The organism is Cupriavidus sp. AU9028 (genome assembly GCF_019795295.1).
GTDB lineage: Bacteria > Pseudomonadota > Gammaproteobacteria > Burkholderiales > Burkholderiaceae > Cupriavidus.
Genome location: NZ_JAIMCG010000022.1, coordinates 1 through 57,671, shown reverse-complemented (window position 1 = coordinate 57,671; position 57,671 = coordinate 1). Strand labels below are relative to the sequence as shown.

Here is a 57,671-nt window from a genome sequence, read left to right as displayed (position 1 = left end):
GGTGTCGCGGTCATTCGCTGCAACAGATGCAGCATCTGGCGCCGTCCCGAACGGGCAGGTACCACCGATGCGGTGATGCCGCTTGCGCCGTTGTAGAGCAGCGCGCCGACGCGGTTGCCGTAGCGCGTCAGCAGCAGCGCCAGCACCGTGGTGAAGTCGCCGAGCAAGTCGCGCTTGCGCACGTCCCCGGAGCCGAAGTCGATCGATCCGCTCAGATCCAGCACGAACCACACGCTGACCTCCCGGTCCTCCTGGAACTCGCGCACGTGCGGCGTCTGCAGCCGCGCGGTGACGTTCCAGTCGATGTGCCGCACGTCATCGCCCGGGTTGTACTCGCGCAGGTCCGCCAGATCGAGCCCGAAGCCGCGGAACAGCGTGCGGTAATCACCCTGCAGCAGGCCGTCGAGCCGCCGCACCACTGTCCATTCGAGGCGGCGCAGCAGCGCGTCAGTGCGGCCCGTGGCCCCGGCAGGGGCGAGCGATGCCGCGCCCCCGGCCGCTGGCGGGGGCGGTTCGGCGGTGCCGCCGCCGTCGCGGCGCCTAGCGCGCAGCCGGCCGAACATGGGATTCCAGCGGACGTTCGGGCACCGGCAGCGCCTGCAGGATGCGGGCGATCAGCTGGTCCGGGTTGACGCCTTCGGACAGCGCCTCGTACGACAGCGCCAGCCGGTGGCGCAGCACATCGGGCACCAGGTCCGTGACATCCTCCGGCACCGCGTAGTGGCGCCCGCGCAGGTAGGCCAGCGCACGCGCCCCTTCGATCAGGCCGATGGTCGCGCGCGGACTGGCCCCAAACGCGACGAAACGGTCCAGCTCCGCCAGGCCGTAGTTGCCTGGCTTGCGCGTAGCGGCGACCACGCGCACCGCGTACTGGATCAGGCCCGGGTCCACATAGACGGCGCGGCACTCCTCCTGGAGCCCGGTCAGCTGCACCGGCGTGGCGATCGGGCGCACGCTGATGCGCGGCCCCGTCACCCGGTTGACGATCACGACTTCCTCTTCCTCGCTGGGATAGCCGACCAGCACCTTCATCATGAAGCGATCCACCTGCGCCTCGGGCAGCGGGTAGGTGCCTTCGGTCTCGATCGGATTTTGCGTCGCCATCACCAGGAAGGGCGTCGGCACCCGGTGCGTTTCGCCGGCGATCGTGATCTGCTTTTCCTGCATCACTTCGAGCAGTGCACTTTGCACCTTGGCGGGGGCGCGGTTGATCTCGTCGGCCAGCAGCAGATTGGCGAACACCGGTCCGAGCACGGTGGAGAATTCGCCGGTGCCCTGGTGGTACATGCGGGTGCCGATCAGGTCGGCGGGCAGCAGGTCGGGGGTGAACTGGATGCGCTTGAACGAGCCGCTCATGGTGCGCGCCAGGGTGTTGACCGTCAGCGTCTTGGCCAGGCCGGGCACTCCTTCGACCAGCAGGTGGCCGCCGGCAAGGATCGCCACCAGCACCCGCTCCAGAAAGTGATCCTGGCCGACCACCACGCGCTTGACCTCGTACAGCAGACGCTCCATCAGGGTGGCGCTTTCCGCTGCGCCGAAGGTTTGCTCGTTCATGTGCCTGTCGCCTTCAGAAGGGTGAAAAACCAAGGGAGCCGCCCACGCTTTCGATGGTGGTGGCAAAGCCGATGCCGACGAAGGTGCCGCTTTGGCTCGGATTGAGAATGGCGGTGACGATGCCGACCACTTCGCCGTTCATGTTGATCAGCGGGCCGCCGGAGTTGCCGGGATTGACCGCTGCGTCGAACTGGATCAGGCGGTCCAGGCTCTCGCGCGTATCAGGTGACACGAACTGGCGGTCCAGCCCGGAGACCACGCCGGCCGACACCGACGGGCCGATGCCGAAGGGAAAGCCGACCGCGACCACGTCCGCGCCGGGCGCCAGGTCGCGGCTCGATCCCAGCGTGGCGGGCGGCAGGTCGTCGGGGATGGAAGCGGGCTGCAGGATGGCCAGGTCCCGTTCGGGAATGGCCTGGACCATGACGGCTTGCGCGGTGTGGCCGTCGTGAAATCGCACTTCCAGCCGATGGGCGCCGGCCACGACATGATGGCTGGTGATGACCATGCCGCTTTCGGTGACCACCACGCCGGAGCCGATATGGCGTGCTTCGGCCAGTTCCGCATTGGCTTGCGCATCCTTGGCCGGACCGGACTGACGGGAGTCGGGCGGCTTGGCGGGTGGATGGCGGTCGCGTCGCGCGGCGGGTGGGGCGGGTGGGGCGGGTGCGCCGTCGGCCGCCTTCTCGATCGCCTCCTGCACGGCGGAGAAGCTGCGCACTTCGACGACCGACTCGCGGATGACCTCCGCGGCGCGTGCGGTCTGCGACGGCAAGGTCTTCGTGTGCAGCGTGTGCAGCACGGCGGAGTCGATGTCCTTCTGCGTCAGCGGGCGAGGTGGCGGTTGCAACAGCAACGCCGACGCTACCCCCAACGCGAAGATCAGCGCGATCGCTGCCGAAAGCCATGCATAGAACGTCACGCGTTTCATCTCAGCCTCCGAGCTCGCGTCCCGCCGTGGAAAATACAGTACCATCCTCTTAACCATGGGCCAAGGAGCAGAGCATGCAGTTTCTCTGGCCGCAATTGCTCTGGCTGCTGCTCGCGCTCCCACTGCTGGCAGCTGCTTACCTTTATGTGATCTCGCGGCGCAAGAAAACCGCGCTGCTCTACGGCAGTCTTGCCCTGCCTCGTGCTGCCTTGGGTCCGCGCCAGCGCCTCCGGAGGCATATTCCTCCCTTGCTGTTGCTGCTCGCGCTGGGGACCGCGCTGCTCGCCTGTGCGCGTCCAAGCGCGACCGTCACGCTGCCCAGCGATACGCTGACGCTGGTGCTGGCGATGGACGTCTCGCGCAGCATGGAAGCCACCGATGTCGAGCCCGACCGTCTGACCGCCGCGCAACAGGCCGCGCGCGACCTGATCGTCGATCTTCCGGCCAGTGTGCGCCTTGGGATCGTCTCCTTCGCCGGCACCGCGGCGGTGGTGCTGCCGCCGACCAGCAACCGGCGCGACATGCTGGACGCGCTGGACCGCTTGCATCTGCAGCGCGGCACCGCGACGGGCAGCGGACTGTTCCAGGCGCTTGCGGTGCTGTTCCCCGACGACGGCATCGACCTCGAGGCGATTCTTTTTCAGGACGACGCGGCACGCACCGAACTGCAGGGCAGGCCGCTGGACGAATCGGCCGCGCTGAACGGCGGCCGCAAGCGGCCCCAGGAGCGCCCGGCGGTCGAGCCGGGTTCCTACCGGCACGGCGCGGTGATCCTGCTCAGCGATGGGCGTCGTACCTCCGGGCCCGATCCGCTGGATGCCGCGCGCATGGCTGCCAAACGGGGCGTGCGGGTCTACTCGGTGGGGTTCGGTTCGCCGCAGGGTACCTACGGCACTGGCTCGCTGCTGTCCTACTACATGCAGCTGGACGAGCCCTCGCTGCGAGCGGTGGCGACGATGACCGGCGGCGAATACTTCCAGGCGGGATCGGCCGCCGACCTGAGCCAGGTCTATCGAAAGCTCAGCTCGCGCTTCGCGCTGGAGCGCAAGGAAACCGAACTGAGCGGCCTGTTCGCTGCGGCGTCGGTGCTGTTGCTGGTGGCGGCGTGTGCACTGTCGATGCTCTGGTTCCGCCGGTAGCGAGCGCCCGGAGCAATCGGGCTGCGCTGGACACGCGGAAGCATCGCATCATGTCGGGCCAGCCGGGAGGCCGGAGCCGGTTGCCGACGGGTTCATTGCCGGTTCACGACCGGTGCAGTCACCGGCCTGTGCCACGCGCGAGACCAGTTCCGTGACGTGCGGCAGCAGCGCCTCCAGCGGCGCGCCGGCGCCGGGTTCGATCCGCTCCAGGATCAGTTCGTGGATCGCGCCAACCACTGCCAGCGCCAGCGGGTAGGGCAGCTCGGCACCCGCGCCACGTACGGCCTGCTGGATGAAGGCGGCAATCTCCCGGTTCACCTCGCGCCGCACGGACAGGCCGGCGTCGCCGAGCGTCCAGATCTCGATCAGCAGGGTGCGCAGCAGCGTTGGATTGCCGCCAAGGTGACCCAGATAGGCCCGCAGCCCGTTTTCTACCTGTTCCCGCCAGGGCCGGCCCGGGGCGATCGCCTCGCGCAGCGCCTGCAGCGCCTGTCGGCTCGCCGCGGCGTAGAGCGCCAGCAGGCAGTCGCTTCTACCTTCGAAGTGCTCGTAGAAGGTGCGGCGCGACACGCCCGCCTCGCGCACGATGTCCGTGATGGTGAGGTCGGCATACGGCTTCGCTGACAAGGCCTGCGCCAACCCCTTCACCAGGCGGCGGTAATGCTCGTGCTGCACATCCGACAGCAGCGTATCCAGGGCGAAGTTCAGGTTGCTTTCGGGCATGGCGGATGGAGAAGGGGTGTGCAGCGGGCAGCGGACGTTTGGTACTTGACAGTACCAATTATGCCTATCAAACTTGGCGGCATGCTGGTACGGGCGCGTACCAAGCGGTTTCAAGCCCGGTTCCACGAGGAGACGCCAATGTCCGAACTGATCGTCCGCCGCCTGCTGGTCGACATGGAAGCGCCGATTGCGCGCCACTGGTGCGACGGCGATCCGTTTCGCACTGCGTTCCTCAACGCGCTGTCGATGAGCTTTCCAGTGGGCGAGCAGTTCTTTATCGATGCCGTGCGCGGCGGCTTCAAGGCGCTGCCGGAACAGGCGCAGCAACGGTTCCAGGCGCAGGTGCAGGGCTTCGTCGGGCAGGAGGCGACCCACCGCCGTCTGCACGGGCTCTACAACGACCACCTCGCGCAGCTGGGCATGGTCAATGGTTGGGCGCCGCGTTCCCAGGCGCGCCTGAAACAGCTGGAGGGCGCGGACCCGCGCCATCCGCTGGCGATCACGGCGGCCTACGAGCACTTCACCGCGATCTTCGCCACCTGGCTGCTGGAACATCCCGGCGTGCTGGGCAAGCAGGACCCGCGTCTGGCGACGCTATGGCTGTGGCACAGCGCCGAGGAAGCCGAGCACCGCACGGTGGCCTTCGACCTGTATCAGGCGCTGGACGGCTCGCACGAATGGCGCATCCGCTGGTTCCGCCGGGTCAGCTACGGCTTCCTGCTCGATGCCTTGCGGCAGACCCTCGATAATCTGCGTCGCGACGGCACGCTGTGGCAATGGCGTACCTGGGCGGGGGCGGGGCGTTTCCTGTTTGGCCGGGACGGGCTGATCCGCAACACCTTCGGCGCCTGGCGGGATTACTTCCGGCGCGATTTCCACCCGGCGCAGCACGATGCCTCCGCGTCGGCGGCGTGGCTGGAAGCCAACGAACGGCAGTATGTGCCGGTCGGGCGCCAGGTACCTGGCCAGACCGGTCTTGCTGCACAGCAGCATCGCGGGTAGAATGCGCGGCGTTTCAAGCCGAAAGACCCTGATCGGAGTTCTACCCGTGTAAGCCTCCTCCTCGCCGCGAGCTCTCCTGTTGTTCCCCTCTTTCTCGCGCGAGGCTGCACGTCCGATTTGTCGCGTCCTGTGGTCCCGCATCGTCAGCATCGGGATCGTCCTTTCGTTCCCTACGTCCAGGGACGCATCCCGTTTGTTCGCCGCCTTCCTCCTGGCGGCCTCCATCTGAAGCACCCATGATCAAATCCCTTCGCCAGGATTGGCTTTCCAATGTCCGCAACGATCTGCTCGCGGGCCTCGTCGTCGCGCTCGCGCTGATTCCGGAGGCCATTGCGTTTTCCATCATTGCGGGCGTCGACCCCAAGATCGGGCTCTACGCTTCCTTCAGCATGGCCACCGTGATCGCCTTCGCCGGTGGGCGGCCGGGCATGATCTCCGCCGCTACTGGCGCCATGGCCCTGGTGATGGTGACGCTGGTCAAGGAGCACGGGCTGCAGTACCTGCTTGCCGCTACGGTGCTGACGGGTGTCCTGCAGGTGGTCGCCGGCTGGCTGCGCCTCGGGGTGTTGATGCGCTTCGTCTCGCGCTCGGTGATCACCGGCTTCGTCAACGCATTGGCCATCCTGATCTTCATGGCCCAGTTGCCGGAGCTGACCAACGTCAGCTGGCATGTCTATGCCATGACGGCCGCCGGGCTGGCCATCATCTATCTGTTCCCCTATGTGACCCGCGCCGTGCCCTCGCCATTGGTGGCCATTGTCGTGCTGACGATTGTTGCGATCACCCTGGGCCTGGACATCCGTACCGTTGGCGACATGGGGCAGCTGCCGGACAGCCTGCCGGTCTTTCTGCTGCCCGACGTGCCGCTGAACCTGGAAACGCTGGCGATCATCTTCCCGTACTCGGCGACGCTGGCGGTGGTCGGCCTGCTCGAATCGATGATGACCGCCTCCATCGTCGACGACATGACCGACACCTCCAGCGACAAGAACCGGGAATGCGTGGGGCAGGGCGTGGCCAACGTCGTCACCGGTTTTCTCGGCGGCATGGCGGGCTGCGCGATGATCGGACAATCGGTCATCAATACCAAGTCGGGCGGACGTGGGCGACTGTCGACACTTGCCGCTGGCGTGCTGCTGCTGGTGATGGTGGTCTTCGCCGGCGACTGGGTCGCGCGCATTCCGATGGCCGCGCTGGTGGCCGTAATGATCATGGTGTCGATCGGCACCTTCAGCTGGTCGTCGATCCGCGATCTGCGCCATCATCCGAAGAGCTCCAGCGCGGTGATGCTGACCACGGTGGTGGTGGTCGTCGCCACGCACGACCTGGCGCGCGGCGTGCTCGCCGGCGTGCTGCTGTCGGGCGTCTTCTTCGCCCACAAGGTGGGGCAGATCCTGCGCGTCAGTTCCAGCATCGACGACGAAGCGGGCGTGCGCGTCTACACCGTCGCCGGCCAGGTGTTCTTTGCTTCCGCCGCGCGCTTTGCCAACGCGTTCGACTACAGGGAGGCCATCGGCACGGTGCGCATCGACGTGAGCCGTGCCCACTTCTGGGATATCACCGCGATCGGCGCGCTGGACAAGGTGGTGACCAGGTTCCGCCGTGCCGGCGCCGAGGTGGAGGTGATCGGGCTGAACGAGGCCAGCGCCACGATGGTGGACAAGTTCGGGGTCCACGACAAGGACGGCGCGCCGGACCTGCTGACGGGGCACTGACGCGGGGAGACCGTCCCGACGGCGCTACATCGACAGCATCTTGCGCAGCAGGAAGAGAAGGGCGACTCGCTCCGCCTCGTTCAGGTCGCCGAATGTGGCCTCCGTCACCGCCTTGGCGAAGGGGATGGTCTTGTCCACCAGGGCGAGACCCTTGCTCGTCATCCTGACGATCAGCTTTCTTCGGTCGTTCGGGTCGGCGGCAACGGCGAGGAAGCCGCGCGCTTTCAGGCGCTCGATGACGCCGCGAATGGTCGCCTGATCGATGGCCGTCGCCTTGACGATGTCATTGAGCGAGCAGCCTTCCATCTCCTTGACGGCGCACAGGGTGACGAACTGGGCGGCCGTCAGGTCGGAGTCGGGGATGGACTCCTGGAAGATCGCGACATGCCGCTGGTAGGCGCGCCGCAACAGATGGCCGATCTGATCGTGGAAATCGTAGACGTCGCCGGAAGCGGACATATGCAGCTTGCTGTCGGGGAAATGGGACAGTTTACCGCCTGACCGCCCATCGTGGCCGGGTTGCGCATCCGGCGGCCGCTGTGCGGGAGACGGCAGGCTCTCGCCCCCGCACGCGGCGCTGGCTGGGCCACTCAATCCAGTGCCCGGTTGCGCGATTCGACGTTCACCGCGGCAATGGCCACGGCGCCTGCCACCAGCATGCTGGAGATCATCACGATGGCGGTGGTGAAATGGGTGCTCATCACCGGGGCGATGATGGCGGGTGCGAACAGTCCGCCAAAGCGCGCGATGGCGCCCGCCGTGCCCATGCCGGTCGCTCGCAGGTCGGTTGGATAGACCTCCGGCGTGAAAGCGTACAGCGCTCCCCAGGTACCGAGCAGGGCGAAGCTCATCAGCAAGGTGGAACCGACGACCAGGGCCGGCGCGGTGCCGAGGCTGTACAGCAGGCAGCCCACCGCGCTCAGCAACAGGAAGCCGATCAGCGTCGGCTTGCGCCCCCAGCGCTCCACGCCATAGGCGGACAACGCGAAGCCGGGAAGCTGTACCAGCGCGAGGATGACCAGGAACACCTGTCCGCGCATGAACGAGAACCCCTCGCTGCTCAGCCTGATCGGCAGATAGACGAAGACGCCGTAGTAGGCAATGGAGATCAGCGCCCAGGCGGCGAGCAATGCAATGCTGCGCCGGCGATAGTCGGCCGAGAAGATGGCGAAGACGGACTTGTGCTCGAAGCGTTCTGCCTTCAATGGCGGGATGCCGACGGTCTTGCCGTTGGCAGCGGCCACGCGCTCGAGGACTTCGCGGGCCTTCTCCGACTTTCCGCTTCGATTCAGGAACATCGGCGATTCGGGAATATAGAACCGCAGCACCACGCCGATCAGCGCCGGCACGCCGGTGACGAAGAAGATCACTCGCCAGGCGTCGTCGCCGTAGGACGCCGCGACGAGCGCCAGCAGCGCCAGGCAGATCGTGCCGACAGCCCAGAACGATTCGAGCAGCACCAGCCACCGTCCCCGCCGGTCGCTGGGCAGGAACTCGGCCATCATGGTGTAGTCGACGGGCAGCGTGCCGCCGACGCCGACGCCGGTGAGGAAGCGCAGCGCGAGCAGCCAGACCAGTTCGGGTGCGAAGGCAGATGCCACACCGCACACCGCGTCGATCACCACCGCCATCATCAGCACGGGTCGCCTGCCGATGCGGTCGGCCAACCTGCCGAACACGAAGGCGCCGATCAGCATGCCGACGAAGAAGAAGGTGCCGGTCTGCAACGCCTGTGGCACGGTTACGCCGAAGGTCTTGGCGATCGATGGCGCGCTGAAGCCGATCGAAAGCACCTGCATCGCGTCGGCCAGCCAGACCAGCCCAAAGATCACGAACAGCCGATACTGGAACTTGCCGACACCGGCCGCTTGAATCCCCTGCTCGAGGGAAATCGGCGTCGATGACGGGGCGCGCTGGATGGGGGGCGTGTCCAGCGATGGCAGGACTTGAGCGATCGGGGGCGTTGACATAACCGAACTCCGCTTGGCAGGTCTAGGACAATGAATCGTGGCGTGACAACGGGTCTTGCGCCTTGTCGAAATCAACGCGCAAGCACGGGTGGTGGTGAGGCTGCATGCGACCTTGTGTCAGGTTCTTGTTCGCAGGATCCGTGCCATTGCGAATCCTCGATATAGTGTGTTCGCTGCGTTCTGCGCGTTGCTGCGAGCACCAGATCCGTTCATGGAAGAAGGACTGATGCCCTTGTTTGAGGCATCGAAACCGCTTTATGCACGGTTTTCGCCGCGACATCGACGTGCTGCTCCACTTCCATCGCGGGCGCGTCCTGTCAATCGATATTACAGCGTCTACGCTACAAATAAACCGAGCGTTAACCCTTTCGCCCGGACGCTGCCCACCACTGCGGCGCTAATGCGAAGCGGACTTGCGTATGCGGGCTACGGCTGCGTCAACCCCTTCCCATGCCGGCTCATCGGGGGCGAAGCGTGCGCGCAGGTAGTGCACGAGCTGGGTTACCTGCGCATCGTCCAGACTGTCGGCGAACCCCGGCATGTAGCCGATGCCGGCATGCGGGGGTGCGCTGACGCCATGCAGCACCGCCTGGATGACGTTGTCCGGCCGGACGCTGTGCAAGTTGGTGTTGAGCGCAAGCGACGGCTTGACACCGAACTGCGGCACTCCGGCATCGGCCTGGTGGCAAACCGCGCAGGCGGCCTGGTACAGCCGGTCCGTGCTCCCGGACAATCGGAGTGCGGCCGCGGCGCTGCGGGCCTCGACCTCCTCGACGCGCCTTTCCGGCACATCAGGGGAAGGGGGCGGACTCAGGGAGGCGACATAGTGCGCGATTGCCCGTACATCGTCTTCCGGCAGTTCCCGCAGGCTCTCCACGACCGGCGCCATCGGGCCCGCGGCTGCACCGTGTCGGGCGGCGAACCCGGTGCGCAGATAGTCGAACAGATCCTGCTCGGTCCACGGTACCGGTGCCCTCGACAGGGCCGTGAGCGCCGGCGCCTCCCAGCCTTCCGCCATGCCGCCGGTCAGATACGACTTGCCGCCGCGTTCGGCGCCCAGCGCGTTGCGTGGCGAGTGGCAGGCGCTGCAATGGCCCAGTCCTTCGACAAGATACGCACCGCGGTTCCACTGCGGCGAGCGCTGCGGATCGGGCTCGAAGGGGGCATTACGGTGAAACAGTGCATTCCAGCCTGCCAGCAGCGGCCGGAGGTTGAACGGGAATGCCAGCGCGGTCTGGGGCGGCCGCGACATTACCGGCTCGGCCGCCATCAGGTAGGCATAGAGCGCCTGCATGTCGGCATCGCTGACCTTGGCGAAGGCGGTGAAGGGAAACGCCGGATAGAGCCGGCGCCCATCCCGATGGATGCCTTCGCGCATGGCCCGCTCGAATGCGGGGTACGACCAGTTCCCGATACCCGTGTCGGGGTCGGGCGTGATATTGGTGCTGTAGACCGTACCGAACGGCGTTTCCAGCGCAAGGCCGCCGGCATTGCGGGCGCCGCCCGGTGCGGTATGGCAGACGGCGCAGTCGCCGGCGGCCGCCACCAGACGGCCGCGTTCGATGGTGGCCGCCGAATAGAAACCGGGTTCCAGCGGTGCGACCGGCGCGATCGGTGCGCGCCACGGCATCAGGGTCGCGCAAAGCCCCGCCAGCGCGGTCAGCGGGGCGAGGGCTGCCACCCAGCGGCGCCGCCGGGGCTTGATAGTGGCGGGGTCCGCTTGGTCTGCCGCGCGTGCGGGCGCGGCACCCAGCGCTTCGCGTAGCCGTCCTGCGCTGAACGGCGGCTCGCGCAGGCGGATGCCGGTGGCATCGTAGATCGCATTGGCGACGGCCGCGGCAGCGGGTAGCGTGACAGCTGGCCCGCCGGCAAGCGCGCCGACGATGTCGACCTGCGACGGCGTGGCGAGCGCCCGCTGGGAGGACACCGGTTGTAGTGCATGGGTGTCCGGAGCCGGCCCGCCGTCGCCCCAGTCGTCGTAATGCCCGCCAGCGGCGGTCAGGCGCCGTGTCATCGCGACCACCTCGTCGGACAGGGGCGGCGCAGGGCGTACGGCTGCGCCCATGTCTTCCCGGTCATGACCGACCGTGACCCGGGTGATGCTGATGTCGCCGGTGCGGCTGTCCACCTCGACATCGGCGACCCAGGCGGACCAGGTGCGGGCAGGGCTGCCGTTCTCGATGTCCAGCACGCTGGCGTAGGCGAAGCCACGGCCGCGTCGAACACCTCGGCCGGGCTCTGCATGGCTCTTCAGCGGGCCTTCCCACGCCGCTTGCGCAGCGACGCGATCGATCAGCGCGGCGCCTTTCGCGTCGTCAAGCCAGCGCTTGCGCAGGGCGACCGGGTCCATGTCCGAGCGTGCCGCCAGTTCGTCCAGATGCGACTCGTGCGCGAAGACATGGCCGCGCGCCGCGATCTCGGGCGGGATCTGGTCTGGGCCGGATACCGCCACGTCGAGATGGTCGACGGCGTAAGGCGGTACCAGGGTTGCACCGATGTCGGGCACGTCTGCATACGGCGTGGCGGTACCGGTTTCGTCCAGCGCAAACGGCACGCGCGTTGCGGGGCTTGCCGCTGTCGCAATACGATAGACCGGCTCCGGTGCGATGGCGGCACTGACTTCCAGGGTCAGGCGCGGGCGGGGGTCGCCCAGGTCCGCGGCATCGACCGTCGTGCGGACGCACCGGCCCGTCGCCTGCGCGATCAGCGCGGCATCGGCGGCCGCCTGTCGAGCGCACAGCGCGTCATGCTCGCCGGGGGGCACGCTGTCGGCAACGATGACGATGGATTCCTGGCAGATCTTCAGCAGTGCGGCCAGCTCGAGCCGCAATGCGGCAGGCTGGTTACAGGCAACCCACAGGTGCAGCTCGCCATCGCGCCAGTCGGCGATCGCGCTGCCACAGGCGTTGGCGCGCAGGCTGGTCAACGGCCAGCGGTAGACCGTGTCCACCCGGTGGGGGTTGTCCTGCAGTGCTTCTGTCGCGTTGCCGTGCCCGGCGCGCGCAACAGGAGGCGCGGCGGGCGCCGGCGCCCGAGACCCACTCTCCCATTGCGGCCGCAGCGCGACCAGCGCTTGTGCCAGCTGCTGCGGCTGCGCTGCAACTACCGCAAGAAAATTGCCTCTGACGACGACGTCGACCACGCCCTCGCATGCACGGGCAGCCTCGGCATCGAAGCGAAGCAGCCGTGCCATGCCGGTGCCGGGTCGAACCGCCTTGCCGATCAGCGTGCTGGCCGGTACGCCAAACGGAGGCCGTTGCAGCGGGGCGTTCATGACGCGCTATCGAAGCGATCGGCACCATCGGCGCTGCCGGCCCCGACCGCTTCCCGTTGCAGCACCGCGGCGCGCTGCACGGCGCGCAGGATCTCGACATGGGTGCCGCAGCGACAGAGATTGAAACGCAGCGCCTCGCGGATCTGCGCTTCGGATGGGGCGGGATTTGCCGCTAGCAGGGCCTTGGTGCTGAGGATCATGCCGTTCAGGCAATAGCCGCATTGCGCCGCCTGTTCGTCGATGAAAGCCTGCTGCACGGGGTCCAGCGCCTCGCGGGTGCCCAGTCCTTCCAGGGTCGTCACCGCTCTGCCGACGGCGGCGGCCGTCGGCACGATGCACGAGCGTGCTGCCACGCCGTCGATCAGGACCGTGCAGGCGCCGCACTGGCCCAGCCCGCAGCCGTACTTCGGACCGTTGCAGGCCAGATCATTGCGCAGGATGTACAGCAACGGTGTTGCCGGGTCGACGCTGAGGACATGCGTCTGCCGGTTTACACGCAACACGAGGGAGCGGGGCGTGGCCATCCGGAGTCTTGGGGCGTTGGTGGCAGATCGAGGCGGGCGCCGCCTGTCCCTTGCGGGATCTGCGCGGCGCCGCGACGGTGCGGGCAGGTCAGGCCATGGTGGCGACCGGGCGCGCGACGGGGTCGCGCAGGGGCACCGAGAACGCATCATAGCCGAAGCACCAATCCGGATTCTCGTTGGTGCGCAGCCAGGTGTTGTCATGCGAGACCTTCTGCACCTTGCTCGCTCGCTCGGCCCGATTGGCCTCATACAGCGAGAAGGTATAGCCGTGGTCCTGCAGGCCGGCCTCGACAAAGCAGCGGGTCAGGATCGCCGCGTCCTCGATCGCCATGGCAGCGCCCTGGGCCATGTGTGGCTTCATTGGATGACAGGCGTCGCCCAGCAAGACCAGGCGGCCGCGGCTCCAGAGCGGCAACGGGTCCCGTTCCAGCAACGGCCACTTGGTCACCTCGACCGTGCCCTCGATCAGTGACTGCACGCCCTGGTGCCAGCCATCGAACGCCTCGCGCATCTCCTCGATGCTGCTGGGCACCCAGCTCTTGCTCATGTCCCAATCCGCCTCCGGCACGCCGGTGACGTAGTAGATTTCGTCGAGCTTGCTGGTATCGAAATAGACCATCATGTGGCGATCGTCGGACCACCACTTGGTGCAACGGTCATGGGTGTAGCCCTTGACCCGGGAAATCGGAAATACCGCACGGTGCGCCACGTAGCCAGTGTACTTGGGCGGCTCCGCCCCCAGCAGGTGTTCGCGGATGCGTGAGTTGACACCGTCCGCGCCGATGACGATATCGGCTTCCTCGACAGTGCCGTCGGCGAAGGACAGCTTCACTACATCGCCCAGGTCCTGCACGCTCTCCAGCTTCTTGTTGAAGACCAGTTTTGCGGGGTCGACCGCAGCGGTCATCAGCGCATGAAAGTCGCCGCGGTGGACGGTGAGGTAGCTAGCCCCATAGTGGGACAGCGCGTAGTCGCCCAACGGGATCTGCGCGACCACTTCCCCCGTCTTCCAGTCGCGGCTGTACCAGTAGTCGGGGTGGCAGCCCATGGCGTTCATCGCATCCTCGATACCGATGCGCCGCAGGATCTTCATCACATTGGGTCCGACATGGATGCCGGCGCCAAGCCGGGAGAAGCCCGGAGCCTGCTCATACAGCTTCACGTTGAATCCTGCGCGCTGGAGCAGGGCGGCTGCCGCCGTCCCGCCCAGACCCGCTCCGATCACTGCAATCCGGGTATTGCCTCGCACGAATATTCTCCTGGCTAAGGTCCACAAGGTTGAAACGAGTGTACACACCAGAAAAATACAGGTAAAGGCAAATTCGGGATGACTGCTGGAAAACCCCTAGTTCCGACCGCCATCGCCCACAAGGTGCCCCGCAAGAGCGCATAAGCGCACGGTTTTCGCCCATCCTTGCACTGCTTTCGGGCGCATTGGATGGGGTGAGATCGCGGTTGCCAATATGCAATGTGTACACTAGACTTTTCCGAAAGACGCGCAAGCCGCGCCTGACATGTCCCGCGCTCTGGCGGGGGGTAGACAACGAAACAGACCACGGAGTCATACGTGCAAAGAACCTTCCGGATTGGCCAGATCGTGCCGAGCTCCAACACCACGATGGAAACCGAGATCCCCGCCATGCTGACCGCACGCCAGCTGGTGCGCCCCGAGCGGTTCACCTTTCACTCCAGCCGCATGCGCATGAAGACCGTCAGGAAGGAAGAGCTGGCGGCGATGGACGGCGAGTCCGACCGTTGCGCGCTGGAGCTGAGCGACGCGCGTGTCGACGTGCTCGGCTACGCTTGCCTGGTGGCCATCATGTCGATGGGTCGCGGCTACCATCGGATGTCGGAGCAGCGGCTGAAGTCGCGCACCGAGGAGAACGGCGGCACTGCACCGGTGGTGACCAGCGCGGGCGCGCTGGTGGAAGCGTTGAAGGTAATCGGCGCCAGGCGCATTGCCTTGGTTGCGCCCTATATGAAGCCGCTGACGGAAACCGTGGTGGACTACATCCAGCATGAGGGCTTCGAGGTGGTGGAGTGGCGGGCGTTGGAGATTCCGGACAACCTGGAAGTGGGACGCCACGATCCGCAGCGACTGCCCGGCATCGTGGCGCAGATGAACACGAAGGACGTGGATGCCGTCGTGCTGTCGGCCTGTGTGCAGATGCCGTCGTTGCCCGTGGTGGCGAAGGTCGAGGCGATGACCGGCAAGCCGGTGATCACCGCGGCGATCGCCACCACCTACGCCTTGCTCAAGGCGCTGGACCTGGAAGCGGTGGTGCCGGGCGGCGGCACGCTGCTGTCCGGTGCCTATTGAGTGGAGCCGGCCATGTCTACGTTCATCCATGGGGGCAACGTTCACGCCAACGGGATCCGGCAACATTACCTGCGCTATGGCGGCGCCGGCGGCGGGCGTGACGCGCGCGATGCCGTGATCATCGTGCCGGGCATCACCAGTCCGGCCATTACCTGGGGTTTCGTCGGCGAGCAGTTCGGCAAGCAGTTCGATACCTGGGTCCTCGACGTGCGCGGCCGCGGCCTGTCATCGGCCGGCGAGGGGCTGGATTACGGCCTCGATGCGCAAGCCGCTGACGTGATTGCGTTTGCGCAGGCCGTGGGCCTCGCGCGCTACCAGATCGTCGGCCATTCGATGGGCGCCCGCATCGGCATCCGTGCCGCCCGCAGCCGTCCCCCCGGCCTCAGCCGGCTGGTCATGGTGGACCCGCCGGTGTCGGGGCCGGGGCGGCGTGCCTATCCGGCCCAGCTGCCCTGGTATGTCGATTCCATCCGGCTCGCCAGCCAGGGCACGGACGCCGAGGGAATGCGCCAGTACTGTCCGACTTGGACGGAGGCGCACCGGCAATTGCGCGCCGAGTGGCTGCATACCTGCGACGAGCGCGCGGTGCTCGCCAGCTTCGAGGGATTTCATACCGACGATATCCACGCCGACCTGCCGGCCATCGACGTGCCGACGCTGCTGATCACCGCCGCCCGGGGCGATGTGGTGCTGGCGGCCGATGTCGAGGAAATGCGCCGCTTGCGGCCGGGATTGCTGGAGGTGCGAGTGCCCGACGCCGGACACATGATCCCGTGGGACAACGAAGCCGGCTTCTATGCTGCTTTCGGCGACTTCCTCGGCGCGCCGCTTGCCAACTGATCACACTATCGAAGGAGCGGAGCATGGCTGTTAGCGATCACGACCTGACCTGCGCGTGGAAGCAGGTCCTCGCGCTGTCCAAACTGCAACCCGGCCAGACGGTGACGGTGCTGACGGGCGCGGACACGCATCCGCAGACGCTGCGCACAGCGCTGGTTGCCGCCGCATCGATGGGCGCCATCGTCAACCGGCTGGACCTGCCCCCGGTGAATGGCGAGAAGGCGCTGAGCCGCGATTCACTGGCCTATCTGGGCACCACGCCGCTGACCGGCAATCCGGCCGCGCTGGCTGCGCTCAAGGCCAGCGACCTGGTGCTGGACCTGATGACGCTGTTGTTCTCGCCCGAGCAGCACGAGATCCTGTCGACCGGAACGAAGATCCTGCTTGCTGTGGAGCCGCCCGAGGTCCTTGCGCGGCTGGTGCCGACGGAAGCGGACCGCACGCGGGTCAAGGCCGCCACTGCGCGCCTGTCGCGGGCGCGTTCGATGCATATCACCTCGGATGCGGGCACGGATCTGCATTGCGCGCTGGGCGAATTTCCCGCCATCAGCGAATACGGCTTTGTTGACGAGCCCGGCCGCTGGGACCACTGGCCCAGCGGCTTCGTGCTGACCTGGCCCAACGAGGGCGGAAGCAACGGCCATCTGGTGCTCGATCGCGGCGCGATTCTTCTGCCGATGAAGTCCTATGTCCGCGAGCCGATCCACGTCACCGTGAAGAACGGGTACGTCACCGCCATCGAGGGCGGGCTCGAGGCGGAATTGCTGGCCGATTACATGGCCTCGTTCAACGATCCCGAGTCGTATGCCATGTCGCATATCGGCTGGGGGCTGCAGCCGCGCGCGCGCTGGTCCACCCTCGCCATGTACGACCGCGAGGCCACCATCGGCATGGATGCCCGTGCGTACGAAGGCAACTTCCTGTGCTCGTTCGGTCCGAACAACGAAGCCGGCGGCAGCCGCACCACCGCCTGCCATATCGACATCCCGGTGCGCAACTGCACCGTGCGCCTGGACGGCGAAGTGGTGGTCGCGGCCGGGAAGGTGATGGACAACGCGGCGATCCACGAAGAGGAGGTAACCCATGTCTGAGCGCGCCCGCGACGAGGTGCAAACCTACCTGCGCCAGGGCTTTGGCACGGCGATGGAACTGAAAGCGCCCTATGGCCTGCTGATCATCGACTTCGTCAACGGTTTTGCCGACCCGGCCGTGTTCGGCGGCGGCAATATCTCCGAGGCAATCGCCAATACCGGGCCGCTGCTGGCGACCGCGCGCGCGTTGGGCTGGCCGGTGGCGCACAGCCGCATCGTCTTCGCCGACGATGACGGCGACCACAATATCTTCACGCTGAAGGTGCCGGGCATGCTGACGCTGAAGGAAGACGGCGCGGCCAGTCAAATCGTGCCGTCGCTGGCCCCGGTGCCCGGCGAACTGGTGGTACGCAAGACAGTGCCATCGGCGTTCTTTGGCACGTCGCTTGCGCCATGGCTCACGCAGCGCGGCGTTCAGACCTTGCTGGTGGCGGGCTGCGTTACCAGCGGCTGCGTGCGCGCCAGTGTGGTCGATGCCATGTCGTGGGGCTTTCGCCCGCTGGTGGTGTCCGACTGCGTAGGCGATCGCGCGATCGGGCCGCATGAGGCGAACCTGTTCGACATGCAGCAGAAGTATGCGATGGTGATGCCGCGCGATGCCGCGCTGGAGGCCATCGGAGCGGCGACCGTGGCGACCGCGTAGCCGCAAGGGGCGCCGACATTGCCGTCGCCCGGGATAATGGGGGGCGAGACGGATTTGCATGACGACAGGCTGGAAGGAGAACAGGCAATGAGGGACACGCCGCGCGCGCTGCGCGAAACGTTGCTGCGGGAGCAGGGCGTGCTGCTGGTGACGCGGCCCGCCGCGGCGGCGCCGCGCCCGTCTCCGGGCCAGCCGGGTGCCGCCTCCGACTTCGTCTCCGACCTGCCGGACATTTTCATCGCGGTGCGGGCGAACGGCGAAGTGTTCGCGTTCAACGGCCATGTCGACCTGGGCACGGGAATCCGTACCGCGCTCGCGCAGATCGTTGCGGAAGAGCTGGAAGTTGAGCCGGAGCGGGTCACGATGGTGCTCGGTCATACCGAGGCGACGCCGAACCAGGGGCCCACCATCGCCAGCGCATCGATACAGATTTCGGCCTTGCCACTGCGGCGCGCCGCGGCGCAGGCCGGTGCCTGGCTGCGGGCCAGGGCAGGGGAGGGCCGCACGCCGGACCTACTTGCATTGCTGGCCGGCCAGCATGTGGAATTGACGCTGGCCGATGAGGTTGTGACCAAGCCGGTGGATCAGTACCGCGTCGTCGGTCGCAGCATACCGCGTGTCGATATCCCGGCGAAGGCGACCGCCGAACTGACCTTTGTGCACGACGTGCGGGTGCCCGGCATGCTGCATGGACGGGTCGTCCGGCCACCGTACGCGGGGCGCGACAGCGGAGAATTCGTTGGCCACAGCCTGGTCTCGGTCGACGAAGCGTCGGTCGCCGGCGTGGCAGGACTGGTCCGTGTGGTGGTCGAGGGCGACTTCATCGGCGTGGTGGCGCAGCGGGAAGAGCAGGCCATCGAAGCGGCCCGGCGCCTGAAGGCGCAATGGAAACCGGTACCGCCGCTGCCGGACCTGAACGACCCCGAACCGGCGCTGCGCGCCGCTGCCGCGCAGCGTCGCGAATTGCTGCAGGTTGGCGACGTCGACGCCGCGATTGCCGAAGGCGCGCATCGCCTCTCGCGCAGCTATGTCTGGCCTTACCAGTTGCACGGTTCCATCGGCCCATCCTGCGCCGTCGCCGACTGGCGCGAGGATCGCCTGACCGTCTGGTCGGGCACGCAGAACCCGCATGTGCTGCGCATCGACCTCGCCCGTCTCACCGGCATGGACGAAGGCGAGATCGAGATCGTCCGGATGGAGGCCGCCGGCTGCTACGGCCGCAATTGCGCCGACGACGTGTGTGCGGATGCGGTGCTGTTGTCCCGCGCCGTGGGCCAGCCCGTGCGCGTGCAACTCACGCGCGAGCAGGAGCATATGTGGGAGCCGAAGGGTGCCGCACAGCTGATGGACGTGCGCGGTGGCGCCACCGCGGACGGCAGGCTCACCGGGTACGATTTCGTCAGCCGATACCCGTCCAACGACGCGCCCATGCTTGCGTTGCTGCTGACGGGCCGCGTATCGGCCGCGCCACGGATGCTGGAAATGGGCGACCGCACCGCCGTGCCCGCGTACGGTTATCCGGCCTTGCACATCGCCTGCGACGATACGCCCGCGATTGCACGGGCCTCCTGGCTGCGCGGGGTGTCGGCGTTGCCCAATACCTTCGCGCACGAATCCTTCATCGATGAACTGGCGCAGCTGTGTGACGCCGACCCGCTGGCGTTCCGCCTCCGGCACCTTGCCGACACCCGGGCCACCGAATTGCTGGTCGCGCTGGCCCAGGCGGCGCAGTGGCAAGAAGGGCAGAGGGGCTCGCGTGGGGTGCCGGATGGCGATGGACTCCTGCATGGGCGAGGCATTGCCTATGCGCGCTACATCCACAGCAAGTTCCCCGGCTTCGGCGCCGCATGGTCGGCGTGGATCGTCGATGTCCAAGTGGATGCGCACACGGGCGACGTGCGGGTGACGCGCCTGCATGTGGGCCAGGACACGGGGATGATGGTCAATCCCGACGGCGTCCGTCACCAGATCCACGGCAACGTCGTGCAGACGCTGAGCCGGGCACTGCGGGAACAGGTCCGCTTCGACGAGCGAGGTGTCGCGAGCCGGGAATGGGGCAGCTACCCGATCGCGACGTTCGTGAACGTGCCCCCCATCGAGGTGCTGCTGATGCCGAGGCAGACCGAGAGCCCGCTGGGTGCCGGCGAGTCGGCGTCGTTACCCGGTGCGCCGGCGATTGCCAATGCGCTGTTCGACGCGACGGGGGTGCGGTTCCGGCAGGCGCCGTTTACTCCCGAGGCGGTGCGGAAGGCGTTGGAGTCTTCGTTGGCTGGGAACGCCCCAACGTGCGGCCTCGGTCCAACGCGTGGTACGCACGACCGACGCGACGCCGTGCCGGTCGGATAGCGGATAGCGGCCACCGGCGACTGGCGACCTTCAAGGCAGCGATGCAGGCGAGGCACCTGGTGCGATCAGGAGAAAGCACTGCGGCGACGAGTTCCATGGTTCGCTAGTGGAAATTCCGGGTTCCGATCTGTTTGGGGCGATGTAAGGGACGCGCCTCACCAGGGGAGGCTGATCGCCATGGAGGCGCGTCATGGCAGTTGCCTGCATCAGGCATTTAACATAACAAACATTATCGGCAGCGAGGGTGTTGGCTTCGAATAGAAATGTCCGCTTCTGGATGATTAGACATGTCCGCTAGTTGCTAAATGACCGTCATCTCCAACTTCTCGCCCGGCTGTCCGGGAGACCGCTGTGGACGAGCCAGGATTCGTGACGATGAGCATGCGAGATCTCGATCGGCTGAAGGTCATCCAAGCGGTGACCGAAGGACGGCTGGCGCAGTGGCGAGCCGCGGAGCGGCTAGGCATCACGGTGCGCCAAGTGCGAAGGTTGGTCGTCCGACTACAGGAAGACGGCCCTAGCGGGCTGATGTCGCGCAAACGTGGGCGCCCGAGCAACCGACAATTGCCTGCGGGGCTGGAAGCGCGGATACGTGGCTTGATCCGGGACAGCTACGCGGACTTCGGCCCAACCCTGGCGTGGGAGAAGCTATGCGAGCGTCACGGGATCGACGTTTCCAAGGCCTGTATCCGCCGATTCATGATCGATGCCGGCTTCTGGGTCCCGAGGAAGCTGCGCCCGCCCAAGGTCCACCAGCCGAGGCATCGGCGCGCCTGCCTGGGCGAGTTGATCCAGATCGATGGCAGCGACCACCGCTGGTTCGAGGAGCGGGCGCCCGCTTGCACGCTGCTGGTCTACGTCGATGACGCCACCGGTCAGCTGATGCAGCTGCACTTCGTGCCGACCGAATCGACTTTCGCTTACTTCGAGGCGACCCGCAGCTACCTCGAGCGGCACGGCAAGCCGGTCCCGTTCTACAGCGACAAGGCGGGCATCTTCCGGGTCAATGCCAAGGATGGGCCTGATGGACGGGGTTATACGCAGTTTGGGCGGGCACTGTTCGAGCTGAACATCGACATCCTGTGCGCGAACTCGAGCCAGGCCAAGGGCCGCGTGGAGCGGATGAATGGCGTGTCAACCAAGGCGGCACCCCATACCAAGCGCAAGCGGCAGATCAATCGGCTAGATCTGGAACGGGCGATCCAAAGTGCGACCGCCCCGCCCTGTTGAGACGGCATCGAGCACCGGCCAGCTAGACTGCCCCACATCACAAAAAGCACGTTCGGACTGACATTTGGAAATAGCCAGCGCCGGGACATCAAAAGCCGCACCAAACAGAGGATGTTGGCCTTTTATTCCAATGTCGTACTAACCTAGCAAAGGCCCTCAAGGAGAGAAAGCTCATGGGAAGAACTGCTCTCGTCGTCGGTGCTACCGGCATCGGCGGAAGCTACGTTGCCCGTCAACTCGTTGCAAGTGGATGGAGGGTCTACGGGCTAGCACGCCGCCCGAGTGGTGAGCCGGGTAATGTGACACCAGTCGCTGCCGATCTGCTTGATATGGAAAGCCTGGAGGTCGCCCTTGGCGGTGTTGAGCCGACGCACGTGTTCATCACGACTTGGATGCGTCAGGCCACCGAGGCGGAGAACATCCGGGTCAATGCCGCTATGGTTCGCAATCTGCTTGCTGCGCTGGCATCAAAGAAGACGCTGCGTCATGTGGCTCTGGTCACGGGCTTGAAGCACTACCTCGGTCCGTTCGAAGCCTACGCGCAATCCGGTACTTTGCCCGACACACCGCTGCGTGAGACACAGCCGCGCCTGCCTGAAGAGAATTTCTACTACGCGCAGGAGGACGAGGTGTACGCTGCCGCCGAGCGCGACCGTTTCACCTGGACCATTCATCGTCCCCATACCATCATCGGCATGGCGGTGGGAAACGCAATGAATCTGGGTACGACGCTTGCCGTGTATGCGTCGATCTGCAAGGAGACTGGCCGCGTCTTCCAGTTTCCCGGATCCGAGGCCCAATGGAACGGGCTGTCGGATGTGACGGATGCACGGATGCTCGCTAGCCAACTCCTCTGGGCGGCTGATACTGACGCTGCTCGCAACGAGGCCTTCAATATAGTGAACGGCGATGTCTTTCGCTGGTCTTGGCTCTGGGCGAGGCTGGCGGAATGGTTCGGCGTGCAGGCGATGGGCTTTAGCGGCAGCATCCAGCCGTTGGAAACCGCGATGAAGAACGATCATGAGGTGTGGCGGGAAATCGCGCAGCGCCACGGGCTCGTCGAGGCAGATCTCGACCGCCTTGCGTCGCCCTGGCATACGGACCTCGATTTGGGTCGGCCACTCGAGGTGATGACCGATATGGCGAAGAGCCGCAAGCTTGGCTTCACGGCGTATCAGGCGACCGACGAATCGTTTTTCAATCTGTTTTCTCAACTGCGAGCGGCGCGGCTTATCCCCTGATTCCTGAAGGTCAAGAACTCTCAAGCCGCCATGATTGCCCAGGACCGCTCGCCCCCCAAGGCAACGCATCGATGAACCGCGCGCCTGAGCGACGGTGGCGCCGGGGCTCAGGACTGCAGGCGCCCCAGCCGTACCACCGTCACGCCCGGCCGCAGCTGGCGCAGCGACGGCATCACCAGCACGCAGTCCGGATACGGCGTAGTGACCGGCTCGCCGCCGTTCCAGCCGATGACCGTGCCGGCCTCGGCAAAGGTCTCGAGGCCCGTATAGTTCCCCGCGAAGCGGAAATCCATGCTGGTCGCCACCACCGGTTCGGTGACCCGCACTACCCGCTGCGGGGCCGCCGGCGGCATCGTCCACCCGGGCGGCACGTCGCGATCATCGATGACGCCGGCCTCGAGCAGGAAGCGCGCGGCGCTGTCGCGCGCGACCTCCACTGCAGCCGGCTCCCAGTGCTGGCCGCACTCGACAAGCAGCGCGTTCTTCGCGCTGGCCGGGTCGCCGAAGCCCCCGTAGTCGCGCATGCGGCGGCCCTCCGGATGGCCTTCGTCGACGATCACGTGCGCCGGCGCGCCGAGCTTGCGGGCGAGCGCGATGCCCTTGTCCAGCGGGCCGGACACGATCAGCGGCAGGCTCTTCTCGTGCATCGAGTGCAGGTCCAGCAGCAGGTCCACCGTATCGATCACTGGGCGCATCTGGCGCGCGCGGCGCAGCTCGGACGAGTCACGCGTCGTGTCGTCCAGCACTGCGGCGGTCCACACCCGGTTGAAGTCCTGGTCGACATAGCGGGATGCATCCGGGCGCGACGCATCGAAGCGGCCATAGGCCTCGACGTTGGCGAAGGCCAGCGTCAGCCGGCCCCGGCGCGGGCGCAGCGCGAGGTCCAGCAGGTCCTTGACCGCGATCGCGCCGCATACCTCGTTGCCGTGCGTCAGCGCGTTGATCATCACGTGCGGACCGGGCACGCCGCTGTCGAAGGTATGGACGTACGGGATGCCATCGGTACCGGCGGCATAAGGCCGGATGTCGGGAAACGCGACGTCGACGGGATAGTGTTCGATGGTCATCTGGGCGTGCTCGCTGTTATTGCTGGATGCCGGCAGTCTGCACGATGCCGCGGTACTTGGCCGTCTCGCGCTTGACGAAGGCGGCGAACTGGTCGGGATTGCCGGGCGTCACCTCCACGCCGGCTTCCGCCAGCTTGCGGCGCACCTCCGGCATGGCGAGCACCGCCTGCATCTCGGTATTGAGACGCTCGACCACCGCCTTGGGCGTGTTGGCCGGCGCCATCAGCCCAAACCAGACGCTCATGTCGACGCCCTTGAGCGCCGCGCTCTCGGCGAGCGCCGGCACGTTCGGGGCCACCGCCGCGCGGCGCGTCTCGGTAACGCCATAGGCCTTGACCTTGCCGGACTGGATGTGAGGCAGCGCCGACGACAGCACCATCACCGCCAGGTCGATCTGACCGCCCAGCAGATCGGTGGCCATCGCGGGCGCGCCCTTGTACGGCACATGGGTGATGCGGACCTTGCCCTGCTGCTTGATCAGCTCGCCGGCCAGGTTCAGGGGCGTACCCACGCCCGACGAGGCATAGGACAGCTTGTCCGGCTGGGCACGCGCCAGCGCGATCAGCTCGTCCGCATTGTTGGCCGCGAGCGCAGCCTTGCCGACCAGCACCATCGGCTGGGTGCCGACGAAGGTCACCGGCGCCAGATCCTTCTCGCCGTCGTAGCGCACCGCCGGGTTGGTCAGGCGCGCGATGGAGACTTCGCTGCCCGATCCCATCAGCAACGTGTAGCCGTCGGCCTCGGCCTTGACGACCTTCGCGGCGCCGATGGTGCCGCCCGCCCCGCCGAGGTTGTCAACCACCACGCTCTGACCAAGGCGCTTGCCGAGTTCCGGCGCGATCGTGCGGGCCACGAGGTCGACGCTGCCGCCGGCGGTGTAGCCCACCACCAGCGAGATTGGCTTGGCGGGCCAAGGATTGGCCTGGGCCTGGCCGGCCGCAAGGACGGACAGGCAGATGGAGGCGGCGGCAGCCGCGCGCAGCATGGCGTTCATGGCAGTGGTTTCCCCTTGGTGGTCGCGTGTCGTTGATGGTGACGCGGTTTGTTGTGACGCGATCTTAGGAAACACCGGCCCGGCGCTGCGTGCGGCTTTGGCAACGGGGATTGCCGTTTCGGCAATGGCTGGCCGGAAGCCGCGCGCCGACCGGTTTCAGGCGGAGGCGGCTTGCCAGAACGCCTCGGCCAGCGGCCGCAGCGGCGCGCGCGGGCGGTACAGCCGGATCTGCAAGGCCAGGTCGGTCTCGCCGGCATCGGCGCGCACCAGCCGGCCGGCGCGCAGGTCGTCTGCGATCAGGCGGGCCGGCAGCCAGGCCAGGCCCATGCGCTCGCGCACCATTTCGTGCACCGACTCGGCGAAGTCGCTGACGGCGATCACGTCCAGACGCGTAGCCAGCTTGCGGCGTGCGACCTCATGGTTGACCATGCGGCCCATCGTCAGCGTCTCCGCGTAGGCGATCATCGGCACCGGCGCCTTGGCGCGCGCGGAGAGCCTGTACAACGCGTCTCCGGCATCGTCGGCGGCGCTGGCGCAGACCAGTCGCTCGATGCCGACGGCGTGGAACTGGTATTGCGCGTCGTCCAGCGTCACGGGCGCGTCCGGCGGGCTGTAGCACAGCAGGAATTCGGCGTCGCCGGCGGTGAAGACGGCGAGCGCGTCGTGCATCGAATACGTCGACAGGCGGGTGCGGAAGTTCGCGGCGAGCGGATGGTCCCGCAGCGTCTCGCGCAGGTGGGCGAGCCAGGCAGGAACCATCGAGCGCGCCAGCGTCTTGCCGGTGGCGATGACGACCGTATGCGCATCGGCGCGGCGGCTCGCGCGCAGCGACACGCGTACCTCGTCCAGCGTCCCCAGCGCCGACTGTGCGGCTTCCAGGAACTGCCGGCCCTCGGCGGTAAGCCGCACCGGAAAGACGCCACGATCGATCAGCGGCGCGCCTGCCCAGACCTCCAGCGCCTGGATGCGCCGCCCGAACGCGGGAGGGGTCACGTTGCGCAGCTCCGCCGCGCGCGCGAAGCTGCCCGCCTGCGCGAGACAGACGAAGTCCTCAAGCCAACGGGTATGCATGTGGTCTCGTTCGCGTCGGGCCGCGCAGTGTGGGGAACGCCATTCTAGTGGAGGCGCGCAGGGGCCGCACGCATGCTGGCGGCTCTGCCCTGCCCTACAGGGTGCGCTATCGAAGGCGTACCATCCGGCCAGGCCACACACAGACGAATCAGTGCAGGGGAAGTCAAGCGGCTGGGACGCTCTTGCCGTCTGCCCTGCTGTGAGCCCTCAGGCCCGGGACGCCACCAGTGCCCCAGCGCCGATCAACGTCAGGCCCCCCACGCGCTCTACATTGGCCTGCGCGCGGGCGCTGGTCAGCCGGGTAGCCAAAGATCGGGCCAACATGGCATAGATTGCGGCGTTGGCTCCCGCCATGACCACGAAGGTCGGAATAAGGATGCTCGCCTGAGGCAGGAATGAACGACTGGCATCAATGAACTGCGGGACGAAGGCGACGAAAAACACAATGCTCTTCGGGTTCAGTGCCGTTACCAGCCAAGCCTTGCCGAAGCGCTGCAACGGACGGCCTTCACTTACTGGTACCTGGCTTGCGCCGCTCCGCGCTGCTCTCCGGAGGGCTTGGACACCAAGATAGATGAGATACGCTGCCCCAGCCCACTTCAAGGATGTGAAGAGTGAGGCGGAAGTCGCCAGGACCGCGCCCAGCCCGGCCATGGACAAGGTGAAGGCCGTCAGATCTCCAGCGGCAACGCCGGCCACCGTAGCAAAGGCCGACTTCCCGCGATGAGCCAAGGCATCGCCGATCACGAGAAGTATCGTCGGTCCCGGAATCGCCAGGATCAAGACACTGGTCAGCAAAAAAGCAATCCAATGGTCAAACGACATCCGAGTCCCCGGTAGTTGGAGAATGGAAGACGATGCAGCATCACCCTGTTGAGGGCAGGTGCGCGCTCGAGCGTTCAGTTCATGCTTGCAGGGTGTTCATGTTGGTCATTATCTGCATAACGCGCGTCCGGCTTGCAGCCTTGGCGAAAACGGACGAACGATACCTGCATCCGCGAGACTACAGCCCGTGACTGCCATACCGGGGCTGAACATGATGATAGCAACACGATTGAAGCACAGGAACACCCCCGGAAGGTCAACTGCGAGCACGGCGACGGGCTTCAATGTGGACTTCAGGGAACATTCCCGTGCCCGCCTTGCCCAACCGCGGTTGGGCCGTCCGGCCCTCCCCGGTTGTGAGCATGGACGATGAAAGGGAACGTGTTGGGTGGCGCAAGGATCGATCTGCCGGCCACGGCCACACCTGGCCGGCCGGCGCATGCGGAACTGATGCTGGCATTGGGGGTGGCCGTCGCGGTCCAGCTGGGCTGCGCGCATGTCTTCACCGACTTTCTGTTCGAGCTGGGCGGCTCCATACGCTGGACCTCCATCCTGGCTTCGGTGCTGCCGGTTCTGGTTGCCGTCCTCGCGCTGTCCTTCCTGATGCGCGCTGCGTTGGCCGGGGCGCTGGTGTGCGCGCTGACCATCGTGCTGACGATGGCCAATCGATGGAAACTGGCGCTGACCGATGAGCCGCTGAACTGGAACGACCTGACCGCCGTCGAGAACCTGTCGGTGGTGGTCCGCTATATCGATTGGCGGGTGGGCCTGATGTTGCTGGGGGTCGCACTGCTGATCGCCCTGCCGGTATATGTGCTGGGTCGGCGCTTCCCGGCGCGCAATACCGCGGTGCTGCCGCGTCTCGCGGCGCTGGCGTTGCTGCTCCCGGTGCTGCTGCATCCTTACTGGGACAGCCTTGTGCCGGCACGTTATGCGATGAAGCCGGTGCTGGCGAAGTTCGATGTCTGGTACGTGCCATGGGACTGGAAGGACGACGTGCGCCGCAATGGCTTGCTCATGCATCTGGTCCATACCAGCCGGCGCATCGTGCCGCGCGTGCCGACGGCCGCCGAGCGGGATCGCTTCCAGGCGCTGCTGACCGACGCGCCGCTGACAGACGCGCCGCAGATGACGCGGCCAGGCAAGGTCATCGTGGTGTTGTGCGAATCGTGCTGGCACGACGAGCGCAACTTCCAGGGGGTCTTTCGCCCGCTTCGTGACCAGGGGTTCGCCCACTTGCGCGGCATCTCGCCCGTGTACGGCGGCAGCACGGTCAATGCCTCGTTCGAGCTGCTCACGGGCCTGCCCTCGGAGAACGTGCTGTGGGGCGTCATCTACCAGGAGTATGCCGACCTGTTTTCATCGCACGCCCGTGCGTGGCCGCGGGCAATGCGGGAGCTGGGCTATCGCAGCATCGCCATGCACAATTTCCAGAGGACCTTCTGGCGCAGGCATGTGATCAAGGGAAAATTCGGCTTCGACGAATATGTCGGGCTGGAGGACCTGCAATACGACGGCGACGAGTATTTCCCGCCGGACAGCATCCTCTTCGATGCGGCGTACGACAAGCTGCGGGAAGCTGGAGAGCAGCCGGTCTTCATGTTCCTCACCACCGTCCACACGCATGGCCCCTACCAGGACGAGGACGACATGGGCATGAGGGACTACGAGCGCCGCCTGCACGCGACGGTTGGCACCATTGCGGAGTTCTCGCGCAAGGTCCGGTCCCGGTTTCCGGATGCGTTGATCGTGGTGGCGGCGGATCACAAGCCCGCGCTGACGCGCTATTTCCTGGCCAACGGTGTGTTCGAGCGCAGCGACTTTCGCCGCATCGGCGACCGCGACGAGGATTTCGTGTTCGATGACCGCATCTCCCCTGCGCGGATGGGTGACGTGCCCGTCTATGTCCTGCACGCGGACGAGGCACGTTTGACGGAGCTGGCGCGCAAGGCGGACGCCCGCCCCTTCTACTGCCTGTCGCAGCTGATCGATGCCAGCTATACCGGCACGGCGCTACCGGCCTTCCGGCATGGTGAGTCGATATGCCAGGACAACGCCATGCCGCTGCACCAGCGCCGGGCGTCATATCCGGAATGGCTATACCGCTTGTCCCTGTTCGATGCAGAGCGAACGTGAGCGCTGCCTGCCCAGCCTGGCGGGGCAAAGAGCGGCAGAGCGAGCTGACGATGCCTTCGCCTAGCCGTCGTTACCCTTCAGGGGCCGGCCTCTGGCCGTCAGCGTGACCCATGCCACGCCGGCCAGGGTGGCAAGCGAGGCGACGGCGCCCGCCCATGTCACCGCTTCGCTCAACAACACCACGCCGAGAACGGCGGTCAATACGGGGACGGACAGTTGCACCGCCGCCGCGCTGATGGCGGTCATCCGCACGCGGACCCAATACCAGATGACGTAGCCAAGGGCGGAGGTCACGGTGCCGGAGACAAGCGCATAGATGACGCCCTGCGCATCGATGCGCAGGGCGTCCGATTGGGCCAGCAGCAGGAGCAGTGCGAGCGGAACCGACCACAGGAAGCTGGCGGCGGTGCTGGCGGTCGGCGATTCGCTGGAGCGGCCGAGCAGCGAGAACCCGCCCCAGGCGAAGCCGGCCACCGCCATCAGCGCCGCCGCGCGAAAGGATGGCACGGACGCCGAGGGGCCGAGGAACGCCACCATGCCGCCCAATGCCAGCATGAGGCCGGGAATGCTGGTGCGCTCGCCCTTGCGCAGGAAGCCATACGCGATCATCAGCAGTTGCGCGGCGGCGAACAGCACGAGCGCGCCGGCGCCGGTGCTGATGTCGCGGTAGGCGAAGGAAAAGGTGGCGGCGTAGATGAACAGCAGCAGCGCCGAGCACGGGCCGGCCCTGGCTGTCGGCAGCCGTTGGCCCTGCACCAGCAGGATCACCAGCAGCGTCAGCGCGCCGGAGGTGACGCGGATGGCGGTAAAGGAGGCGGCGTCGATGGCGGTGGTCTGGAATGCCGCGCGCGCCAGCAGGGAGTTGGCGGCGAATGCCACCATGGTCAGGGCCGTCAGCGGCGCGACAAGGGCCGACGCCCGGCCCTTGGCGGGTGGCGATACGGCGCGGCGGTCGGAGTCTGCCTCTTCCATGCTTGCACCGTTATAGACGGTCCTGCGCGGACCGTGTCCTTGCGCCGCGCCCTTCCCTACTCGAACGCGCTACTTCGGCGGCGCCTGCGGCACGTCCCGCTGCGGCTCGCCGTCGTAGGTCCACAGGAACTGGCGCGGAATCGGTCCCTTGTTGCGGCCGCCCTGGCCAGTCTGCTCCCAGGCGTGCGCGAGGATGCCGACCGAGCGCGACAGGCAGAACAGCCCGCGCGCCAGGGGGGCGGGAAAGCCGAGTTCGGCGTAGATGACGGCGGTGGCGCCATCGATGTTCATCGGGATCGGCTTGCTGCGGCCCTCGCCGAGTGCCGCTTCGATGGCGCGGGCGATGGTGGCGTAGCGGCCGCTGACGATGCCTTTCCTGGCAGCGTCGTCGACCAGCGCGAGCAGGCGCGGCGCGCGCGGATCGACCGGGTGGAAACGGTGGCCAAAGCCGGAGACGAACTTGCCGTGGTGCTCGCGATAGTGGGCGAGCGCGGCGCCAACTGCCTCTGGCAGCGCCAGCCCGGTCTCCATCCGCGCAGCGACGTCCTCGTACAGCGCCACGGCCTGCTCGCCGGCGCCGCCGTGCACGTCGCCGAGCACGTTGACCGCGGACGCCATGGCGTTGTTCAGGCCAACGCCGCAGGTTGCCGCCATGCGGGCGATCGCGATGCTCGGTGCCTGCGGGCCGTGGTCGACGGCCGCCATCAGCGCGGCGTCGAGCAGTTCGCCCTGCCCCTGGCCCGGCAGCTCGCCGCGCAGCATCAGCCAGATCATCTGCGCGAACGATACGCGCCCGATCAACTGCTCGATGGGATAGCCACGGTAGCGAATCTCGCCGGGGCGCATGTCGATGATGCTGGTGCGCCACCAGTCCTGCGACAGGCGCTGGCCGGCATCCATTTCATCGCCGGCTGCTTGTTGCTCGATGCCGCTCATATTGCGCGCTCCTTCGCCAGTTGTTCGATGTCGGTGTCGCTGTAGCCCAGGGCCGCCAGCACCGTGCGGGTGTGCTGGCCCAGCTCGGGCGGTGGGGTATCGACCGAGGGCGCCTCGCGATTGACCTTGAAGCCGGTACGGACCACGCGGATGTCGCGCCCGACGCCGGGGGCATCGCGGAATTCGCCGATCATGCCGCGGTCGCGCACCTGCGGATGGGCGAGCGTATCGGGAACATCCATCACGGGCCCGGCCGGCACGCCTGCCTCGTTCAGCAGCTGCCACCACTGCACCGCCGGCTTGCTGGCCAGCTCCGCTTCCAGCGCGGCGGTCAGTGCGGCACGGTTGGCCAGCCGCGCCTGGCGCTGGGCGAAGCGCTCGTCGACAGCGAGATCGGGGCGGCCGATCACCTGGCACACGGCCTCGAACTGTTCCTGCTTGTTGGCGGCGATGTTGAGCAGGCCGTCGCCGGTGCGGAAGGTGCCGGAGGGGCTGGCGGTCATGTTCTCGTTGCCCATCGGCACCGGCGCCTTGCCGGCGATCAGGTGATTGGAGACGACCCAGCCCATGGTGGCGAGGGTCGCTTCCAGCATGGAGACGTCGAGGAAATAGCCTTCGGTGCGCCGGTGGTCGGCCAGCGACGCCGCCACGGCAAACGCCGCGGTCAGGCCGCCAATGGTGTCGGAGACCGGATAGCCGACGCGGTATGGCGCCGTCTGCGGGTCGCCGGTGATGCTCATCACGCCCGACATGCCCTGGATGATCTGGTCATAGGCGGGCAGTTCGGCCAGCGGGCCGTCCTGGCCGAAGCCAGAGATCGCGCAGTAGATCAGCCGGGGATTGTCCTGCTTCAGCGTCTCGTAGCCCAGGCCCAGCCGGTCCATCACGCCGGGGCGGAAGTTCTCGACGACGACGTCCGCGCTTTGCACCAGCTTGCGGAACACTTCCTTGCCGCGCGCATGCTTCAGGTTGATGGTGATGGACTGCTTGCCGGGATTCTGCGCGAGGAACGAAACGCCCATCAGGCGCTGGTTCAGCTCGGCATCGGCGCCGAGCTGGCGGGCCAGGTCGCCGGTCCCCGGCGTCTCCACCTTGATGACCTCCGCCCCCATATGGGCCAGCTGATGGCAGCAGAACGGCCCGGCCAGCACGTTGGTCAGGTCGAGCACGCGGATGTCGCGCAAGGGCTTTTGCATAAATGGCTTCCGTTGCGGCGACACGGGCGGGCGTCGCCGCGAAATGATTACTCTACCCGGGCGCCGGACTGGCGCACGATGTCGCCCCAGCGGGCATTCTCGCTCTGGATGAACTTGCCAAGCTCGGCGGCCGAGCCGCCGCGCGGCTCGCTGCCCTCGTCACGCAGCTTGCGCACGGTGTCCGCGTCGCCCAGCGCCTTGTTGACCTGCGCATTCAGCCGGGCCACCACGTCGGGCGGGGTACCGGCCGGGGCGACCAGCGCCTTCCAGTCCTCGGCCTCGAACTTCGGATAGCCGGATTCGGCCACGGTCGGCACCGACTCCAGCAACGGCAGGCGTTTGGCCGACGTGACGGCAAGCGCGCGGATCTTGCCGGCACGGATCATCGGCATGGCGATCGGCGGCGTGGCGAAATAGAAGTCGGTCTGCTCGCCCAGCAGGTCGTTCAGCGCGGGCGACGCGCCCTTGTAGGGAACGTGCAGCACCTTGATGCCGGCGCGGCGGGCGAACATCTCGCCGGTCAGATGTCCGACCGTGCCGGTACCGGCGGAGGCCATGGACAGCTCCTTCGCCTTGGCCGCGGCGACGAGATCGGCGACCGTCTTGTATGCGGAGTCCGCGCGCACGATCAGCACCACCGGTTGCGCGGCGACCAGGGCCACGGGCGTGAAGTCCTTCACGGTGTTGTACGGCATTTTCGGGTACAGCGTGGCGTTGATCGCCAGGTTGGCGGTCTGCCCCATGCCGATCGTATAGCCGTCGGGCTTTGCCTTGGCCACCAGCTCCATGCCGATGTTGCCGCCGGCGCCCGCGCGATTTTCCACCACCACGTTCCAGCCCGACGCCATGCCGATCTTGTTGAAGACGAGACGGGACAGCACATCGGTGCCGCCTGCCGGGGGGAACAGCACGATCAGTCGGATCGGCTGTGCGGGGTAGGCGTCGGCAGCCTGCGCCGGGGCGGCAAGGGCCAGCATGGCGGGCAAGGCCAGGCAAAGGCAGGCGCGCGCCAGCGGGCGCGCGGCACGGGCGGTGCGGGGGGCGAAGGGATGCGGCATGTTGTCTCCTGATGCGGTGGCGCAGGCAGCTGGCATGACCGCGGCACGCGCCGCATTATGTTCTGCCTGATAGATCGATGTTCTATGGAAAAGAACTATAGCAGCGCGCAACCGGGTGGCTAACCGGGGTTTACCCCCGGCGGCTGTTCAAACGTCCATCGCTATGTTCTACTGCGCAGAACTTCGCATCCCATCATCCATGACCGACAAGACTTTGCGCACCCGCGCCGACACTGAGGGCGAATCGAGCGGCGTCGCCGTGCTGGATCGGGCCTTCGCCATCCTTGGCGCGTTCGGGCCCACCGACGAGCGGCTGACGCTGACGGAGCTATCGCGGCGGTCCGGCCTGTACAAGAGCACGGTGCTTCGGCTGCTGGGCGCGCTCGAGCACGGCGGCTTCATCCGCAAGCTGGATGACGGGCAATATGCGGTGGGGCCGGAGCCGCTGCGGCTGGCGGCCATCTATCAGCGCTCGTTCCGGGTCGGCCCGGTGATCGAGCGGCTGCTCGCACAACTGAGCCGGGAACTGGGCGAGACCTCCTCGTTCTATGTCCGCCAGGGCGACCAGCGGCTGGTGTTGTATCGCGTCGAGCCCGCCCGCGCGGTGCGCGTATCGATCGGCGTCGGCGACCACTTCCCGATCGACCATGGCGCGTCGGGCAAGGTGCTGCTGGCGTTCGGCCAGCCGGCGGACGACGCGTGGTCGCAGGTCCGGCAACGGATGTGGGCGGTGTCGTATGGCGAGCGCGATGCGGAGACGGCGGCGGCGTCGGTGCCAGTGTTCGATGCCGCGGGCGACATCATCGGGGCGCTGACGTTGTCCGGTCCCCTCTCGAGGCTCGGCATGGCGCCAACCATGTTCGCCGCGGTCGCCAGCCTGCTGGCGATGGCGCGGCAGGCCACGATCACGCTCGGTGGTCCCGCGGCGCGCTTCGATGGCCCGATCGCGTCGCTCAGCCTCGAACAGATCCTGGCCAGCGGCGCGTTGAGCGCGCGGGAAAGCGACTAGCGGTCGCAGCCGGCCGTCAGCCAGACAGCCGTCAGCCAGCCGTCAGCCGGCGGGAGAGAACCACTGCAGCAAGCGCTGGTTGATCTGCTGCGCGCGCTCGTACTGGACCCAATGGCCCGCCCCAGCGATGATCGACCAGTCCCGGTTGGGCGCGTTGGCGACAAGACGGCGCGCGGTGTCGGCCGGCGCGGCGGTGACGTCGTGCTCGCCCCAGATCAGCAGCGTCGGCCCCGCAAAGCGGTCCAGCGCGGGCTCCAGCAGCGGATGGCGCGAGATGGCCTTGCTGCGAAAGCGTGTCGTCCTGCAGCTGTGCGCATGCACGGCCAGTGCCAGCGGATCGATGCTGGCTTCCTCGTGCAGCATCAGCGCGGCGAGATTGTGCCGCAGCGCAGCCCTGCTCTGCTCGGGATCTTCGGTGCGCCAGTCCATCATCTCCAGCTTCTGCCGGCGCATGCTGCCATGCCCGGCGGAGCCCAGCAGCGCGATTCGGGCGATGCCGGGTACCGCCGTGGCGAGGTGCGCGGCGACCAGGCCGCCGAACGAGAAACCGGCCAGGCCTGGATCGGTGGCGGAACCGAGCACCCGTCGCATGCTGCCCGCGACCGCATCGACGAGCCGGTCCAGACGATCCGGTGCGTGCGGCTCGACGCCGAGGTCGCCGGACTCGCCGAAGCTGGGCAGGTCGGGCAGCCATACGGTATGGGCGGCACTGAGCGCCTCGATATTGCGCACCCAATGCAGCCAGCTGCCGTGCCCGCCATGGATCAGCACCAGTGGCGAGCCCTGCCCGATCGTACGCCAGACGATGCGGGTGCGACCCGCCGTATCGACACGCACCTGGGTGGCGGCGGCGAGGCGGGCGAGGATCGCATTGGCGCCAGTGTCCGGGCGGATGCTGGAAGGGATGTCGATAGGCGCGGCGTCTGCCATGGTGACGGGCTTGCTCCGGTGTCGGTACGGACGGATGGCGTTCGGGAAAACGCTGGCTCGAGTTTACCCTTCGCGCATTCGCTGCAGCATGGTCTCGATGCGCTGCGCCGGCACGCCCGCTTCGCGCAGCACCTCCTCGGTGTGCTCCCCCAGCGCCGGCGCGTGGCGGCGGATGCGGGTCGGGGTGCGGGAGAAGCGCGTGGCCGGGCGGATCTCTCGAATGGGACCGACGGTCGGGTGGACCGATTCCTGGAACATGCCTACCGCCTGCAGGTGAGGATGCCGCGGCAGGTCCTCCAGACGGTAGATCGGCGTGGCGGGAATATCCAGCTGCGCGCACAGCGCCATCCACTGTTCAGTAGTGCGTAGTGGCGCAAGCTCGGCGAGGTGGCCGTACAGCGCGCGGATGTTGGCGTTGCGCTCCCGCCGGCTGGCGATGTTGTAGCGCTGGGCCAGATCGTCTCGGCCCATCTCGCGGAAGAACGCCTTCCAGTGGCGCTCGGTATAGGGCAGCATGCTCGCCCACCCGTCCGCGGTGCGCACGGGTTTGCGGCCGCCTTCCAGCAGCCGTGCATAGCCGGCCTTCGCCTGCGAGGCGGGGAAGGTCATGCCCCCCATATGTTCCGTCAGCACGAAGGCCGTCATGGTTTCCAGCATCGGCACTTCGACGTACTGGCCCACGCCATGGCGCTCGCGATGAAACAGCGCCGCGAGCACGGCGTTCGCCACGGCGAGGCCCGTGGTCTTGTCGGCGATCAGGCTGGGCAGATAGTCCGGCTCCTGGCCCGTGGCGCAGCCCGCGCCGACCAGCCCGCATGCGGCCTGGACGATATCGTCGAACGCCGGCTTGTCGCGGTCGGGACCGTCCTGGCCGAAGCCGGTCGCCGCGCAGTAGACGATCCCCGGATTGAGGCGCGCGACCGCCTCATAGCCCAGGCCCAGCCGCTCGATCGCGCCGACGCGCATGTTGTGGACGAGCACGTCCACCCGGGGAATCAGCGCATGCAACGCGTCGATGCCGTCCTGATGCTTCAGGTCCAGCACCACCGAGCGCTTGTTGCGGTTCAGCGCCAGGTAGATCGAACTCATGCCGGCGTGCTCGACGACCCCATTGGAGCGCATCAGGTCGCCCTCGGGCGCTTCCACCTTGATCACGTCCGCGCCCATGTCGGCCAGTACCTGGGTACCCATCGGCCCGAGCACCACCGACGACAGATCGAGTACCCGGACCCCTTGCAGCGGCCCGTCCTGGACGGGCGCGTCGTGCCCGGCCCGCTGCTGGCATGCCTTGCGTGCTTCCACGGATCTTGCTCCTTGCGTGCTGGTGCCGCGCTTAGCGGCGGTGAAATTGCGGCAGGCGGCGTTCGGCCATCGCCTTCACGCCCTCGCGGAAATCCTCGGTAGGGAACTGGGTCAACTGCACCGCCAGTTCGTGCCGGTTGGCGACTTCGATGCGGTCGGCCAGACCCGCGCGCAGCGTGGCGCGGGTGCTTTCCACCGCCAGCGGCGCCGAGGCGGCGATTTCCTCGGCCAGGATGCGGGCTTGCTCCAGCACGGCCTGCTGCTCCACCAGCACGTCGGCCAGGCCCATCTGCACGGCCGTTTCGCCGTCGATGCGGCGCCCGGTATAGAACAGCAGCGCGGCGCGCTGCTCGCCGATCAGCCGTGGCAGCGTCAGGCTCAGGCCGAAGCCGGGATGAAAGCCGAGCCGATTGAAATTGACGCTGAAGCGCGCTTCGCGGCAGGTGACGCGGAAATCTGCGACCAGCGCCAGCCCCGCGCCGGCGCCCACCGCTGCCCCGTGCACGGCGGCGACGATGGGCTTGCGCGTGCGGAACAGCCGCATCGCGTGGCGATAGAACGGAGCCGGATCGCGATCGATGCCGGCATCCTGCGCGCCGAAATCGGCGCCGGCGCAGAAGGACTTGCCTTGCGCGGCGAGCACGACCGCGCGGCAGTCGTCGTCCCGGTCGAGTTCATCAAGCGCATCTGCAAGCGCGGCCATGCAGCCGGGATCGACATGGTTGTGCGGCGGCCGGTTCAGCGTGACGGTCGCTACGTGGCCGGCGCGGCTGACATGCACGGCGTCCGGTGCGGACGACGACGAAGACGGACTGGGAGAGGGTTGGGACATCATGCGGCTCCTGGGTGCGGGGCGGCTGGGCTTGGGGAAAGTGCCGGTGGTTGCCGGGGCGAAGGATCTGGATAATCGGTTATGCCTGACTCAACATGAAGCGCTCGTCCTCCCATGACCCAAGTTGATATCGACGATGCCGCGGCCCGGGCCAGCGATGCGCGGCGCCTGCCGCTGGCGGAACTGCGGCAGAAGGACTTGAACCTGCTGGTGGTGCTGGCGGCGCTGCTGGAGACCAACAGCGTCAGCGAAGCGGCGCGGCGGCTGGACAGCAGCCAGCCGTCCACCAGCCGGATGCTGGAGCGGCTGCGCGAGGAACTGGGCGACCCGCTGCTGATCAAGAGCGCCCTGAAGATGCTGCCGACGCGGCGCGCGCAGGAGCTGCGCCCGGCGCTGGAGGCAGCGCTGCGCACCATCGAGAGCATCTACACGCAGATCGAGCACTACGACCCGGCGCAGGAGACCGGCTCCTACGCCATCGGCATCAACGACTCCCTGCAGGCGCTGATCGCGCCCGCCTTCCTGGCGGAGCTGCGCCGCGTGGCCCCCCGCGCCCGTGTGCGGCTGCATCCGGTGCCGTTGCCCAGCGGCCTGAGCGCGATGACCAGCGGGGCGATCGACGCGATGGTGGCCTTCTATCCTGTCGAATCGGATGCGTTGCGCTCGGAGCTGCTGTTCCACGCGCAGTTCGGCTGCCTCTGCGATGCCGGCAATACGCGCTTGCGCGATGCGCCCAGCGCCGCCGACCTCGCCGCCCTGCCTTGCCTCGACATCTCGCAGTTCGGCGTGATCACGCGCATGGTGGACCGCTACTTCACCGGGCATGGCGTGCAGCGCATGGTGGACTGCACGCTGACCAGCTATCTGGCGGTGGCCGATGCCATCACCGGCACCGATCTGTATGCGATGGTGCCGCGCTATCTCGCGCCGGTGCTGTGCCGCCATCCCGGCGTGCGATTCATCGCCATCGACGACCCCGCGCTGTCGCTGCCGGTTCATCTGTGCTGGCACAACAACGTGCATTCGCATCCCTTCGTTTCGCTGCTTCGGACGATGCTGACGTCGGTGGCGCGCGGCCTGGCAGTCTAGGGCGCTCATTCGGCGCGAATCCCGGCTGCGGCCGCCACGCGGCGGAAGCGGTCCACTTCTGCCTGCTGGAACGCGCGCATTTCGGCGGGCGGGTAAGGCATCAGGTCGCTGCCCTTGGCGCGCATGAACGCCTGCGATTCGGGCGTCTTCAGTACACGCTGCATCGCCGCGGCCAGCTTGTCGGTGATCGCGTCCGGCGTTTCGGCGCGCACGTAGAACGAAACCCAGCTGTATTGCCGGTAGTCCGGGTAGCCGAGCTCGCGCACCGTCGGCACGTCAGGCAGGTCCGGGTGACGCTGCTCGCCGGACACCGCCAGCGCGCGCAGCTTGCCCTGCCGGATCAGGGTCAGCGCGCCACCGGTGTCGACCAGCGCCAGTTGCAGCTGCTTGCCCATGATGTCGGTCATGATCTGCGCCTGACCCTTGTAGGGCACGTTGACGAAGCGGGCGCCGGCAAGGTTGGCGAACCACGCGGCGGCCAGCTGATAGCCCGCCGAGTAGGTCGCCACCGGCAGGCCGTTGCCCTGCTTTGCCGCGGCGACGACGTCGTCCATCGACCTGAGCGGCGAGTCCACCGCGGTGATGAAGACGTTCATGTTGCGGCTCAGCCCGGCGACGGGGCGCAGGTCCGCCATCGGGTCGTAGGGCAAGTTCTTCATGACGATGGGATTGACCGAAATCGGCGAGTTGCTGGCGAGCAGAATGGTGTGCCCGTCGGCGGGCGCGTTCTTCAGCGCCTGGATGCCGATGACGCCGTTGGCCCCCGGGCGGTTCTCGACCACCACCGGTTGCCCGAGCGCCTTGCCGAGCGCTTCACCGTAATAGCGCGCCGACGAATCCGAACCGCTGCCGGAGGTGAACGGCACGATCACGCGGATCGGCTTCGAGGGAAAGTCCGTCGCCGAATCGGTCGCCTTGGCCGCGGGGTGGGCCGCAAGCAGCATCAGACCTGCAAGCAGGCTTGCCAGTGGTCGCATGGTGTCTCCTCTCTGTCTTTTTTGTGGGCGGGTTCAGTTGCAAGACCAACCCCTCTCCCCGGCCCTCCTCCCTTGAAGGGGCGAGGGGAAAACCGTTGGCCTGGCATGTGTCGTCGGGTTGCTCCCCTCGCCCGCCTGGCGGAGAGGGGCTGGGGCAGAGGGCAAGGCGCTCAATCCATGTCAGCTGGCGCTCGTGCCCGTGATGTCCGGCCACAGCGCAGCCGCGCCACGCTGGATCGCCCGTGCGCCGATGGCCCGCGACCAGTGCGCCTCGTTGCCGTATTCAGCGCGCCAGCTCCACAGACGGCGCGTGGCGAAATGCAGGCTGTGCTCGTAGGTAAAGCCGATCGCGCCGTGCACCTGATGCGCGATGGCGGCGACGCGACCGGCGGCATGGCCGCAGATCACCTTGGCCACCATGGCATGCCACAACCACCCCGGCTCGTGCATCTGCGCACAGGCGGTGGCGACGGCCATGCGCGCCGCGACCACCTCGTTGGCCAGCACCGCCAGTTGCTGCTGGATCGCCTGGAACTTGCCGATCGGCTTGCCGAACTGGGTGCGTTCGCCGGCGTACTGCACGGTCTGGTCCAGCACGCGTTCGAGCACGCCAGCAATCTGGATCGCGCGGGCAAGCGCGCCGAGCGCCCGGGGCGCGGCGTCGTCGCCAAGGCCGGCAGCGGCGCCGTCGTCGGCGGCGGCAATCGCAGTGCACGACTGGAAGCGCAGCGTGTCGCGCGGTTCGCCCGCGAGGTTCTTGCCCGGCTCTACCGCAGCGCCGCTGGTGGGCAACAGCAGCCAGATGCTGCCTCCGGCAATATCTCCGGCCTCTGCACGCAGCAACACATGGCTGGCATGCCGTCCCCACGGCGCCTGCACTTCGCCGTCGAACACCCATTGGCCCGAGCCGTTGCTGGCCACGGCGCCGGAGGACGGCTGTCCGAGCGTCAGCGGGCCGTCCGGCATGGGCATGGCCAGCCGCGCCAGCACCCAGCCGCACAGTGCCGTATCGACGAAGGGCAGCGGCGCCAGCGCCCGCCCCGCCGCCAGCAGGGCCGGCAGCGCCTCGAGCCAGCTCGCCTCCGCGCCATCGGCGGCTTCGGGCGCGAAGATGCGCGGCAGCCCGCTGTCCTCGACCGTGCGCCACAGCGGAGCGGGCCATTCCCCCCGTTCGGCGGCTTCGATCTGCGCCACCGTGACTTCCTTGCCGAACAGCCGTTGCGCGCTGTCGGTCAGCATCTGTTGGAGTTCGCTCATCGGATTCCCAGCCCCTTGGCAATGATGCCGCGCAGGATCTCGCGGGTGCCGCCGCGCAGCGAGAACGACGGCACCACCTGTGTCAGATAGCAATGCGTGGCGACGAAGGGGTCGTCATCCGGCAGCATCGCGTGGTCGAACAGCTGGTGCGCCACTTCCGGAATGCGCTGCTCGAACAGCGCCCCCAGGTCCTTGACGTTGGCGGCGGCCAGCTGCGGATTCTCGCCACGGTTCAGCATGGCGGCGATGCCGCGCGACATCTGGCGCAACGTCGACAGTTCGGCAATCAGGTGGCCCAGCTCGACGGCGTGGCGGGGATCGTCGGCATCGGCATGCGCCACCATTTCGGCCAGCAGGGCATAGCTGCTGAGATAGCGCTCCGGCCCGCTGCGCTCGAAGGTAAGCTCGGCCGTCACCTGCGCCCACCCCTCCCCCTCCGTGCCAATCAGCATGCGCTGCGGCACGAAGACGTTGTCGAACACCACTTCGTTGAAGCCCTCGTCCCCGGCGAGATTGCGGATGGGCCGTACCTGCAGGCCCTCCGAGCGCATGTCGATCAGGAACTGGGACAGCCCCTGGTGCTTGTCGGCGGCGCTGCGGTCGGTGCGAACCAGCGCGATCATGTATTGCGAGTGGTGCGCGTTGGAGGTCCACAGCTTGGTGCCGTTGACCACCCAGCCGCCCTCCACGCGGTCGGCGCGGGTGCGGATGGACGCCAGGTCCGACCCGGAGTCCGGCTCGCTCATGCCGATGCAGAACCGCAGCTCGCCCTTGCAGATGCGCGGCACGATCTCGCGCGCGACCTCCGGATCGGCATAGCGCATCAGCAGCGGGCCGCTCTGGCGTTCGGCCACCCAGTGGCCGCCGACTGGCGCTCCGGCGGCCAGCAGCTCCTCCAGCACGACATAGCGCTCCAGCATGGACCGCTCGCCACCGCCGTAGGCCTTTGGCCAGGTCATGCCGATCCAGCCCTGTTCCCCCAGCGCGCGGCTGAAGGCTGGGTCGTAGCCGGACCAGCTCTTCGCGCGCAATGGCGCGGGCCGGTCCGGGATGGTGCGGGCGAGGAATGCGCGCACCTGCTGCCGCAGCGGGGCGAGGTCGCCGTCCGGCGCCGCGGGTTGAATGACGATCTTGCTGGCGGTCTCCACGCCCTCTCCTGTGTTCGGATGTTGGCTCGCCGCTTGCGAAGCGAGGACGGATGCAGCTTAGTCGGCAGGCCCGGTCTGCATCCATCGCGTGGAAGGCATAACGATAATTCGGCCGCTGGCGCGGCTCCCGGCGCGATGACGGTGGTGCGTGCCATGGTCACCCCGTGGCGCCTGCACATGCGGCAGCGGCATAGTCGATATGCCGGAGACAGAATTGCGGGCAGCGGAAGAGGAGACTTACGCTGCAACCTCGAACGATCAGGGCGGGAGACACCGCCAGCCAGGAGACCTGTCCATGCGCTTCTTCCTGCGCGCCACCTTGCGTACCCTCTCGAAGCCGCTCTTGCCGTTGCTGCTGTGCATGCCCGCCGTCGCGCTGGCGGACGCGGCCAGCTATCCCAGCCGCCCGGTGAAGATCATCGTGTCGTTCCCGCCCGGCACAGGCTCGGACAGTACTGCACGCTTCCTCGCCCAACAGCTGGAGGCGCGCTTCGGCCAGTCCTTCGTCGTGGAGAACCGGCCCGGCGCCAACAGCTTCATCGCCGCGCAGGCGGTGGCCCGCGCCGATCCGGACGGGCATACGCTGTTTCTCGCCAGCAATTCGCCGATGGCCACCAATGTGGCGCAGTTCAAGTCGCTGCCCTACGACCCGGTCAAGGACTTCGCGCCGGTTGCGCGTCTGTACTACGGCGCCATGGTGCTGTCGGTGCCGGCGAGCTCGCCCTACCGCACCGTGCAGGATCTCGTGCGGGCGGCAAAGGCGAACCCGGGCAAGCTGAGCTATGGCTCGGGCTCGGCCTCCTACCAGATCGCGACCGAGCTCTTCCTGAAGCAGGCGGGCGTGACCGCCGTGGCGATCCCGTACAAGGGCGCGGCGCCTGCGGTGGCCGACCTCGCGGGCGGGCAAGTGGACTTCGCCATGTCGGACTACACCGCGGCGGCCGCGCTGGCACAGGCGGGCAAGACGCGCATCCTCGCAGTGGCCGGCGACAAGCGGCTGTCGGTCCAGCCCGATGTGCCCACGCTGCAGGAACTGGGCTTCAAGGATTACTACATGGTCAATTGGGTGTCGCTGTTCGCTCCGGCCAAAACGCCGCGCGAGATCGTCGCCAGGCTCGGCAACGCCGCGGTGGAGATCTTCAAGGGCAAGGATGCGGAGGCCTTCATTGCCCGCACCAATGGGCAGATCTTCGCCGGCGGGCCGGAAGTGCTGCGCCAGTTCCAGCTCGACGAGATCAAGCGCTGGTCCGCCGCGGCGGCGCTGGCCGGGATTCCCAAGCAGTAGTCTCACCTGCCTGGCTGCGGGCGGCATGGTTGTTGCGTGGGGCGAAGCTGTTCGCGTACGGAGGAACCACCATGCAGACCCCGGCAAGCATCCGCAAGCACCCAATCCACCCGATGCTGATCACGCTCCCCATCGGGTTGTGGCTATTCTCGTTCGTCTGCGATCTGGTGCGCGTCTTCGGCGGCACCGATCCCGCCTGGGAGGTGGTGGCCCGCTACACCATGGCGGGCGGCATCGTCGGCGCGCTGATCGCCGCCGTTCCCGGGACCATCGACATGCTGTCGTTGTCCGGCCGCCCGCGCCGTATCGCGTTGATGCACATGGCGATCAATCTGGCGGTGGTCGCGCTCTACATCGTCAACCTGTGGCTGCGGCTGCGCCAGCCCTCGGAGATGCTGGTTTGGCTGTCGCTCGCCTCGATCGCACTGCTCGGCGCCTCAGGCTGGCTGGGCGGCAAGATGGTGTACGAGCATGCCGTCGGGGTGGACACGCGAGGCAATTCCGAGGCCCGGTAGCCCGCGGCGTCATTGCAGCATGGCGCGCAGTGCAACAATGCACACTGCCGCGGCCGGTATCCACAGCAGCACGATGACGATGGCGCGTAGGCCACCACGGCGACGGCCATGGCCCTGGCATGCCAGGGCGTGTCCCGATGAGAGCGTGAGAACCATAGCGTCAGTGCGTGCTGGCGCAGGCGCCGCGCCCATTGGCCCGCCTTGTCGATCCATAGCATTGGGGGATGCAGCGGCTCGCTGCGGGATGTGGCCGAGATCTTCCATCATACAAGAGCCGCCCTTATGCCCGGGCGCTTCTGCTCGCACCTTCCTCCGCGCCCTGCCTTCACCTTCCGTCCTCTAAATATTCCCCGAGGCGCTTCGTCGAACAGAGGGATGACCGCCGCGCCGATGTCAGCGCGGGCGATTCGCACTTCAACCGACCCTCGAACGGAAGCAAGCCATGAGCTTCGACCGCGACGACGCCACGTTTCTCGTCCTCGTCAACCATGAAGAGCAGTACTCGATCTGGCCGGAATGGAAGCCGGTGCCAGGCGGCTGGCGTCCCGCTGGTTTCAGCGGGGAGCGGCAGGCGTGCCTGGACCATATCGAGCGCATCTGGACCGATATGCGGCCGCTGAGCCTGCGCCGCTTCATGGAGGAGCAAACGCGGGCGGATGCCTGACCATGCCGGCGCTGCAGCTGTTCTGCCTGCCGTATGCCGGCGCCAGTGCGACGGCCTATCTGCGCTGGCGGCGGGCCTTGCCCGCCGGCGTGGAGCTGGTGCCGCTGGAGCCTCCAGGCCGTGGAGCTCGGCTTGATGAGCCGCTGCTGCGCGATTTCGACGCATTGGCCGCCGATATGACCAACCAGTTGTGCCGTCAGCTGACGCGAAAGCCGACGCAAAGACCCGGAGCTGCGCCGTTCGCGCTGTTCGGACACAGCATGGGCGGACTGCTGGCCTGGCGTGTCTGTCATCTGCTTTGGCAACGCGGACTTGCCATGCCCCGCTGGCTGGTGGTTTCCGGCTGCGCCGCACCGAGCCGGCGCGACCCCCGCCGTTTTGCCAGGCTGCGTGGCGACGCCGCCCTCACCGCGGAGCTGCGCAAGCACGGCGGCACGCCCGAAGCGGTCTTCGCCGATGCGGAACTGCTGCGCCTGACGCTGGACGTGCTCGACGCCGACTACCGCGTCTGCGAGAGCTTCCGCCGCGGCGACGCTGCACCGCTACCGCTGCCGCTGCATGTGTTTGCCGGACGCGACGATCCCATCGGGGAAGCGGACCTGCGGGCATGGGCGCTGGAGAGCGCCGCCGGCCATACGCTGGACTGGTTCGCCGGCGGCCACTTCTTCGTGCACGAGAGCCAGCCGGAACTGTTGCGCCGGCTCGGTGCGCTGTGCGAGCGCACGGGCGCGCTGCTGCCCGAGCGTGCCAGCCGCTTCGTTCCCTGTCCGTCCCTTCCCGCTTGAACCAGCGCTGCGCCAAGCATGGCGCGCACTACCGCTTGCTGACGCCAGCGCATCCGAGAACGTCCACCGTCAATCCAGAACCGAGCATGCAGCCTGATCCGAACGTACCGGCCACGCTGGTGGCCCATCTTGGCCGGCTGGCCGCGCAGCGCGCCGCCGACACCGCGCTGATCACCCTCGATGCCGAGGGCGACACGCGCTACGACTATGCCGGGCTCGACGCGCGGGTGCGTGCGCTCGCGGCCGATCTCGCAACCCGCGCATCCCCCGGTGAGCGGGCGCTGTTGCTGATGGACAGCGGCATCGACTATGTGACGGCGTTCTTCGCCTGCCTGTACGCCGGCCTGATCGCGGTGCCGGCGTTCGAGGCCGGTGCGGTGCGTTCCGCGCAGGTCGAGCGGTTGCGCGCCATTGCCGCCGATGCGCAGCCGCTGCTGCTGCTGACGACAAGCGCGCAGATTGCGGCGCACGGGGACGCGCTTGCCGCGATCGCACCGCAGGCGGCTGTCGTCGCCGTCGACGCGGCGCGCCTGCCCGCGCAGCAGGCCTGGCAGCCTTATGCCGCGCAGCCCGATACGCTGGCCTTCCTGCAATACACCTCCGGCTCGACCGCCGCCCCCAAGGGCGTGATGGTCAGCCATGGCAATGTGATGGCGAACGAGGTCGCCATCGCGGCGGGCATGCGGGTGCGGCAAGGCGATCTGATGGTCAGCTGGCTGCCGCTCTATCACGACATGGGTCTGATCGGCGGCCTGTTGCAGCCGATCTTCAGCGGCATCCCGGTCGCGCTGATGTCGCCCCAGTTCTTCCTCGAGCGGCCGGTGCGATGGCTGCAGGCCATCAGCCGCCATCGCGGCACCCTGTCTGGCGGGCCGGACTTCGCCTATCGCCTGTGCATCGAGCGGGTGCGCGACAGTCAGCTGCAGGACATCGACCTGTCGAGCTGGGCCGTGGCCTTCTCCGGTGCCGAGCCGGTTCGTGCCGATACGCTGCGCGCCTTCGTCGAGCGCTTCACGCACTGTGGCTTCAACGAGCGGGCGCTGTATCCCTGCTACGGATTGGCCGAGGCAACGCTGTTTGCCACCGGCGGCGTGCGCGGCGACGGCATGGTCCACGCGCATTTCGACGCGGCAGCGCTGGCCGCGGGGCGAGCGCAGACCGCGCCGTCCGGAATGGAGCTGGTGGGCTGCGGCTTCGCTCACGCCGGACACCGGATACGGATTGTCGATGCCGAGGGGCGCGAGCTCGCCGACGGCGTGGTCGGCGAGATCCAGATCGCGGGGCCCAGCATCGCGGCCGGCTACTGGCGCAATGACGAAGCCACCGCCGCTAGCCTGGTCGGCGATGGCGCCAGTGGCCGCTGGCTGCGTACCGGAGATCTGGGCCTGCACCATCACGGGCAGCTCTATATCGCCGGCCGCCGCAAGGATCTGATCATCGTGCGCGGCCAGAACCTTTATCCGCAGGATATCGAGCGCGCGGTCGAGGACGCGGTGCCGAGCGCGCGCCGTGGGCGGGTTGCGGCGTTCGCGGTGGACGGCCCGGATGGCGAGTCCGTCGGCGTGGCCGTCGAGATCTCGCGGCCGGACCAGAAGCGCGTCGGCCACGTGGCGCTGGTGCAAGCGCTTGCCGAGGCCGTCGGAGCCGCATGCGGCGAGCCGCTGGCCGTGGCGATGCTGCTCAATCCCGGCGGATTGCCCAAGACCACCAGCGGCAAGCTGCAGCGCAGTGCATGCCGGCGCGGCTGGCTGGACGACAGCCTGGATGCCTGCGCGGTCTGGGCGCACGGGCGCTTCATGCGCGGCGGCACGGGCGTGGACGGTGCGCCGCCGCAGGCGGGGCAGGCTCCGCAAGGCGCGACCGAGCAGGCCGTCGCGGCGCTCTGGCTGGAACTGCTTGGCGTGGCGCCGCAAGACCGGCACGCTCACTTCTTCGCCAGCGGCGGCAACTCGCTGGCAGCCGCGCGACTGGTGGCCAGGCTGCGGGAACGGTTCGGGGCCGCCGTGCCGATGCGGTTGCCCTTCGATCATCCGACGCTGGCCGGGCTGGCCGCCGCAGTCGACGCGCGGCAGGACGGGCGGCAGGACGCGGATGCCCTCGCACCGATCGGCACGGCCGCGCGCCAGCCGGAGATGCCGCTGTCGCCTGCCCAGCATCGCCTTTGGCTGGCCGACCGCATCGCCGCCGAGGCCGACCGCTGGAGCTGGAATATGGCGGGCGGGCTGCGCCTGCGCGGCCCGCTCGACGTGGCTGCGGTGCAGGCGAGCCTCGACGCGCTGGTGGCACGACACGAAATCCTGCGAACCGGTTATCCGTCCGACGCGAACGGCGCACCGTACGCGCACATCGACGCAACGAAAGTCGCGCTGCCATTGCCGCTTAGCGACCTGTCCGCGCTGAGCCCGGCGCAGCGCGATGCCGAACTGCAGGCGCTCGCGGCCGGGCAGGCGCGCGCACCCTTCGATCTGTCGCGGCCGCCGCTGCTGCGCGCGCGTCTGGTGCGGCTTGCCCCTGACGATCATGCGCTGCTGCTGACGCTGCACCATATCGCCGGGGACGGCTGGTCGGTCGGCGTGCTGCTGGGCGAATTCGCCGCCGGCTACAACGCTGCCGTGGCAACAACCGCGGCCGCGCTGCCCCCGCTCCCCATTCAGTACATCGACTACGCGGTGCATCAGCAGGCCGCACAGCACGAGCCGCAACGCCAGGCCGAGGCGGCATGGTGGCGGGCCGCACTGGACCGCGCGCCACGCACGCCGACACTGCCGACGCCGAAGCGCCGCCCTCCGGTCGCGTCGAGCGAGGGCGCGGCCTGCTACAGCGTGCTGCCGCGCAATCTGCTCGACCAGGCCGCCGAGGTGGCCCGCGCCCATGGCGCCACTCCGTACATGGTGCTGCTGGCCGCCTTCCATCTGCTGCTGCATCGGCTGGGCGGCGCGAAGGACCAGCTGGTGGGCATCGACGTGGCCGGGCGGACTCGCCGCGAGCTCGAAGGGTTGATCGGCTTCTTCGTCAACGTGTTGCCGCTTCGCGTGCAATGCACCGCGCAGATGCGCTTCACCGAGCTGCTCGAACAGGTGCGGGACCGGACCCTGTCCGCCTTCGACCATCAGGCGCTGCCGTTCGAGCAGATCGTCGAGGCCGTGGGCGCGCCGCGTGAGCGGGCCTGGCATCCGCTGGTGCAGGTGCTGTTCGTGCTGCAGAACACGCCAGCCGACGCGCCAGCGATGGCAGGCCTGCAGATCGAGCGCATGCCGGCGCCGGTGCACGCGGCGAAGTTCGACCTTGCTGTGTTTCTCGACCCGCATGCCGACGGCCTGCGCGCCGAATGGGTCTATGCCGCGGCGCTCTTCCCACGCGACAACGTGCAGCAGCTTGCCGATGCCTATGGCGCCCTGCTGGCGCAGGCGCTGGCCGATCCCACCCTCGCGCTGTCCGGCTACACCGTGCCGGCCGGCCTTTGCGAACCCGCTTCCGATAGGGCAGCCATGCATTCCATACCCGTCTCCAGACCCAGCAAGCTCGACAAGCTGGGCAAGCTCGCGATGTTGCCGCGCCGCGGCGCCGAGCCGGCGGTGCCGCATACCGCCGCCGGACCGCTCGTCACCACGTCGTTCCTCGCACCGGACAGGACGTTCCCCATCGTCATCGAGCCGGCCAGCTCGGACCTCGATCCGGTCGCGTGGGCCCATGCGCAGCGGAACACCATCGAATCGACGCTGTGCCGCCACGGCGGCATCCTGCTGCGCGGCTTCGCGCTGCGCACGCCCCAGGAATTCGAGGCATTCGCGGAAGCGATCGAGCCAGCCCTGTACGGCAGCTACGGCGACCTGCCGAAGAAGGAAGGCGGGCGCAACACCTACCGCTCCACGCCGTATCCCGAGCGCGAGATGATCCTGTTTCACAACGAAAGCGCGCACCTGTCGCGATGGCCGCGCAAGCAGTGGTTCTTCTGCGAGCTGCCCTCTCCAGCCGGAGGCGCCACGCCCATCGTCGATTGCCGCGAGATGCTTCGCCGCCTGCCGGCCGAACTGGCCGAGCAGTTCGAGCGCAAGGGCCTGCGCTATGTCCGCACCTTCAACGACAAGCTGGATGTCAGCTGGCGCGACTTCTTCCGGACCGATTCCCGCGACGAAGTCGAAGCACGGCTGCGCGCATCGGGCACCGACTTCGCGTGGCTTGACGCTGAAACGCTGCAGACGCGCGAGCTGTGCCCGGCCGTGATCGCCCACCCGGTCACCGGCGAGCGCAGTTTCTTCAATCAGGTTCAGCTGCATCACACCGCCTGCCTGGACCTCGAGGTGCGGCGCGACCTGCTGGAGATCGTCGGCCCGGAACGCATGCCGCGCCAGGTCACGTTCGGCGATGGCAGCCCGATCGGCGACGATGTGATGGCGTTGGTCGGTGAGCTGTACGAGGCTTGCGCCGTCCGATTCGACTGGCGTCAGGGCGATGTGGTGATGCTCGACAACATGCTGGCCGCGCACGCACGCGATCCCTATCAGGGCCCGCGCAAGATCGTGGTGGCGATGGGCGCGATGTTCGAGCGCAAGGACCTGGTACCGCTGGCGGGGTCGGCTCGCGTTCCCGCGGCCGGCGTGCCGGCTGCCGCCACGGTGGAGGGCTGAACGATGAACGCTCCGACGTCCGACTTCGCCCTGCACGCGCAGATGCTGGGCCGCGAACAACTGGCGCTGGCAAAGCAAGGCGGCACATCCGCATTGCTGCCCGTGACGCTGACCGCCACCATCGACGGGGTGCTCGACCCCGAGCGCCTGCGTCAGGCCTTGCTCGCCATTGCCGCTCGGCATCCCGCCAGCGGACTGGTGTTTGGCCAGGTCGATGGCCTGCTCGGCCTGCGCCAGCAATTCGCTGACGTACCGCCGCTGCTGGCCGACGCCATCCGGCCTGGCGACGCCGCACCCTCCCTGCAGGCTAGGCTCGACTCGCTCGGCCCCGAACGGCACCGGTTGACGCTGTCCGCCCATCCGCTCGCTCTCGATGGCGCCAGCCTGAAGACGTTGGTCGGTGAACTGGCGCAAGCCTGCGCCGATGCCTTGCCGGGCGACGACTCCGCGCTTTCGTTTGCCGACTATCTGGACTGGACCGCGGCTCTGGCGCAGGAGAATCGGGAATCGGGCGGCGAATACTGGGCTCAGGTGCAGCAGCGCATTGCAACACTGAATGCCCCACGCTTGCCGTGGCGCCGGGGCGGCATTGCGGGCGCCGCTGCGCTTGCCAACGAGTCTGTCCCTCTCGAAGCGGGCGAAGCTGCTGCACTGCGCGACTGGGCCGGCACGCTGGGGCAACCGCTGCCTGTGGTGCTGCAAGCCGCCTGGTGGCTGCTGCTGGCACGGATGGATCCGGCCGGTGAATTCTGTGGCGGCTGGCAGCACGACTGCCGCGCCGATTTCGAGGCGCTGGCGGGTAGCGTTGGCCGTTATGAAGCCGTGTTGCCCGTGGCGATCGACCCTGACCCTCGCGCGCCGTTTGCAGCATGGCTGGCGCAATTGGCCGGGCAATGCGAGCAGCATCTGGACTGGCGCGAACACTGCCCGCCCGACGCAGCCGCCGGTCAGCCGGGCCGGGTGGGCTTCGCGATGGCCAGCGATGTAGCTGCTGTAGACCAGGCAGGGCTGCGGTGGCGGGTGCAGGCAGTGGACTCGCTGGTGCCGGGGTTCGAATTGGCGCTGGAGGTCCGCAGCAGCGAAGCGGACGCTGCGGTGCAGATGACGCTGCACTACGACGCCCAGCGCTATCGTGCCGATGCAATGGCCTGCCTGCTGGATGGGTACGCCACTCTGCTGCGCACGCTGCGCATGCACGCGGACACGCCGATCGAAGCGCTGCCGCTGGCTACCGTCGCAGACGCGGCGCGTGCGGAGGCGATGCATGTGCCGGCGTTGGTTGCCGGCACACCGTTGCTGCCGGACCGCCTCGTGCAGTGGGGCCGAGAGCGGCCGCTGGAGCCCGCGCTGTCGGCGCCCGGCCTGCAATGGAACTACGGGGAACTGAATCGCCGCGTCGATGCGCTCGCTTCCCGCCTGATCGGGCTCGGCGTGAAGCCCGGCGATCCGGTCGGCCTGTTGCTGCCCCGCAGCGCCGATCTCGTGGTGGCCCTGCTCGCGGTGATGCGGGCGGGCGGCGCCTATCTGCCGCTGGACCCGGCCTGGCCGGCCGCGCGGCGAGCTTCGATCCTTGGCGCCGCCGGGGCCGCGCTGGTGCTGACCGACGCGTCCCACCTGCCAGTCGTGCAGGGTCCCGCGCGCCATGTCGATGTCGCGGCGCTCGATGGTTGGTCAAAAGGGTCGCCAGCTGGGGCGGAAGCCGGCGCGAGCCGCGCCCTGCCTCCGCTCGACGCTGCGCAGCCCGCGTACATCCTGTACACGTCGGGCTCGACCGGCACGCCCAAGGGCGTTGCCGTGTCGCACCGTGCATTGCTGAACTACGCGGCCGCGTCGGGCGACGCGCTGAAGCTGGACACCTGCCAACGGTTCGCACTGACATCGACCGTCGCCGCTGACCTGGGCAACACCACGCTGTTCGGGGCGTTCTGGCATGGCGCATGCCTGTGCGTGGCGGACGAAGGCGATATGCGCGACGCCGCAAGCTTCGCCGCCTTCCTCGCCCGGGAGCGCGTGCAGTGCCTGAAGATCGTGCCTTCCCATCTGGATGCACTGATCGACGGTGACGGCGGCGCGCTGCCGCTGCCAGCGGGTACCGTCATCGTGCTCGGCGGCGAAGCGGCCTCGCCGGCGCTACTGTCGCGTCTGCGCGAGCGTGCGCCGCAGGCGCGCGTCTGCAACCACTATGGACCGACAGAGGCGACCGTCGGCATCCTCGTTCATGACGCCGGCAGCGCGCAGTCGCTGACCGGCGAACCGCTGCCGCTGACGCGCGTACTGGCGAACTGCGAAGCGCAGGTGCGCACCGCGGCCGGCCACCTCGCGGCAACGGGAGAGACCGGCGAACTGGTTCTTGGCGGCGCCCAGTTGTGCGACGGCTATCTGGGCCGCACCGCCCTGGGCCATACCCCGGCCACGCCAGACGATCCCTTTCTGCCGCACCCCACGCGTGCCGGCCAGCGCCTGTATCGCAGCGGCGACCGGGCCCGCTACCTGCCGCAAGGCGGCATCGAACTGCTCGGCCGCGCCGACGGCCAGCTGAAGGTCCGGGGCTTTCGCATCGAATGCGGCGAGATCGAACATGCGCTGGCGAAATTGCCCGGCGTGCGGCAGGCGCTGGTCATGCCGTTCGTCATGCCCGGCGAGCCGCCCTGCCTTGCCGCATGGCTGGTCCCCGACGATCCGTCCAACGTGCCACTGTCCGCCGCCCATCGCAAGGCGCTGCGCCAGGCGCTGGCCGAGCGTCTGCCGGAACCGATGATTCCGGCGCAGTGGTTCGCGGTCGCGTCGCTGCCCCGCCTGCCGAACGGCAAGGTGGACCGTGCGGCGTTGATGCAGTCAGCCTTCGCGCACCGGGACGACGCAGCGCCGGGACGCGAACCCGCCACTGCGCTGGAAGCGCTGCTGCTGGACCAGATGCGCGAGCTGCTGGAGGCGCCGCAACTGGGCGTACAGGATGACCTGTTCGAGGCAGGCGGGCATTCGCTGCTGGTGATCAAGCTGGTCGCCCGCATCCGCAAGCTGCTGAAGCTGGAGATCGCACCGGCCGTGGTGTTCGATGCGCCCAGCGCCGCGGCGCTGGCCTGCGCGCTGGACGCCCGGGCCGACAACCGCGCCGCCCTGGAAACGCTGGCCGCGCTGCAACGGCAACTGGCAACGATGTCGCCCGAGGCGCGCGCCGCGCTGCGAGCCTCGGCCGGCACCGCAGTCGACAGCCCCGCCTGACCCGCCTCACTTGAATCCTCATCCGGAATCGCATTCATGACGTCATCCTCGTCCTCCGCGCACGACGCGGCGCTGCTGGCCCTGCTGCTCGAACAGGATGCCGATCAGGACGGCGCGCTGGCCTTCGCCGACGCCGATCCGGGTCACGGCGACGCGCCACTGTCGTTCTCTCAGCAACGGCTCTGGTTCCTGCTGCAGTACGAGCCGGACAGCACCGCCTACAACCAAACGCGCGCCTTCGTGCTGCGCGGCAGTCTCGACCGGCAGGCGCTGGAAGCGGCTTTTCGTGGCGTCATCGCGCGCCATCCCGCGCTGCGCACGCGTTTTGTACCAGGCGAAGGTCCAGGCGACGGCTTGCCGCGCCAGATCGTCGATGCCGAAGCCGCCTTCGAGATGTCGCATGCCGTGCTTGCCCACGGAGAAGCGCCGCTGCGCGCGCGTATCGACGAGGAGGCGGCGCGTCCCTTCGATCTGAGCCGCGCTCCGCTGCTGCGCGCTACGCTGGTGGCGCGTGCCGAGTACGATCACGTATTGCTGCTGTCGCTGCACCATATCGTCTCGGACGCGGTGTCGAACGCCATCATCGCGCGCGATCTGGCCCGCGCCTATGCGCAGGCGCTGGCAGGCGAGGCGGTACGGTTGCCCTCGCCTGCCGCGTCTTTCGCCGGCCATGCGCGCCGGCAGCGCGACAGGATGAACAGCGGCGCGCTCGATTCGCAGCATGCCTGGTGGCGGCAGCAGCTGGGCAGCCATGTGCCGGCGCTGCAGCTCCCCACCGATATCCCGATGGAACGCGCCACCGGAAAGCAGATTGCCCGCCGTGTCGGTGCCACGCTGCCGGCGGCGCTGTCCTCGCGGCTGCGCGGGTTCTGTGCCGCGCAGCGCTGTACACCCTTCGTCGTGCTGCTGGCCGCATGGCAGGCGCTGCTCAGCCGCTACAGCGGACAGTCCGATTTCGCCATCGGCGTGCCGCATGCCGGTCGCGACGACGCCTCGCTGGACGAGGTGGTCGGCTTCTTTGCCAACACCCATGTCTATCCGGCCCGCACCGTTGCCGGCATCACGGCAAGAAACCTGTGCGAAAAGGTGCGCGCCGATACGTTGGGTGCGCTGGCCAATGCGGAATTGCCGTTCGAAGCGCTGCTCGACAGCATGCAGGTTCCTCGCGATGCCGGGCGCAGCCCGCTGTTCCAGGTCATGTTCAACTGGCGTGCCAGTTCGGAAGGGGCGCAACTGGCATTTCCCGGGGTGCATACGGATGCGGTGGACGCCAGCGCGACGGGCGCCAAGTTCGACCTGATTCTCGACGTTCAGGCACAGGCCGATGCCGTGCGGATCGATCTCGAGTACGACTGTTCGCAGTTCCAGCAGCGCACCGCGCAGCGGATGCTCCGGCACTATCTGGCGCAGCTGGCGGGCATGCTGGAAGCGCCGGACCTGCCCTGGACGGCCACGCCGCTGCTCGCCAGCCGCGATGCAGCCCCGCTGGATGCGGACGACCATGCTGCGCTGGCATTGCAGCAGCGTGCCGGGAAGCCGCAGCCATGCGAGGCAGGCGGCGAGCCCGTGCACCGCCAGATCGAGCGGCAGGCAGCGCTGCGTCCGGACGCGATCGCGCTGCGCTTCGGCGAGGTTACGGTGACCTACGGCGAACTGGACAGGCGCGCCAACGGACTGGCGCATCGCCTCGTCGCGCTGGGTGTCGGGCCGGAGGTGCGCGTCGGCATCGCCGTGGAGCGGTCTCCGGAGATGATCGTCGGCCTGCTTGCCATTCTCAAGGCGGGCGGCGCCTACGTACCGTTCGATCCGGCTTATCCCGCCGAACGGCTGGCCTATCTGTTCGAGGACAGCGGCATAGCCGTTCTGCTGACCCAGCCCGCGTTGCGGCACCTGCTGCCCGAGCGCGACGGCCTTCCAGTACTGATGCTCGACGATGGCGCTGACGACGCGCAGGTCCAGGACCATCCTCCCGCAGTGGAGGTGCGCGCCGGCCATCTGGCATACGTGATCTACACCTCGGGTTCCACCGGCCGTCCCAAGGGGGCGCAATTGCAGCACGGCAACCTGTCCCGCCTGTTCGCGGCGACGCAGCGCTGGTTTGGCTTCGGTGCCGACGACGTCTGGACGCTGTTCCACTCGTACGCCTTCGACTTCTCCGTCTGGGAAATCTTCGGCGCGCTTTGCCATGGCGGCCAGCTGGTGATCGTGCCGTGGCTGGTCAGCCGGACGCCGCAGGAGTTTCTCGCGTTGCTGCGGCGGGAGCGGGTGACGGTGCTGAACCAGACGCCGTCCGCTTTCCGCGCGCTGATCGCGCAGCCGGACATCTACGACGAGCCGCTGGCGTTGCGCCATGTCATTTTCGGCGGTGAGGCGCTGGACCCACAGGCGCTGCGGCCCTGGCTGGAGCGCGTCGGCGATGCGTCGCCGCGGCTGGTCAATATGTACGGCATCACGGAAACCACCGTGCATGTCACCTATCGCCCCATCACGCTCGACGATCTGGACCCGGCCAGCGGCGCGCGCAGTCCCATTGGCGATCGTATCCCCGACCTCGGGATTCGGGTGCTCGATGCCGGCATGAACCTGGTGCCGCCCGGCGTCGCTGGCGAGTTGTATATCGGCGGCGACGGGCTGGCGCGCGGCTACCTGAACCGGCCGGCGCTGACCGCCGAGCGCTTCGTGCCCGATCCCTTCGCGGCCGAAGGCGCGCGGCTGTACCGCACCGGCGACCTTGCGCGCTGGTTGCCCGATGGCCAGCTCGAATACCTCGGTCGCATCGACCAGCAGCTGAAGATCCGCGGCTTTCGCATCGAGCCGGGCGAGATCGAGGCCAGGATCATGGCGCAGCCGGGGCTCGGCAACGCGGCCGTGCTTGCGGTGGACGGCCCGTCGGGTGCGCGACTGGTGGCCTACGTCGTGCCCTGCGCTGGATCCGCTATCGACGTGGCGCAGCTTCGTGCCGCCCTGTCGGCTCAGTTGCCCGACTACATGGTGCCGGCCGCCTTTGTCATCGTCGACGCGCTGCCGCTGACGCCCAACGGCAAGCTGGACCGGCGTGCACTGCCCGCACCGGCGTTCGACAGCGCCCAGGAATTCGTCGCGCCCACCGGCGCGGCGGAGTCGGCGCTGGCCGAAATCTGGGCCGAGGTGCTGGGCTTGCCGCAGATCGGCCGCAACGACAACTTCTTCGAGCTGGGCGGCGATTCGATCCTCAGCCTGCAGATCGTCGCGCGAGCGCGTGCAGCCGGCTGGATGCTGACGCCGCGGCAGCTGTTCGAGCGGCAGACGCTGGCGGAACTGGCTGCCGTGGTGCAAGCGGTCGGCGTCGATGCGCAGGGCGAAAGCAGCGCTCCCACCGGCGTCGTGCCGCTGCTGCCGATCCAGTCCGATTTCTTCGCCATGCCGTTGGCGCGGCGCGATCACTGGAACCAGTCGGTACTGCTGGATTGCCGCGAGCCGTTGCAATTGCAGCCGCTGGCCATGGCGCTGCATGACCTGGTGGCCCACCACGATGCGCTGCGCTTGCGCTACCTCCTGGAGGATGGCCAGTGGACGCAGCGCCATGCAGAAGACGCCGGCCCCGATTCGCTATGGACGCGTGAAGCGCGCTCCGAGGAGGAACGGCTCGCCCATTGCGACGCCGCGCAGCGCAGTCTCGATCTTGCGCAAGGCCCCGTGTTCCGCGCCGTCGCGCTGCAGATGGGCGAGCGCTGGCAACTGCTGCTGGTCGCCCATCATCTCGTGGTCGACGGTGTGTCGTGGCGGGTGCTGATCGATGACCTGCTCACCGCGTACCGACAGCGTGCCAGCGGCCAGGCGCCGTCGCTGCCGGCACGGACCGCGTCGTATCAGCAGTGGTCCCAGGCGCTGCGGGCTGCTACTGAGCGCAGGAGTGACGAACTGCCCTACTGGCTGGCGCTGCAGGATGCCGACGGAACGCTGCCGTGCGACCACGCCGGCGGTGCCATGACGGTAGCCGAACGCGACAGCGTGACACTGACCCTGCCGGCCGAGCTGACACAGGCGCTGCTGCAGCGAGCCCCAGCGGCCTACCGGACTCGCGTCAACGATCTTCTGCTGACCGCCCTCGCACGGGCCTTGTCCCGCTGGACCGGACGTTCTCGGGTGCTGATCGACCTGGAAAGCCATGGCCGCAGCGCCGGCATCGACGACACGCTCGACCTGAGCCGCACCGTCGGCTGGTTCACCACGATGTATCCCGTCGCACTCGATGGCACCGGCGACCTCGGCGACGCCATCCGGGCCGTCAAGGAACAGCTGCGCGCTGTCCCCGGCGACGGCATCGGCTTCGGACTGCTGCGCCGGCTCGGCACGCCCCAGCAGCAGGCCGCGCTGTCCGGCGTACCGAAGCCGAATGTCGTGTTCAACTATCTGGGCCAGTTCGACGGCAGCTTCGCCGCCGATTCGCCGTGGCGGCCGTCTCCCGATTCGTCCGGCAGCAGTCAGGACCCGTCGGCGCCGCTGTCGCATCCGCTGTCTGTCAGCGGGCAGGTATTCGATGGCCAGCTGCGCCTGACACTGGCCTTCAGTCTGGCTCGCCATCGCCGCGCCACGGTGCAGCGCATTGCCCATGCGTTGCAGCAGGAATTGCAGGCGCTGATCGCGCATTGCACCAGCGGCGCCAGCGGCACCAGCGGCGTCACGCCGTCCGACTTCCCGCTCGCACGGCTGACGCAGGACGGGCTCGATGCGCTCGGTCTGGACCCGGCCCGGTTGCAGGATCTCTACCCGCTCTCGCCGATGCAGGCCGGCATGCTGTTCCACAGCGTCTATGCGCCGGACGGCAGCGCCTACACCAACCAGCTGCGCGTCGATATCGACGGGCTCGATCCTGCTCGCTTCACCGCCGCGTGGCACGCCGCGCTGGCACGGCACGACAGCCTGCGCGCCGGCTTCGTGCATCGCGGCGAACAACCGCTGCAGTGGATCGCACGTGACGTCACGCTGCCGGTGCGCGTCGAGGACTGGCGCGAAAGCAGGCAAGACGATCTGGACCGCTTCGCCGCCGAGCAATTGGCCGAGCGCTTCGACCTGGAGCGCCCGCCGCTGATGCGCCTCGCGCTGTTGCGCACCGGCGAAGCACGCCACCATCTGGTCTGGACCGTACACCATCTGCTGCTCGATGGCTGGAGCACCGCGCAGCTGCTCGGCGAAGTGCTGCGCCACTATGCCGGCGAAGCGCTGCCCGCTACCGCCGGCCGCTTTGCCG

At 67.9% G+C, this 57,671-nt stretch carries 42 protein-coding genes and 1 pseudogene (1 of these 43 running past the window's edge); 20 read left to right on the top strand and 23 right to left on the bottom strand.

Annotated features, from left to right (window positions below; translation table 11 throughout):
• The 3 genes in view from K6V06_RS19250 to K6V06_RS19240 are tightly spaced (at most 13 nt apart) and all read right to left on the bottom strand, a layout consistent with a single transcriptional unit that may run on beyond the window.
• Positions 1-563, bottom strand: the 5' portion of a protein-coding gene (locus K6V06_RS19250; protein ID WP_222245741.1) for a DUF58 domain-containing protein. It extends 454 nt beyond the left edge of the window; the window shows 563 of its 1,017 coding nt (coding positions 1-563); its start codon is at positions 561-563; its stop codon lies off the left edge, out of view.
• Positions 541-1,554 (bottom strand): MoxR family ATPase, encoded by a 1,014-nt coding sequence (locus K6V06_RS19245; protein ID WP_222245740.1) that lies wholly within the window; start codon positions 1,552-1,554, stop codon positions 541-543. Before K6V06_RS19245 ends, K6V06_RS19250 begins: the two co-directional genes overlap by 23 nt.
• A gap of 13 nt (positions 1,555-1,567) precedes the next feature.
• Complete coding sequence (locus K6V06_RS19240; RefSeq protein WP_222245739.1) at positions 1,568-2,485, bottom strand: S1C family serine protease; 918 nt, start codon at positions 2,483-2,485, stop codon at positions 1,568-1,570.
• Positions 2,486-2,559: 74 nt separating this feature from the next.
• On the opposite strand from K6V06_RS19240, the gene K6V06_RS19235 reads away from it, so the two are divergent.
• Positions 2,560-3,624: a VWA domain-containing protein gene (locus K6V06_RS19235; protein ID WP_222245738.1), complete on the top strand. Its 1,065-nt coding sequence runs from the start codon at positions 2,560-2,562 to the stop codon at positions 3,622-3,624.
• A 48-nt stretch (positions 3,625-3,672) separates the two neighbouring features.
• On the opposite strand, the gene K6V06_RS19230 is transcribed toward K6V06_RS19235, so the two are convergent.
• A complete protein-coding gene (locus K6V06_RS19230) occupies positions 3,673-4,347 on the bottom strand; it encodes a TetR/AcrR family transcriptional regulator (RefSeq protein WP_222245737.1) in 675 nt (224 codons plus the stop codon).
• Between the two features lie 138 nt (positions 4,348-4,485).
• On the opposite strand from K6V06_RS19230, the gene K6V06_RS19225 reads away from it, so the two are divergent.
• Complete coding sequence (locus K6V06_RS19225) at positions 4,486-5,349, top strand: metal-dependent hydrolase (protein WP_222245736.1); 864 nt, start codon at positions 4,486-4,488, stop codon at positions 5,347-5,349.
• A 236-nt stretch (positions 5,350-5,585) separates the two neighbouring features.
• Positions 5,586-7,064 (top strand): SulP family inorganic anion transporter, encoded by a 1,479-nt coding sequence (locus K6V06_RS19220; RefSeq protein WP_222245735.1) that lies wholly within the window; start codon positions 5,586-5,588, stop codon positions 7,062-7,064.
• Positions 7,065-7,088: 24 nt separating this feature from the next.
• On the opposite strand, the gene K6V06_RS19215 is transcribed toward K6V06_RS19220, so the two are convergent.
• The 5 genes from K6V06_RS19215 to K6V06_RS19195 all read right to left on the bottom strand — a co-directional run bounded on the left by K6V06_RS19215 (position 7,089) and on the right by K6V06_RS19195 (position 14,081).
• Positions 7,089-7,523, bottom strand: coding sequence for a MarR family winged helix-turn-helix transcriptional regulator (locus K6V06_RS19215; protein WP_222245734.1), 435 nt, complete (start codon positions 7,521-7,523; stop codon positions 7,089-7,091).
• Between the two features lie 131 nt (positions 7,524-7,654).
• A complete protein-coding gene (locus K6V06_RS19210) occupies positions 7,655-9,034 on the bottom strand; it encodes an MFS transporter (protein WP_222245733.1) in 1,380 nt (459 codons plus the stop codon).
• Between the two features lie 397 nt (positions 9,035-9,431).
• Entirely contained in the window at positions 9,432-12,308 is a 2,877-nt protein-coding gene (locus K6V06_RS19205) for a cytochrome c (RefSeq protein WP_222245732.1), read from the bottom strand.
• Positions 12,305-12,832, bottom strand: coding sequence for a (2Fe-2S)-binding protein (locus tag K6V06_RS19200; protein WP_222245731.1), 528 nt, complete (start codon positions 12,830-12,832; stop codon positions 12,305-12,307). Before K6V06_RS19200 ends, K6V06_RS19205 begins: the two co-directional genes overlap by 4 nt.
• Before the next feature lie 88 nt (positions 12,833-12,920).
• On the bottom strand, positions 12,921-14,081 hold the full coding sequence (locus K6V06_RS19195; RefSeq protein WP_222245730.1) for an FAD-dependent monooxygenase: 1,161 nt from the start codon (positions 14,079-14,081) through the stop codon (positions 12,921-12,923).
• A gap of 369 nt (positions 14,082-14,450) precedes the next feature.
• On the opposite strand from K6V06_RS19195, the gene K6V06_RS19190 reads away from it, so the two are divergent.
• From K6V06_RS19190 to K6V06_RS19160, 7 genes and pseudogenes are all read left to right on the top strand, one after another.
• On the top strand, positions 14,451-15,152 hold the full coding sequence (locus K6V06_RS19190) for an Asp/Glu racemase (RefSeq protein WP_222245754.1): 702 nt from the start codon (positions 14,451-14,453) through the stop codon (positions 15,150-15,152).
• Positions 15,153-15,164: 12 nt separating this feature from the next.
• Entirely contained in the window at positions 15,165-15,992 is an 828-nt protein-coding gene (locus K6V06_RS19185; protein ID WP_222245729.1) for an alpha/beta fold hydrolase, read from the top strand.
• Between the two features lie 23 nt (positions 15,993-16,015).
• Positions 16,016-17,083 carry a 2,5-dihydroxypyridine 5,6-dioxygenase gene (locus K6V06_RS19180; RefSeq protein ID WP_222245728.1) on the top strand — a complete coding sequence of 356 codons (1,068 nt, stop codon included), beginning with the start codon at positions 16,016-16,018 and terminating at the stop codon, positions 17,081-17,083.
• Positions 17,076-17,726, top strand: coding sequence for an N-carbamoylsarcosine amidohydrolase (locus tag K6V06_RS19175; protein ID WP_222245727.1), 651 nt, complete (start codon positions 17,076-17,078; stop codon positions 17,724-17,726). The genes K6V06_RS19180 and K6V06_RS19175 overlap by 8 nt, the downstream gene beginning before the upstream one ends.
• A gap of 87 nt (positions 17,727-17,813) precedes the next feature.
• Entirely contained in the window at positions 17,814-20,072 is a 2,259-nt protein-coding gene (locus K6V06_RS19170; protein ID WP_255581962.1) for a xanthine dehydrogenase family protein molybdopterin-binding subunit, read from the top strand.
• Positions 20,073-20,447: 375 nt separating this feature from the next.
• A pseudogene (locus tag K6V06_RS19165) lies at positions 20,448-21,257 on the top strand (ISNCY family transposase); the annotation flags it as partial.
• 218 nt (positions 21,258-21,475) lie between these two features.
• Positions 21,476-22,543, top strand: coding sequence for an SDR family oxidoreductase (locus K6V06_RS19160; RefSeq protein ID WP_222245725.1), 1,068 nt, complete (start codon positions 21,476-21,478; stop codon positions 22,541-22,543).
• Between the two features lie 107 nt (positions 22,544-22,650).
• On the opposite strand, the gene K6V06_RS19155 is transcribed toward K6V06_RS19160, so the two are convergent.
• The 4 genes from K6V06_RS19155 to K6V06_RS19140 all read right to left on the bottom strand — a co-directional run bounded on the left by K6V06_RS19155 (position 22,651) and on the right by K6V06_RS19140 (position 26,500).
• Positions 22,651-23,610, bottom strand: coding sequence for a M14 family metallopeptidase (locus K6V06_RS19155; RefSeq protein WP_222245724.1), 960 nt, complete (start codon positions 23,608-23,610; stop codon positions 22,651-22,653).
• Between the two features lie 16 nt (positions 23,611-23,626).
• Positions 23,627-24,604, bottom strand: coding sequence for a tripartite tricarboxylate transporter substrate binding protein (locus tag K6V06_RS19150; protein ID WP_222245723.1), 978 nt, complete (start codon positions 24,602-24,604; stop codon positions 23,627-23,629).
• Positions 24,605-24,760: 156 nt separating this feature from the next.
• Complete coding sequence (locus K6V06_RS19145) at positions 24,761-25,675, bottom strand: LysR family transcriptional regulator (protein WP_222245722.1); 915 nt, start codon at positions 25,673-25,675, stop codon at positions 24,761-24,763.
• A 207-nt stretch (positions 25,676-25,882) separates the two neighbouring features.
• A complete protein-coding gene (locus K6V06_RS19140; RefSeq protein WP_222245721.1) occupies positions 25,883-26,500 on the bottom strand; it encodes a LysE family translocator in 618 nt (205 codons plus the stop codon).
• Positions 26,501-26,869: 369 nt separating this feature from the next.
• On the opposite strand from K6V06_RS19140, the gene K6V06_RS19135 reads away from it, so the two are divergent.
• Positions 26,870-28,636, top strand: a complete 1,767-nt coding sequence (locus K6V06_RS19135; RefSeq protein ID WP_222245720.1) for an LTA synthase family protein — start codon at positions 26,870-26,872, stop codon at positions 28,634-28,636.
• 60 nt (positions 28,637-28,696) lie between these two features.
• Here K6V06_RS19135 and K6V06_RS19130 read toward each other — a convergent pair whose 3' ends face one another.
• The 4 genes from K6V06_RS19130 to K6V06_RS19115 all read right to left on the bottom strand — a co-directional run bounded on the left by K6V06_RS19130 (position 28,697) and on the right by K6V06_RS19115 (position 32,798).
• The gene (locus tag K6V06_RS19130) at positions 28,697-29,608 is read right to left on the bottom strand and encodes a DMT family transporter (protein WP_222245719.1); all 912 of its coding nucleotides are present in this window, start codon (positions 29,606-29,608) and stop codon (positions 28,697-28,699) included.
• A gap of 69 nt (positions 29,609-29,677) precedes the next feature.
• Entirely contained in the window at positions 29,678-30,544 is an 867-nt protein-coding gene (locus K6V06_RS19125) for a citryl-CoA lyase (protein WP_222245718.1), read from the bottom strand.
• Positions 30,541-31,740: a CaiB/BaiF CoA-transferase family protein gene (locus K6V06_RS19120; protein WP_222245717.1), complete on the bottom strand. Its 1,200-nt coding sequence runs from the start codon at positions 31,738-31,740 to the stop codon at positions 30,541-30,543. The genes K6V06_RS19125 and K6V06_RS19120 overlap by 4 nt, the downstream gene beginning before the upstream one ends.
• Positions 31,741-31,787: 47 nt before the next feature.
• Entirely contained in the window at positions 31,788-32,798 is a 1,011-nt protein-coding gene (locus tag K6V06_RS19115; protein ID WP_222245716.1) for a tripartite tricarboxylate transporter substrate binding protein, read from the bottom strand.
• Between the two features lie 199 nt (positions 32,799-32,997).
• On the opposite strand from K6V06_RS19115, the gene K6V06_RS19110 reads away from it, so the two are divergent.
• Positions 32,998-33,807, top strand: coding sequence for an IclR family transcriptional regulator (locus K6V06_RS19110; protein WP_222245715.1), 810 nt, complete (start codon positions 32,998-33,000; stop codon positions 33,805-33,807).
• A gap of 42 nt (positions 33,808-33,849) precedes the next feature.
• Here K6V06_RS19110 and K6V06_RS19105 read toward each other — a convergent pair whose 3' ends face one another.
• The 3 genes from K6V06_RS19105 to K6V06_RS19095 all read right to left on the bottom strand — a co-directional run bounded on the left by K6V06_RS19105 (position 33,850) and on the right by K6V06_RS19095 (position 36,871).
• On the bottom strand, positions 33,850-34,737 hold the full coding sequence (locus K6V06_RS19105; RefSeq protein ID WP_222245714.1) for an alpha/beta fold hydrolase: 888 nt from the start codon (positions 34,735-34,737) through the stop codon (positions 33,850-33,852).
• Positions 34,738-34,800: 63 nt separating this feature from the next.
• Positions 34,801-36,039, bottom strand: coding sequence for a CoA transferase (locus K6V06_RS19100; RefSeq protein WP_222245713.1), 1,239 nt, complete (start codon positions 36,037-36,039; stop codon positions 34,801-34,803).
• 31 nt (positions 36,040-36,070) lie between these two features.
• Positions 36,071-36,871, bottom strand: coding sequence for an enoyl-CoA hydratase/isomerase family protein (locus K6V06_RS19095; RefSeq protein WP_222245753.1), 801 nt, complete (start codon positions 36,869-36,871; stop codon positions 36,071-36,073).
• Positions 36,872-36,985: 114 nt separating this feature from the next.
• On the opposite strand from K6V06_RS19095, the gene K6V06_RS19090 reads away from it, so the two are divergent.
• Positions 36,986-37,960 carry a LysR family transcriptional regulator gene (locus tag K6V06_RS19090; RefSeq protein ID WP_222245712.1) on the top strand — a complete coding sequence of 325 codons (975 nt, stop codon included), beginning with the start codon at positions 36,986-36,988 and terminating at the stop codon, positions 37,958-37,960.
• 5 nt (positions 37,961-37,965) lie between these two features.
• Here K6V06_RS19090 and K6V06_RS19085 read toward each other — a convergent pair whose 3' ends face one another.
• The 3 genes from K6V06_RS19085 to K6V06_RS19075 form a co-directional block, all read right to left on the bottom strand.
• On the bottom strand, positions 37,966-38,937 hold the full coding sequence (locus tag K6V06_RS19085) for a tripartite tricarboxylate transporter substrate binding protein (RefSeq protein WP_222245711.1): 972 nt from the start codon (positions 38,935-38,937) through the stop codon (positions 37,966-37,968).
• A 180-nt stretch (positions 38,938-39,117) separates the two neighbouring features.
• Positions 39,118-40,194, bottom strand: coding sequence for an acyl-CoA dehydrogenase (locus tag K6V06_RS19080; protein WP_222245710.1), 1,077 nt, complete (start codon positions 40,192-40,194; stop codon positions 39,118-39,120).
• The gene (locus K6V06_RS19075) at positions 40,191-41,342 is read right to left on the bottom strand and encodes an acyl-CoA dehydrogenase family protein (RefSeq protein WP_222245709.1); all 1,152 of its coding nucleotides are present in this window, start codon (positions 41,340-41,342) and stop codon (positions 40,191-40,193) included. The genes K6V06_RS19080 and K6V06_RS19075 overlap by 4 nt, the downstream gene beginning before the upstream one ends.
• Positions 41,343-41,703: 361 nt before the next feature.
• Here K6V06_RS19075 and K6V06_RS19070 point away from each other — a divergent pair, with 361 nt between their 5' ends.
• From K6V06_RS19070 to K6V06_RS19040, 7 genes are all read left to right on the top strand, one after another.
• Positions 41,704-42,627: a tripartite tricarboxylate transporter substrate binding protein gene (locus tag K6V06_RS19070; protein WP_222245752.1), complete on the top strand. Its 924-nt coding sequence runs from the start codon at positions 41,704-41,706 to the stop codon at positions 42,625-42,627.
• A gap of 71 nt (positions 42,628-42,698) precedes the next feature.
• Positions 42,699-43,142, top strand: a complete 444-nt coding sequence (locus tag K6V06_RS19065; protein WP_222245708.1) for a DUF2231 domain-containing protein — start codon at positions 42,699-42,701, stop codon at positions 43,140-43,142.
• A gap of 442 nt (positions 43,143-43,584) precedes the next feature.
• Complete coding sequence (locus tag K6V06_RS19060; protein WP_222245707.1) at positions 43,585-43,806, top strand: MbtH family protein; 222 nt, start codon at positions 43,585-43,587, stop codon at positions 43,804-43,806.
• A gap of 2 nt (positions 43,807-43,808) precedes the next feature.
• Positions 43,809-44,591 (top strand): thioesterase II family protein, encoded by a 783-nt coding sequence (locus tag K6V06_RS19055; RefSeq protein ID WP_222245706.1) that lies wholly within the window; start codon positions 43,809-43,811, stop codon positions 44,589-44,591.
• Between the two features lie 86 nt (positions 44,592-44,677).
• Complete coding sequence (locus tag K6V06_RS19050; RefSeq protein WP_222245705.1) at positions 44,678-49,219, top strand: condensation domain-containing protein; 4,542 nt, start codon at positions 44,678-44,680, stop codon at positions 49,217-49,219.
• 3 nt (positions 49,220-49,222) lie between these two features.
• Positions 49,223-52,441, top strand: a complete 3,219-nt coding sequence (locus tag K6V06_RS19045; RefSeq protein WP_222245704.1) for a non-ribosomal peptide synthetase — start codon at positions 49,223-49,225, stop codon at positions 52,439-52,441.
• Between the two features lie 36 nt (positions 52,442-52,477).
• Positions 52,478-57,671: non-ribosomal peptide synthetase (locus K6V06_RS19040; protein WP_222245703.1), on the top strand; the 5,194-nt coding region annotated here is incomplete at its 3' end.

Excerpts from the sequence above, each read along its gene's own strand:
- K6V06_RS19070 (WP_222245752.1), top strand. The coding sequence starts at position 41,704 with ATGCCCGCCGTCGCGCTGGCGGACGCGGCCAGCTATCCCAGCCGCCCG.
- K6V06_RS19240 (WP_222245739.1), bottom strand. The coding sequence starts at position 2,485 with ATGAAACGCGTGACGTTCTATGCATGGCTTTCGGCAGCGATCGCGCTG.
- K6V06_RS19220 (WP_222245735.1), top strand. The coding sequence starts at position 5,586 with ATGATCAAATCCCTTCGCCAGGATTGGCTTTCCAATGTCCGCAACGAT.
- K6V06_RS19105 (WP_222245714.1), bottom strand. The coding sequence starts at position 34,737 with ATGGCAGACGCCGCGCCTATCGACATCCCTTCCAGCATCCGCCCGGAC.
- K6V06_RS19225 (WP_222245736.1), top strand. The coding sequence starts at position 4,486 with ATGTCCGAACTGATCGTCCGCCGCCTGCTGGTCGACATGGAAGCGCCG.
- K6V06_RS19125 (WP_222245718.1), bottom strand. The coding sequence starts at position 30,544 with ATGAGCGGCATCGAGCAACAAGCAGCCGGCGATGAAATGGATGCCGGC.
- K6V06_RS19060 (WP_222245707.1), top strand. The coding sequence starts at position 43,585 with ATGAGCTTCGACCGCGACGACGCCACGTTTCTCGTCCTCGTCAACCAT.
- K6V06_RS19155 (WP_222245724.1), bottom strand. The coding sequence starts at position 23,610 with ATGACCATCGAACACTATCCCGTCGACGTCGCGTTTCCCGACATCCGG.
- K6V06_RS19145 (WP_222245722.1), bottom strand. The coding sequence starts at position 25,675 with ATGCATACCCGTTGGCTTGAGGACTTCGTCTGTCTCGCGCAGGCGGGC.
- K6V06_RS19160 (WP_222245725.1), top strand. The coding sequence starts at position 21,476 with ATGGGAAGAACTGCTCTCGTCGTCGGTGCTACCGGCATCGGCGGAAGC.
- K6V06_RS19215 (WP_222245734.1), bottom strand. The coding sequence starts at position 7,523 with ATGTCCGCTTCCGGCGACGTCTACGATTTCCACGATCAGATCGGCCAT.
- K6V06_RS19065 (WP_222245708.1), top strand. The coding sequence starts at position 42,699 with ATGCAGACCCCGGCAAGCATCCGCAAGCACCCAATCCACCCGATGCTG.
- K6V06_RS19205 (WP_222245732.1), bottom strand. The coding sequence starts at position 12,308 with ATGAACGCCCCGCTGCAACGGCCTCCGTTTGGCGTACCGGCCAGCACG.
- K6V06_RS19095 (WP_222245753.1), bottom strand. The coding sequence starts at position 36,871 with ATGTCCCAACCCTCTCCCAGTCCGTCTTCGTCGTCGTCCGCACCGGAC.
- K6V06_RS19170 (WP_255581962.1), top strand. The coding sequence starts at position 17,814 with ATGAGGGACACGCCGCGCGCGCTGCGCGAAACGTTGCTGCGGGAGCAG.
- K6V06_RS19135 (WP_222245720.1), top strand. The coding sequence starts at position 26,870 with ATGAAAGGGAACGTGTTGGGTGGCGCAAGGATCGATCTGCCGGCCACG.
- K6V06_RS19055 (WP_222245706.1), top strand. The coding sequence starts at position 43,809 with ATGCCGGCGCTGCAGCTGTTCTGCCTGCCGTATGCCGGCGCCAGTGCG.
- K6V06_RS19090 (WP_222245712.1), top strand. The coding sequence starts at position 36,986 with ATGACCCAAGTTGATATCGACGATGCCGCGGCCCGGGCCAGCGATGCG.
- K6V06_RS19180 (WP_222245728.1), top strand. The coding sequence starts at position 16,016 with ATGGCTGTTAGCGATCACGACCTGACCTGCGCGTGGAAGCAGGTCCTC.
- K6V06_RS19245 (WP_222245740.1), bottom strand. The coding sequence starts at position 1,554 with ATGAACGAGCAAACCTTCGGCGCAGCGGAAAGCGCCACCCTGATGGAG.
- K6V06_RS19050 (WP_222245705.1), top strand. The coding sequence starts at position 44,678 with ATGCAGCCTGATCCGAACGTACCGGCCACGCTGGTGGCCCATCTTGGC.
- K6V06_RS19175 (WP_222245727.1), top strand. The coding sequence starts at position 17,076 with ATGTCTGAGCGCGCCCGCGACGAGGTGCAAACCTACCTGCGCCAGGGC.
- K6V06_RS19185 (WP_222245729.1), top strand. The coding sequence starts at position 15,165 with ATGTCTACGTTCATCCATGGGGGCAACGTTCACGCCAACGGGATCCGG.
- K6V06_RS19230 (WP_222245737.1), bottom strand. The coding sequence starts at position 4,347 with ATGCCCGAAAGCAACCTGAACTTCGCCCTGGATACGCTGCTGTCGGAT.
- K6V06_RS19110 (WP_222245715.1), top strand. The coding sequence starts at position 32,998 with ATGACCGACAAGACTTTGCGCACCCGCGCCGACACTGAGGGCGAATCG.
- K6V06_RS19085 (WP_222245711.1), bottom strand. The coding sequence starts at position 38,937 with ATGCGACCACTGGCAAGCCTGCTTGCAGGTCTGATGCTGCTTGCGGCC.
- K6V06_RS19210 (WP_222245733.1), bottom strand. The coding sequence starts at position 9,034 with ATGTCAACGCCCCCGATCGCTCAAGTCCTGCCATCGCTGGACACGCCC.
- K6V06_RS19080 (WP_222245710.1), bottom strand. The coding sequence starts at position 40,194 with ATGAGCGAACTCCAACAGATGCTGACCGACAGCGCGCAACGGCTGTTC.
- K6V06_RS19200 (WP_222245731.1), bottom strand. The coding sequence starts at position 12,832 with ATGGCCACGCCCCGCTCCCTCGTGTTGCGTGTAAACCGGCAGACGCAT.
- K6V06_RS19235 (WP_222245738.1), top strand. The coding sequence starts at position 2,560 with ATGCAGTTTCTCTGGCCGCAATTGCTCTGGCTGCTGCTCGCGCTCCCA.
- K6V06_RS19150 (WP_222245723.1), bottom strand. The coding sequence starts at position 24,604 with ATGAACGCCATGCTGCGCGCGGCTGCCGCCGCCTCCATCTGCCTGTCC.
- K6V06_RS19120 (WP_222245717.1), bottom strand. The coding sequence starts at position 31,740 with ATGCAAAAGCCCTTGCGCGACATCCGCGTGCTCGACCTGACCAACGTG.
- K6V06_RS19130 (WP_222245719.1), bottom strand. The coding sequence starts at position 29,608 with ATGGAAGAGGCAGACTCCGACCGCCGCGCCGTATCGCCACCCGCCAAG.
- K6V06_RS19140 (WP_222245721.1), bottom strand. The coding sequence starts at position 26,500 with ATGTCGTTTGACCATTGGATTGCTTTTTTGCTGACCAGTGTCTTGATC.
- K6V06_RS19045 (WP_222245704.1), top strand. The coding sequence starts at position 49,223 with ATGAACGCTCCGACGTCCGACTTCGCCCTGCACGCGCAGATGCTGGGC.
- K6V06_RS19190 (WP_222245754.1), top strand. The coding sequence starts at position 14,451 with ATGGAAACCGAGATCCCCGCCATGCTGACCGCACGCCAGCTGGTGCGC.
- K6V06_RS19115 (WP_222245716.1), bottom strand. The coding sequence starts at position 32,798 with ATGCCGCATCCCTTCGCCCCCCGCACCGCCCGTGCCGCGCGCCCGCTG.